We start from the raw sequence: 54,912 nt of genomic DNA on the forward strand, positions 1-54,912 counted from the left end.
GCGGCCTCTCGGTGGGCGAGCCCAAGGAGGAGATGATCAAGGTGCTCGACTACCTGCCCGAATGGATGCCGGCCGACAAGCCGCGTTACCTGATGGGCGTCGGAAAGCCCGAGGACCTGGTGGAGGGCGTGCGCCGCGGCGTCGACATGTTCGACTGCGTGATGCCGACCCGCAACGCGCGCAACGGCCACCTCTTCACCGCCGAGGGCACGGTCAAGATCCGCAACGCCAAGCACCGCCACGACACTCGACCGCTTGAGGAGGGCTGCGACTGCTACACCTGCCAGCACTTCTCGCGCAGCTATCTCCACCACCTCGATCGCTGCGGCGAAATGCTCGGCTCGATGCTCAATACCATCCACAACCTGCGCCACTATCAGCGCCTGATGGCCGGTTTGCGCGGTGCCATCGAAGCGGGTACATTGGCGAACTTCGTGGAAGGCTTCTATACGCAGCGCGGCCTGCCGGTTCCTCCCGCACCGAATTGACCCGTGTCCGGCCCGCCGGGCCGGACATCGACACCCGCTTTCATCCCCCAGGAGATCGTCATACATGCTGGACTTCTTCATTTCCCCGGCCATGGCCCAGGACGCGGCCGCCCCCGGTGGCGGTATCGCCCAGATCGTCATGCTGGTCGGCTTCGTGGCCATCTTCTACTTCCTGCTGTGGCGCCCCCAGGCCAAGCGCGCCAAGCAGCACAAGCAGCTGATCAGCAACCTCTCCAAGGGTGACGAGATCGTCATCGGCGGCGGCATGCTGGGCCGCATCACCAAGGTGAGCGACGACAGCGAGTTCCTGAGCATGGAAATCGCCGAGGGCACCGAGGTCAACGTGCAGAAGAATGCCGTGGCCGCCGTCCTGCCCAAGGGCACCATCAAGTCCATCTGACCCGGGCGCCCTTCGTCCCCGTCGCCGGCCAGCCTCGGCCGCGGCGGGGACCGCCCTGCGGCCGGTGCGGCAGGAGCCGCGCGACCGGCTCCCTCCTCCATTGCCCGCCTGGTCCGCCTTGTCAGCCTCCAACGTCCGTAACCTGAGGACAGGGCCCCATGCTCAACCGTTACCCCCTGTGGAAGTATCTGCTGATACTCATCGTCCTCCTCGCCGGCCTGATCTACTCCCTCCCCAACCTCTTTCCCGAGGATCCGGCAGTCCAGATCAGCAGCGAACGGGGCGACACCACCCTCGATGAGCGCCAGCTCGAGCGCATCCGTGACGACCTCGACGCGGCCGGCATCGAGATCCTCGAGGCCGAGCGCGACGCCAACCGCGTGCTGATCCGCCTCGACAACGCCGACGACCAGATCCAGGCCCGCGACCGCATCGCCGAGATGCTCGGCAGCGACTACGTGGTGGCGCTGAACCTGGCCGAATCGACCCCCGAATGGCTGCAGTCGCTCTCCGCCTCGCCCATGACCCTGGGCCTCGACCTGCGCGGCGGCGTGCACTTCCTGCTCGAGGTCGACATGGACGCCGCCCTGGAGCAGCGCCTCGAGGTCAACGCCAGCGCCATGCGCGAGCAGCTGCGCGAGGAGCGGATCCGCTACCGCGACACCCAGATCGACGGCCGCACCGTCTCCATGGCCTTCGCCAACGCCGAGGATCGTGACGAGGCGCGCAGCCTGTTCAGCCGCGAGTTTCCCGAGTTCACCTACCAGAGCGAGGGCGATGATCGCGGCGCGCGGCTGGTGATGACCATGACCGACCAGGCCGTGGACGAGCTCCAGGACTACGCCATCAACCAGAACCTCACCACCCTGCGCAACCGGGTGAACGAGCTGGGCGTGGCCGAGCCGCTGGTGCAGCGCCAGGGGCCGGACCGCATCGTGGTGGAGCTGCCCGGCGTGCAGGATACCGTGGCCGCCAAGCGCATCGTCGGTGCCACCGCCAACCTCGAGTTCCGCCTCGAGGCGCGCCCGGACACCCCGGAGAGCGAGACCGAGTCCTTCGACTTCCGCAACGCCGAGGGGCGCCGCGCCGACCTGATGCGCGATGTCATCATCACCGGCGACAGCGTCTCCAACGCCAACCACAGCTTCGACGAGAACGGCCGCCCGCAGGTCAACATCGACCTCGACGGCACCGGCGGCACGCTGATGAACCGCGCCACCCGTACCAACATCGGCCGCAACATGGCGGTGCTGTTCATCGAGCACAAGACCCGCGAGACCACCCGCATGGTCGACGGCGAGGAGGTGGTCGAGCGCACCCCCTACACCGAGCGCGGCATCATCAGCCTGGCCACCATCCAGAGCGCGCTGGGCAACAGCTTCCGCATCACCGGGCTCGACTCGCCCACCGAGGCGGCGGAGCTCGCCCTGCTGCTGCGCTCGGGCTCGCTCGCCGCGCCGATCTACTTCGCCCAGGAGCGCACCATCGGGCCGAGCCTCGGCGCCGAGAACATCGAGCGCGGCGTGCTCTCGGTGCAGATCGGCCTGCTGCTGGTGGTGCTCTTCATGCTGGCGCGCTACAAGGTCTTCGGGGTCTTCGCCAACGTCGCCCTGGCGCTCAATCTGACCCTGCTGGTGGCCGCCATGTCGCTGCTCGGGGCCACCCTGACGCTGCCCGGCATCGCCGGCATCGTGCTGACCCTGGGCATGGCGGTGGATGCCAACGTGCTGATCTTCGAGCGCATCCGCGAGGAGCTGCGCGGCGGGCTCTCGGTGCAGCAGGCGATCCACGCCGGCTACGAGCGCGCCTTCACCTCGATCGTCGACGCCAACATCACCACCCTGCTGGTGGCGCTGATCTTGTTCTCGATCGGCACCGGGCCGGTCAAGGGCTTCGCCGTGACGCTCTCGCTGGGCATCCTGACCTCGCTGTTCACCGCCCTGATGGTGACCCGTGCCATGGTCAACCTGTGCTACGGCGGCAAGCCCATCAAGACGCTCTGGATTTAAGAGGTGCCTATGAAATCCCTGACCCAACGACAGTTCGACTTCATGGGCAAGCGCCGGGGCGCCTTCGCGCTCTCGGTGGCGATGCTGCTGGCCTCGGTGGTCGCGATGGTGGCCATGGGCCTCAACCTGGGCCTCGACTTCACCGGCGGCACTCTGGTCGAGGTGCGCTTCGCCTCCGCACCGGCCCTGGAAACGGTGCGCCAGACCCTGGAGGCCACCGGCTTTCAGGACGTCTCGGTGCAGACCTTCGGCGCCTCCACCGAGGTGCTGATCCGCCTCCAGCAGGCCTTCGAGGCCGGCGTCGGCGACCAGATCGTCGCGCTGCTGCAGGAGGCCGGCCACGACGTCTCGCTGGTGCGCGCCGAGTTCGTCGGGGCCCAGGTGGGCGACCAGCTGCGCGACCAGAGCGGCATGGGCATGCTGGTGGCGCTGGGCATCGTGATGCTCTACGTCGCGGCGCGCTTCCAGTACAAGTTCGCCGTGGGCGCCCTGCTGGCGCTGATGCATGACGTGATCATCGTGGTCGGCGCCTTCGCGCTGTTCGGCTTCGAGTTCGATCTCACGGTGCTGGCGGCGGTGCTCGCCGTGATCGGCTACTCGCTCAACGACACCATCGTGGTCTACGACCGCATCCGCGAGAACATCCGCAAGTCGCGCATCGACGACATGCCGGCGATCTTCAACGAGTCCATCAACCAGACCCTGTCGCGCACCCTGGCGACCTCCGGCACCACCCTGCTGGTGCTGCTGGCGCTGGTGACCCTGGGCGGGGACATGATCCACAACTTCGCGGTGGCGCTGATCATCGGCGTGGTGGTGGGCACCTTCTCGTCGATCTACGTCTCCGCGGCCCTGCTGCTGCCGCTGAAGCTCAGCCGCGAGGATCTGATCCCGACCAAGAAGGAAGACCCGGAGGCCGAGGAGCTGCCCTGACGGCCGGCCGCCTCGCGCCCACCAAAAAGCCACCCCTCGGGGTGGCTTTTTTCGTGGCGGCGCCCCGGGAAGAGCGGGCCGGGACGAGACTCAGGCCTCGGCCGTCTCCCGGGCGCGGCGCACGGCCGCGGAGAGTTCACGGGTCAGCGCGAGCACGCCGCGGGCGGCCTCGGCGGGGCTCTCGGCCTCGGCCACGGTGTCGGTCAGCGCCGAGCCGACCACCACCGCGTCGGCGAAGCGGGCGATGCGCCCGGCCTGCTCGGGGGTGCGGATGCCGAAGCCGACGCCGATCGGCAGCGCGGTGTGCGCGCGGATGGCCTCGACCTCCTGGGCCACGCGCTCGGCGGACGGCGCGGCGGCGCCGGTCACGCCGGTGCTGGAGACGTAGTAGAGGAAGCCCGAGGTGTTCTCGAGCACCAGCGGCAGGCGCTCGGCATCGGTGGTCGGGGTCGCCAGGCGGATGAAGTCGAGGCCGTGGGCCTGGGCCGGCAGGCACAGCTCGGCGTCGTGCTCCGGCGGCAGGTCGACCACGATCAGCCCGTCGACGCCGGCCTCGGCGGCCTCACTGAGGAAGGCCTCGACGCCCCGGCAGTAGATCGGGTTGTAGTAGCCCATCAGCACCACCGGGGTGGCGTCGTCGCGCTCGCGCAGGGCGCGCACCATGTCGAGCGTCCTGGCCATGGTCTGCCCGCCCTCCAGGGCGCGCAGCGTGGAGGCCTGGATGGAGGGGCCGTCCGCCATCGGGTCGGTGAAAGGCATGCCCAGTTCGATCACGTCGGCGCCCGCCTCGGGCAGCGCCAGCAGGGTCTCGAGGCTGGTGGCGTAGTCGGGATCGCCGGCGCTGATGAAGGTGACGAGGCCGGCACGGTCGGCTGTCTTGAGCTCGTCGAAGCGGCGCGCGATGCGGTCGTGGCGTGGGGTCATCTTCGCTCTCCTCATTCTGCCGGGGCGTCGGCGGCCAGTTCGTCGGCCAGGCGTTCGGTGACGGTGGTCATGTCCTTGTCGCCGCGCCCGCTCAGGTTCAGCACCATGACGTGGTCCTCGGGCAGCGTCGGCGCCAGCTTGATCGCGTGGGCGATGGCGTGGGACGACTCCAGCGCCGGGATGATGCCTTCCAGGCGGCACAGGGTCTTGAAGGCGTCGAGCGCCTCGTCGTCGGTCACGGCAACGTACTCGGCGCGGCCGACCTCATGCAGCCAGGCGTGCTCGGGGCCGATGCCCGGGTAGTCCAGGCCCGCCGAGATCGAGTGCGCGTCGGTGATCTGGCCCTCGGCGGACTGCAGCAGGAAGGTGCGGTTGCCGTGCAGCACGCCGGGGCTGCCGCCCTGCAGGCTGGCCGCGTGCTTGCCGGTCTCCAGGCCCTCGCCGGCGGCTTCCACGCCGATCAGGCGCACGTCCTCGTCCTCGAGGAAGGGATGGAACAGGCCCATGGCGTTGGAGCCGCCGCCGATGCAGGCCACCAGCGAATCGGGCAGCCGGCCCTCCTTCTCGGCCAGCTGCTCGCGCGCCTCCTGGCCGATCACGGACTGGAAGTCGCGCACCATGGCCGGATACGGGTGCGGGCCGGCCACGGTGCCGATGATGTAGAAGGTGTCCGCGACGTTGGTCACCCAGTCGCGCAGGGCGTCGTTCATCGCATCCTTCAGGGTGCCGGTGCCGCTGGTCACCGGGATCACCCTGGCGCCCAAGAGCTTCATGCGCTGCACGTTGGGCTGCTGGCGGTCGATGTCGGTGCTGCCCATGTAGATGATGCATTCCATGCCGAAGCGGGCCGCCACGGTGGCGGTGGCCACGCCGTGCATGCCGGCGCCGGTCTCGGCGATGATGCGCTGCTTGCCCATGCGCCGGGCCAGCAGCACCTGGCCGATGCAGTTGTTGATCTTGTGCGCGCCGGTATGCATCAGGTCCTCGCGCTTGAGATAGATCCGCGCGCCGCCGAGCGCCTCGGTCAGCCGCTCGGCGAGGTAGAGCGGGCTCTCGCGACCGATGTAGTCGCGGCGAAGTGCGTCCAGCTCGGCGTTAAACGCGGGATCCTGCCTGGCCGACGCGTAGGCTTCCTGCAGCTCGAGGATCAGCGGCATCAGGGTTTCGGCGACGAAGCGGCCACCGAAGCGGCCGAAGAAGCCATCGGCATCGGGGGCGAATTCGGCGGTGGGGTGCGGCAGACCCATGGTGACGACTCCTGACGGTCAGTGGGGAATGGCCACCACGATATATCGCGCCGCCCCCTGTGATAAGCGATCATTGCTCGCTAATCTGTGAGAAAAGCTGACATGTCAGGAGCCCGCCTTGAGTGATCGACTGCCCTCGCTGAATGCCCTGCGCGCCTTCGACGAGACGGCCCGCACGCTGAGCGTCACCCGCGCCGCCGAGGCGCTCCACGTCACCCACGGGGCGGTCAGTCGCCAGCTCAAGCAGCTCGAGGAACAGCTCGGCGTGACGCTGTTCCGGCGCCAGGGCCGCGGCCTGGCGCTGACCCAGGAGGGCGAGCTCTTGCGTGCCTCGACCTCACAGGCCTTCGAGCGACTCGGCCAGGCCTGCACCCAGCTGCGCCGGCGCGCCTCACAGGCGCCGCTGGTGCTCGGCTGCCCGGGCAGCTTCCTGGCCCGCTGGTTCATCCCCCGGCTGGATCGGCTGAAGGCCCAGTGCCCGGAGCTGAACCTGCACCTGACCGCCGATGAGGAGGTGGCCGGCCGGCTCGGCACCGAGGTGGACGCCGTGCTGCGCTTCGCCGAGCCGCCCTGGCCCGATGACGTGCGGGTGATCGAGCTGGCGCCGGAGCGCATGGGGCCGGTACTGGCGCCGGACAGGCTCGATATCCCCGACCCCGCCGCCGCCGACCTGACGAGACTGCCCATGCTGCATACCCAGTCGCGGCCCCAGGCCTGGTCGCAGTGGTTCGCGGCCAAGGGGCTGGACTCCGCGACGATGCGCCACGACCAGGCCTTCGAGCACCTCCACTACATGCTCGAGGCGGCGCTGGTGGGCCTGGGGGTGGCCATCGCGCCCTCCTACCTGGTGGAGGAGGACCTGCGCACCGGGCGACTGGTCGCGCCCTGGGGCTTCATCGAGACCCCCGCCCGGCTCGGGCTGTGGCTGCCGTCGGGCGCCCCGCGGCGCGACATCGCGCGGCTCGCCGAGTGGCTGAAGCGGGAACTCGGGCGCTCCCCGACCTGACGCCTCGACACCACCAAAGCGACCGGGAACGCCATGCCGGCTTGCCCTTCCCACGACGCAAGACGCCCCCACGGCGGGGCCGTGGGGGCGTCTCGTCATTCGCCGAGGCGGTCGGGCGCCGGGGCTCAGAAGTGCGGCTTGAGCTGCTGCACCAGGGCCTTGTAGAGGCGCGGGCCGGCGGCCATGAGGGGGCCTTCGACCTCGACGCTGGGCTGGCCGTCGGGGGTGCCCATCAGCGCGCCGCTCTCCTTGAGCAGCAGCGAGCCGACGTGCAGGTCCTGCTCCTCGAGGCCCAGCACGAAGGCGGCATCCGCACGACCGGCGGCCAGGTCGGCCAGGTCGAGCAGGCCGCTGCCGGAGGCGCGCTGCTGCTCGATCTGCGGGCCGAGCTGCTGGACCAGGGTCAGGTAGGCGGGCAGCAGGCGCGGGCGCAGCCAGGTCTCGGGCAGCCCCATGGCGACGCGGGTGCCGGCCACGGCGGTGCGCTTGGTCACGCGGATGCGCTTGCCGTTGAGCTGGGCACCGCGGCCGCGGCTGGCCAGGTATTCGTCGTCGCTGAAGGGGCAGATCACCACCGCATGCTCCGGGCGGCCCTTGACCAGGCACACCACCGACAGGGCGAAGCCGGGAGCGGCAACGGTCAGGTCGGAGTAGCCGTGAAAGGGTTCGATCTTCCAGAGGGTGTCGGCGCCTTCGCCCTCGCCGGGGCGATGCGGGGTGAAGCGCCCCTGGACGCCGTGCTGGGGATAGCCGCGGGCGAGCTGACGAACGATCAGCGTCTCGGCGTTGCGGGCGGCGTCCTCGAGCAGGCGGTCGAGGCTGGGCTCCTGGTGGGAGTTCTCGATTCGCTCGCGGATACGCAGGAATTGTTCGCCGGCACTGCGTGCGGCACGCAGGGCGAATTGGACCATCGGATGCATGATCGGGCCTTGGGGAGTCGGTGGTGTTAAAGAACGGATCGGGCGCGAATCCTAGCAGAAGCGTCCCGGGTGCGCCATTCGTGGCGGGCGGCCGACATGCTAGAATCGCCGCTCCCCGTTTCATCCAGGATCCACAGGCCCCACCATGCTCGAGCGCATCCGCACCGTCCTGATCGGCACCAGCCACCCCGGCAACATCGGCGGCACCGCCCGCGCCATGCACAACATGGGCCTGGCCGACCTGGCCCTGGTGGCGCCGCGCTGCGAGCCGCTCACCGCCGACACCGTCTCCCGCGCCTCGGGCGCCGACCATATCGTCCACGCCGCGCGCACGGTCGCGACCCTCGAGGAGGCGGTGGGCGACTGCACCCTGGTTGTCGGCGCCAGCGCCCGCTCGCGCACCCTGCCCTGGCCGATGATCACCCCCCGGGCGCTGGGCGAGCGTCTGCCCCAGGAGCTCGCCGACCCGGCGGCCCGGGTGGCGCTGGTCTTCGGCCGCGAGGACAGCGGCCTGACCAACGCCGAGCTGCAGCGCTGCCACGCCCACGTGCATATCCCCACCAACCCCGACTTCAGCTCCCTGAACCTGGCCGCCGCGGTGCAGGTGCTCGCCTACGAGTGCCGCCAGGCCTGGCTCGGCCAGCAGGCGGCGGCGACGGACGAAGCGGCCCCGACCCAGCCGCTGGCCAGCCACGAGGAGCTCGAGCGCTACTTCGAGCACCTCGAGCGCACCCTGATCGGCATCGGCTTCCACGACCCGGCCATGCCGCGACAGCTGATGGCCCGGCTGCGCCGCTTCACCCTGCGCGCACGCCCCGAGCGCATGGAGCTCAACATACTGCGCGGCATCCTCACCGCCACCGAGCAGCAGACCGAGCGCCGGCCAGGCGAGGGCTCTCCGGACGATGAGGCCCGGGGGCGATGAGCCCCGCGCCTTGAAGCCGGCGCGGCGCGCCCCCACTATGAAGCGACTCCCCGTTCGCCACGCCACCCAAGGACCGCTGCATGCTTCAACGTCTGCGCGAGGACATCAACAGCGTATTCGCCCGCGACCCGGCGGCCCGTAACTTCCTGGAAGTGCTGACCAACTACCCGGGACTGCACGCCCTGCTGGCGCACCGGATGAGTCACTGGCTGTGGCGCAGGAACCTGAAGTGGCTGGCGCGCACCCTGTCGCAGCTGGCGCGCCTGCTGACCGGCATCGAGATCCACCCCGGCGCCACCATTGGCCGCCGCTTCTTCATCGACCACGGCATGGGCGTGGTGATCGGCGAGACCGCCGAGGTGGGCGACGACGTCACCCTCTACCAGGGCGTGACCCTGGGTGGCACCAGCTGGAACAAGGGCAAGCGCCACCCGACCCTGGGCGACGGCGTGATCGTCGGCGCCGGGGCCAAGATCCTCGGCCCCTTCACCGTCGGCACCGGCGCCAAGATCGGCTCCAACGCGGTGGTCACCAAGGAGGTGCCGGCCGGCGCCACCGTGGTCGGGATCCCGGGCAAGGTGGTCCAGCGCAGCGAGCCCGACGACCCCGAGGCGATCGCGGTGGACCCCGAGCGCCGCGAGGCGATGCGCCGCAAGTTCGGCTTCGACGCCTACGGGGTCAGCCAGGACATGCCCGACCCGGTGGCCCGCTCGATCCAGGCGATGCTCGATCACATGCACGCCGTGGACGAGCGCATCGAGCGCATGTGCACCACCCTGCGCAAGGTCGACGCCAGCTACCGCGACGGTCGCCTGCCGGAGCTGCGCGACGAGGACTTCGCCGACATCCTCGACGAGGGCTGCCCGCCGATCCAGGGCGCGGACGCCGCTTCGCGCGCGGCGCAGCAGGAGGCGCAAGACACGCCTGACCACCAGGCGCCCCCTCGCCGGCACAATGGTTGACCATGATACTCGGCCTTTATCATAATGGCCGATCACGTACATTGACTGCCGACCCGCGCGTCGGTGCCGAGGTGAGCTCCTCATGCGCCTGACCACCAAGGGACGCTACGCCGTCACCGCCATGCTCGACCTGGCGATGAACGCCGAGTCCGGCCCCATCAGCCTCGCCGACATCTCCAAGCGCCAGGAGATCTCGCTCTCCTACCTGGAGCAGCTGTTCGCGCGGCTGCGCCGTGCGGGGCTGGTCGGCAGCGTGCGCGGCCCGGGCGGCGGCTACCTGCTGGCCATGGCGCCGAACGAGATCACCGTGGCCCGGGTCATCCAGGCCGTCAACGAATCGGTGGACTCGACCCGCTGCGGCGGCCTCTCGGACTGCCAGCAGGGCGATACCTGCCTGACCCACCACCTGTGGTGCGAGCTCTCCGAGCACATTCACGACTTCCTCGAGCAGGTCACCCTGGGACAGCTGGCCGGGCGCGAGGAGATCCTCGAGATCGCCAGCCGCCAGCGCGGCCGCCGCGACGACGGCATCCTGGCCTCGACCCTCTGAGCCGCCGCCCCTGCCACCCCACTCCGGAACCGACTGCGAGCCCATGAGCGCACACGTCTACCTCGATTATGCCGCCACCACCCCGGTCGACCCGCGGGTCGCGGAGGCCATGAGCCGCTACCTCACGATGGACGGCATCTTCGCCAATCCCGCCTCGCGCAGCCATATGCTGGGCTGGCAGGCGGAGCAGGCGGTGGAGAGCGCGCGGCGCCAGGTCGCCGACCTGATCGGCGCCGATCCCCGCGAGATCGTCTGGACCAGCGGCGCCACCGAGGCCGACAACCTGGCGCTCACTGGCGTCATGCGCGCCAACCGCGCCCGGGGCCGCCACCTGATCACCTCCACCATCGAGCACAAGGCGGTGATCGACACCGCCAAGGCGCTGGAGGAGGAGGGCTTCGAGGTGACCTGGCTCGCCCCGTCACGCGACGGGCGCATCTCGCCGGAACGGCTCGCCGAGGCGATGCGCGAGGACACCGTGCTGGTCTCGCTGATGGCGGTGAACAACGAGCTCGGCGTCATCCACGACCTGGCGGCGCTCGCCGAGGTGGTCCACGCCGGCGGGGCGATCTTCCACGTCGATGCCGCCCAGGCGGTGGGGCGACTCCCGCTCGACGTGGCGCGGCTCGGCATCGACCTGATGTCGCTCTCGGGCCACAAGGCCTACGGGCCCAAGGGCATCGGTGCCCTCTACGTGAAGCGCGACCCGGACCTGCGCCTCGAGGCGCTGATCCACGGCGGCGGCCACGAGCGCGGCATGCGCTCCGGCACCCTGCCGACCCACCAGATCGTCGGCATGGGCGAGGCCTTCGCCCTCGCCGCCGCCGAGGGGGAGGCCGACCAGGCCCGCATCGAAGCGCTGCGCGACCGCCTGCTGGCGGGCCTCGCCGACCTCGACGGCATCCATCGCAATACCGCGGTCGAGGCCTCGGTCCCGAACATCCTCAACCTGGCCTTCGAGGGCGTGGACGGCGAGTCGCTGCTGATGACGCTGCGTGATATCGCGCTCTCCACCGGCTCGGCCTGCAACTCGGCCAGCGTCGAACCCTCCTACGTGCTGAAGGGCATCGGCGTGCCGCGCGACCTGGCGCTGGCCTCGCTGCGCTTCAGCTTCGGCCGCTTCACCACCGAGGCCGACATCGACCGCACCCTGGACGCCCTGCGACACGCCCTCACGGGGCTGCGTCGCCGGGCGGTCTGACCCATCCCGATCAGGAGAGAGACCATGGCGCATCTTTCGATCACCACGTCCGCCGCCGAGCAGATCCGCCGGGTACTCGACGAGCGCGGCCACGGCCTGGGCCTGCGGGTCTCGGTCAAGCCCAGCGGCTGCTCCGGCTACAGCTACGTGCTCGACTTCGCCGACGAGGCCGCCAACGACGACGTGAGCTTCGAGGAGCACGGCGTGACCGTCTTCGTCGCCCCCGAGGCGCTGGAGATGCTCGACGGCAGCGAGGTCGACTACGTCACCGAGGGGCTCAACCGCTTCTTCCGCTTCAACAACCCCAACGTCAAGGACGAGTGCGGCTGCGGCGAGAGCTTCACCGTCTGACCGACGGCGCCTGCACGATTGTTCAACGTCGGCTCGGGGCGTTATACTCCCCGGCCCGACGGCGAACCGCGCCGCACGCCGGAACGCCGGCCGCTCTAACCCGATTCGCCGCGCCGTCCGATGCTCCCGCCGCGGAGCCCCGGGCGGCGCGGCGCTATCCCTCGTCGACAGGCGCCACGGTCGCGAGACGACCCCGGCACACGACGATCACAGCATCCATCCTGCGCTAGCCCGACCCGCGGCTAGCCCACATCCAATCGGAGACATGCCCCATGGCTAACCAGCGCACCCTGTCCATCATCAAGCCCGACGCCGTTGCCAAGAACGTGATCGGCGAGATCGAGAGCCGTTTCGAGAAGGGCGGCCTGAAGATCGTGGCCGCCAAGATGATGCAGCTCTCCGAGGAGAAGGCCGGTGGCTTCTACGCCGAGCACAAGGAGCGCCCCTTCTTCAAGGACCTGGTCGGCTTCATGACCTCCGGCCCGGTGATCGTGCAGGTGCTCGAGGGCGAGGACGCCATCGCCAAGAACCGTGACCTGATGGGCGCCACCAACCCGAAGGAAGCGGCCGCCGGCACCATCCGCGCCGACTTCGCCGAGACCATCGACGCCAACGCCGTGCACGGCTCCGACTCCCCGGAATCCGCCGAGCGCGAGATCGCCTACTTCTTCGAGGCCGACGAGATCTGCGCACGCTGATCCGGCCTGTCCGCGGGGGTGTTCCCACCCCCGCCCCCTGCCCCACCGACGCGCTGACCACCATGACCGCCACCACTGCTCCCCGACTCACCAACCTGCTCGGCATGACGCGCGAGGAGATGGAAGCCTTCTTCCTCTCCATCGGCGAGAAGAAGTTCCGTGCCGCCCAGGTGATGAAGTGGATCCACATCGAGGGCTGCGACGACTTCGCGGCCATGACCAACCTCTCCAAGGCGCTGCGTACCCGCCTGGCCGAGGTCGCCGAGATTCGCGGCCCGGGCGTGGTCTACGAGGGCTCGTCGAGCGACGGCACCCGCAAGTGGGTGCTCGAAGTGGAAGACGGCAGCTACGTGGAGACGGTGCTGATCCCCGCCGACAACGGCAAGCGGCGCACCCTGTGCGTCTCGTCCCAGGTCGGCTGCTCGCTGGACTGCAGCTTCTGCTCCACCGGCAAGCAGGGCTTCCAGCGCAACCTCACCGCCGCCGAGATCATCGGCCAGGTGTGGGTGGCCCAGCGCAGCGTGGGGCCGCGGCGCGACACCACCAACCGCCCCGTCACCAACGTGGTGATGATGGGCATGGGCGAGCCGCTGCTGAACTACGACAACGTCGTGCCGGCCATGAAGCTGATGCTCGACGACGACGGTTACGGCCTCTCCAAGCGCCGCGTCACGCTCTCCACCTCCGGGGTGGTGCCGATGCTCGACAGGCTCGGCGACGAGCTCGACGTGAGCCTCGCCGTCTCGCTGCACGCCGCCAACGACGAGCTGCGCAACGAGCTGGTGCCGCTCAACCGCAAGTACAACATCCGCAGTCTGCTCGATGCCTGCCAGCGCTACCTGGCCAAGTGCCACGACACGCGCCAGGTGACCATCGAGTACACGGTGATCAAGGACGTCAACGACCAGCAGGAGCACGCCCGCCAGCTCGCCGAGCTGCTCGAGGAGCTGCCGTGCAAGATCAACCTGATCCCGTTCAACCCCTTCCCGCACTCGGGCTACGAGAAGCCGTCGCGCAACCAGGTGATGCGCTTCCAGCAGTGGCTCTATGAGCTGGGCTATACGGCCCCGATCCGCTCCACCCGCGGCGACGACATCGATGCCGCCTGCGGCCAGCTGGTGGGCCGCGTCAAGGATCGCACCAAGCGTCACGCGCGCTATATCCAGTCGATCCAGATCGACGCCGACTGAGCGGGGGGGCGCCTTGACTTCAACCGGTCTCGGCGCTTTGATGGACGGGCCTTTTTTCACCGTCGGCCGCGTGTCGCACGCCCCTCGCGGCTCCTGGTTGCGTGCCTATCTGGAGAGGATGCCATGACCCCTTGCCCGAGCATGACCGGCCTTCGGCAGCTCCCCGCCGCCCTCATGCTGCTGGGCACGCTCTGGCTGTCCGGCTGCGCCACCCAGGCCAACCTGCCCGTGGACGACGGCAGCGGGGCCGCCGCGGCCTACACCCGCCTCGGCGTGGCCTACCTCGAGCGCGACAACCTGCCCCGCGCCCTCAATGCCCTCGACCGGGCACTCGAGATCGATCCCGACGACGCCGAGGCGCTGCAGGCCATGGCCATGGTCCACCAGCGCCAGGGCGAGGGGGCGCTGGCCGGCGAGATGTTCCGCCGCGCCATCGAGGCCGACCCGACGTTGACCCGCACGCGCAACAACTACGCCGCCTTCCTGTATGATCGGGGCCGCATCGCGGAGGCCTGCGAGCAGCTCGAGCGCGCCTCCGAGGACACCCAGTACGCCAATCGCGGGCAGCTGTTCGCCAACCTCGGTCAGTGCCGCCTCGAGATGGGCGAGGTCACCGCCGCGCGCCAGAGCCTCGCCCGCGCCCAGGCCATCGACCCGCGGGGTGCGCGCAGCTACCTGCTGCTGGCCGAGCTCGAGGCCGCCGAGGGCAACCTCGAGCGTGCCGAGCGGCAGCTGGAGCGCTACATGCGCCTGGCCGGCCCCCAGGCCGAGGCCCTGCGCCTGGCCCGCGATCTCGCCCGTCAGCGCGGGGACACGGCGAGCGCCGACTTCTATACCGATCAGCTGGAGGGCACGCGTGCCGGGCCCTGGCTGGAGGGCACGCGTGCCGGGCCCTGACCACCGTTTTCTGACGAAGGATGCTCAGACATGAGCGACATTCATAACGACGCCGCCGCCGAGACCTCGCCCCGCCTGGCCTCGCCCGGCGAACTGCTGCGTCGCGAGCGCGAGTCCCAGGGGCTCGACCGCGACGAGGTGGCCGACGCCCTCAACCTGCGTCCGGCGGTGATCGAGGGGCTGGAGAACGACCACTACGAGGAGGTCCCCGTTGCCGCCTATCGCCGCGGCTACCTGCGCAGCTACGCCCAGCTGCTGGGCCTCGACGACCGCGCGATCCTCGACGCCTACCGCACCCACTTCGGCAGCGAGGAGCAGGAGAGCAGGGTCACCCCGGTGCACGTGGTCAACAAGCCGCCCTCGCGGCTCGGCACCTGGCTGTTCCGCCTGGTCACCCTGCTGGTGATCGCCGGGATGATCGGCCTGACCCTGATGTGGTGGCAGAGCCGCGGCGGCAGCCAGCCGCCCACCCCCGGCGACAGCGGCCCGGTGGCGGTGGACAGCCTCGACGGCAGCACCACCATCACCGAGGAGCCCGGCGCCGAGGCCGACGACCTGCCGCCGCTGCCCGAGGGGGAAGCGGCGCTTGGCCTGGTCGACGAGACCAGCGACGAGGGGCAGGCCGCCACCGCGGCCGACGACGCCCAGGCGCCCGCCGAGGGCGAGGCCGAACCGGCCGTCGCTGACGCCGCCGCGGCCACCGCCGAGAGCGCGACGCAGACCGCCGACGCCGACGAGGCCCCGACGGCCGAGACCGACGCCGCGGCAGGCGAGCCCGAGGCAGAAGCGGCGAGCGAGGCCGTCGATCGCGGCGTGCTGGAGCTGACCTTCAACGAGCAGTCCTGGACCGAGATCTTCGATGCCGACAACCAGCGCATCTTCGTCGGCCTCCAGCAGCCCGGCACCTCCGCACGCGTCGAGGGCACCCCGCCGTTTCGCCTGACCGTGGGCAACGCCACCGGCGTCGAGCTCAACTGGGGCGGCGAGCCCGTCGACCTCACGGCCCGGGCCGGCGCCAACAACGTCGCCCGCTTCACCCTGGGAGAATGATTCCGTCATCATGCACGCACAATCCCCCATCGTTCGTCGCAAGTCGCGCCAGATCCACGTCGGCAAGGTGCCGGTCGGGGGCGACGCTCCCATCTCCGTCCAGAGCATGACCAACACCGACACCCTGGACGTGGCCGCCACCGTGGCCCAGATCCGCCAGCTCGAGGCCGCCGGCGCCGACATCGTGCGCGTCAGCGTGCCCGACATGGACGCCGCCGAGGCCTTCGGGCGCATCAAGCGCGAGGTCGAGGTGCCCCTGGTCGCCGACATCCACTTCGACTACAAGATAGCCCTGCGCGTCGCCGAGCTCGGCGTCGACTGCCTGCGCATCAACCCCGGCAACATCGGCCGCGAGGAGCGCGTGCGCGCCGTCGTCGACGCCGCCCGCGACAACGGCATCCCGATCCGCATCGGCGTCAACGCAGGCTCCCTGGAGAAGGACCTGCAGAAGAAGTACGGCGAGCCGACCCCCGCGGCGCTGGTCGAGTCGGCGATGCGCCATATCGACCACCTCGACCGCCTGGACTTCCCGGACTTCAAGGTCAGCGTCAAGGCCTCCGACGTCTTCATGGCCGTGGCCGCCTACCGCGACCTCGCCACCCGCATCGAGCAGCCGCTGCACCTCGGCATCACCGAGGCGGGCGGGCTGCGCTCGGGCACCGTCAAGTCCTCCATCGGCCTCGGCATGCTGCTGATGGACGGCATCGGCGACACCATCCGTGTCTCGCTGGCCGCCGACCCGGTCGAGGAGATCAAGGTCGGCTTCGACATGCTCAAGAGCCTCAAGCTGCGGTCCAAGGGCATCAACTTCATCGCCTGCCCCAGCTGCTCGCGCCAGAACTTCGACGTCATCGGCACCATGAACGCCCTCGAGGAGCGCCTCGAGGACGTCATGACCCCGCTGGACGTCTCGGTGATCGGCTGCGTGGTCAACGGCCCCGGGGAGGCCAAGGAGACCGACGTCGGGCTGACCGGCGGCAGCCCCGCCAACCTCGTCTACCTCGACGGCAAGCCGGCCAGCAAGCTGCGCAACGACCACCTGGTGGACGACCTGGAGCGGCTGATCCGCGACAAGGTGCGCGAGAAGCAGCAGGCCGAGCAGGACGTGATCGCCCGGGACGCCTGAGCCGGCGCCCCCACAAGGAGCAAGCAGTGAGCAAGTCCGACACCAGCAAGAAGATCCAGGCCATCCGTGGCATGAACGACCTGCTGCCCGAGCAGTCCCCGCTCTGGCAGTATTTCGAGGGCCAGGTGCGCGCGTTGATGGGCCGCTACGGCTACGACGAGATCCGCACCCCGGTCGTCGAGCAGACCGCGCTGTTCAAGCGCTCCATCGGCGAGGTCACCGACATCGTCGAGAAGGAGATGTACACCTTCGACGACCGCAACGGCGACAGCCTGACGCTGCGCCCCGAGGGCACGGCGAGCTGCGTGCGTGCCGCCATGGAGCACGGCCTGCTGCACAACCAGACCCAGCGGCTGTGGTACCAGGGGCCGATGTTCCGCCACGAGCGTCCCCAGAAGGGCCGCTATCGCCAGTTCCACCAGATCGGCGTGGAGACCTTCGGCCTCGAGGGGCCAGACATCGACGCCGAGGTGATCCTGCTCTCGGCGCGCCTCTGGCAGCAGCTCGGCCTCGACCGGCACGTCACCCTGGAGCTCAATTCCCTGGGCTCCTTGGAGGCCCGCGCCGCCTACCGCGACCTGCTGGTGGCCTACTTCGAGCAGCACGCCGAGGCGCTGGACGAGGACTCGACGCGTCGCTTAACCAGCAACCCCATGCGCATCCTCGACTCCAAGAACCCGGCGATGGCCGAGCTCATCGAGGGCGCCCCGAAGCTCATGGACCACCTCGACGAGGCCTCCCGCGAGCACTTCGAGCGGCTCTGCGCGATGCTCGACGCCGCCGGCATCGACTACGTGATCAACCCGCGGCTGGTGCGCGGCCTGGACTACTATGGCCGCACCGTCTTCGAGTGGACCACCACGGCGCTCGGCAGCCAGGGCACGGTCTGCGCCGGCGGCCGCTACGACGGCCTGGTCGAGCAGCTCGGCGGCAAGCCGACCCCGGCGGTGGGCTTCGCCATGGGCATCGAGCGGCTGATCCTGCTGCTCGAGACCCTCGAACTCGTGCCCGCCGAGGCCCGCGGCGCGCTGGACGTCTACCTGCTGCCCATGGACGACGCGGCCACCGGCCAAGCCCTGCTGCTCGGCGAGCGCCTGCGCGAGGCGCTGCCCGAGCTGCGCGTCCAGCTGCACTGCGGCGGCGGCAGCTTCAAGAGCCGCATGAAGAAGGCCGACAAGAGCGGCGCCCGCCTGGCCCTGCTGCTCGGCGAGGACGAGCTGGCCGAGGGCAGCGTGACCCTGAAGTTCCTGCGCGAGGAGCGCGAACAGCAGCGCCTGCCCCGGGCCGAGCTCGTCGACACCCTGACATCCCTGCTGAACGGCGAAACGCTCGCCTGACGGACACCCGCATCAAAGGAGACCGCCCGTGGCGGAGCTGAGAACCGAGGAAGAACAGCTTGAGGCCATCAAGCGCTGGTGGAAGGAGAACGGCACCTCGCTGATCGCCGGCGCCGCCATCGCGGCGGCCGGCGTGTTCGGCTGGAACGCCTGGCAGGACTACCAGGCGAGCCAGGGCGAGGCCGCCTCGCTGCGCTACCAGCAGCTGGTCGACCTCACCGGCCGCGACGATCTGGGCGACGACGCCCGGCGTCGCGCCGAGGAGCTGGTGACCGAGATCACCGACGAGCACGGCACCACCCTCTACGCCGACCTGGCCCGCCTGCTCGACGCCCGCCTGGCCGTCGAGGCGGACGACCGCGCCCGCGCCCGCGCCGCCCTGGCGGCGGTGATCGAGCAGAGCGAGCGCGGCTATCTCGAGGGGCTGGCGCGCCTGCGCCTGGCCCGCCTGCAGCTCGTCGAGGGCGAGGCCGAGACCGCCCTGACCACCCTGGAGGGCATCCCCGAGGCCCTGGCGGCGCAGCGCGCCGAAGTGGTCGGCGACGCGCACCACGCCCTGGGCCGCGTCGACCAGGCGCGCCAGGCCTGGCAGGAGGCCCTCTCCCTCGCCGAGCAGCACGATCAACCGCTCTACGGCGTCCAGCTCAAGCTGGATGACCTCGGCACCGAGGAGGCCATCCTATGAGATCCCCCCTGCTGATCGCCGCCGGCGCGGCCCTGGCCGTGCTGGCCGGCTGCGCCTCTACCCCCGAGCCCGAGTACGCCCCTCGCGAGCTCACCGACATCGCGACCACCACCGAGCTGGACACCCTGTGGAGCGAGCGCGTCGGCAAGGGGCTGGGTGACGCCGGCTACCCGGTGGCGCCCGCCCAGGACGGCGATACCCTGTTCGCCGCCGACGCCCGCGGCCTGGTCGAGGCCCTGGACGCCGACACCGGCGAGACCCGCTGGGAGGTCGAGCTCGACACCCCGGTCTCCAGCGGCCTGACCGCCGTGGCCGAACGCCTCTTCCTGGCCACCCGCAACGGCGAGGTGCTCGCCCTCGACCAGGCCGACGGCAGCATCCAGTGGCGTGCGCGGGTCACCAGCGAGGTGCTCGCCGCGCCCCAGGCCAGCCGCGACCTGCTCGTGGTGCAGGCCGTCGACGGCCGCGTCACCGCCCTGGAGCGCGACAGCGGCGCCGAGCGCTGGGTCTACAGCGGCCCCCGCCCCTCGCTGAGCCTGCGCGGGACCGGCACGCCGACGGTGATCGATCCGGTCACCTTCGCCGGCTTCGCCAACGGCCGTCTGGTCACCCTGGACAACCGCAGCGGCGAGCCGCTCTGGGATCGCCGCATCGCCGTGCCCCGCGGACAGAGCGAGATCGACCGCCTGGTCGACCTGGCCGGCCAGCCGGTCCTGACCCAGGACGGCCGCCTGTTCGTGACCAGCTACAACGGCCGCCTGGCCGCGCTGGACGCCCGCTCCGGCGAGATGCTCTGGGCCCGGGAGCTCTCCAGCTACCTGACCCCGATCCTGGTCGGCAACTTCCTGTTCGTGATCGACGAGGCCAGCCACGTCATCGCCGTGGATGCCGGCACCGGCAACGAGCTGTGGCGCAACGAGGCCCTCGAGGGTCGCTCCCTCACCGCACCGGCCTTCGCCACCGACCACCTGGTGGTGGGCGATGCCGAGGGCTACCTGCACCTGCTCGACGCCCGCGAGGGCGAGCTCGTCGGTCGCACCCGCATCGACGGCTCGGGCCTCAGCGTGCCGCCGCTCACCGATCGTCGTCGCGTCTATGCGCTGGCCGACGACGGCACCCTGGACGCCCTGGAGCTTCGCCCATGACCCCGGTGATCGCCCTGGTTGGCCGTCCCAACGTCGGCAAGTCGACCCTCTTCAACCGCCTGACCCGCTCCCGGGACGCCCTGGTGGCGGATTTCCCAGGCCTGACCCGCGACCGCAAGTACGGCAACGGCATGCTCGGCGACAAGGCCTACACGGTGATCGACACCGGCGGCATCAGCGGTGACGAGGAGGGCATCGACGCGGCCATGGCCGAGCAGTCGCTGGCCGCCATCGACGAGGCGGACATCGTGCTGTTCCTGGTCGACGCCCGCGCCGGCCTCAACGTCGCCGACGAGGCCATCGCCAACCACCTGCGGGTCAACCAGAAGAAGACCTGGCTGGTGGTCAACAAGGTCGACGGCCTGGAAGAGCACAGCGCCATGGCCGACTTCTGGCAGCTCGGCCTGGGCGATCCCCACGCCATCGCCGCCGCCCACGGCCGCAACGTCACCACGCTGATCGAGGAGGTGCTCTCGCCCTTCCCGGCCCGCGACGAGAGCATCCCCGCCGACACCGGCACCAAGGGCATCCGCATCGGCGTGATCGGCCGCCCCAACGTCGGCAAGTCGACCCTGGTCAACCGCCTGCTCGGCGAGGAGCGGGTGGTGGTCTTCGACGAGGCCGGCACCACCCGCGACGCCATCGAGATCCCCTTCGAGCGCCGTGGCAAGCCCTACGTGCTGGTGGATACCGCCGGGGTGCGACGGCGCAAGAACGTCCGCGAGGTGGCCGAGAAGTTCTCGATCATCAAGACCCTGGAGGCGATCAAGGAGTGCCACGTCGCCATCATGGTGCTCGATGCCCGCTCGGGGCTGGTGGAGCAGGACCTGCATCTGCTCGACTACGTGCTGACCAGCGGCCGCGCCCTGGTGCTCGCGGTCAACAAGTGGGACGGCCTGGAGAGCGAGGCCAAGGAGAAGATGCGCGCCGAGATCAAGCGCCGCCTGGGCTTCGCCGACTACGCCGACCTGCACTTCATCTCGGCGCTGCACGGCACCGGCGTGGGCGACCTCTACCCCTCCATCGAGCGCGCCTTCGCCTCGGCCAACGCCCACTGGTCCACCAACCGGCTGACCACCATCCTCCAGGACGCCACCGAGGCGCACCAGCCGCCCATGGTGCGCGGCCGGCGGATCAAGCTGCGCATGGCCCACCAGGGCGGCAGCAACCCGCCGATCGTCGTGGTGCACGGCAACCAGACGAGCTCGCTGCCCGAGGCCTACAAGCGCTACCTGACCAACACCTTCCGCAAGGTGCTCAAGGTGCGCGGCACGCCGATGCGCTTCGAGTTCCTCTCCGGTGACAACCCCTACGACAACATGGCGGGGGCCAGCGACCGGGAGAAGGCCAAGAAGCGGGAACTGGGTCGCACCAAGGAGGCGCGCAAGAGCCGCCGCTGAGCCCTCGCGTCGTCCTCCACTCCCACCGCCGCCCGGCCCGTCATCGCTGACGGGCCGGGCGGTGTCGTTTGGGGCCGACAGGCCCGCTTGCGAGAGGCACAAGGAGGGGCGCCGACGCCTTGACGCGGCGGGCCGCTGGCCCTGAAATACGCCTCCACGCTGCGCTGCAGCACCGCTTTCCGGAGGATCCCCGATGCGTCTTCGCTCCCTCGCGCGCCGCTGGCGCCTGCTCGCCCCGCTCTGTCTGACCGCCCTGCTGGGCGGCTGCCTGGCGCTCCCCCAGACCGGCCTGTTCGCCTTCCGCCTGGCGGTGACCTCGCTGGGCGTGGAGGAGGTCCGCATCGGCCCGCTCGCCGTGGATGCGCGCCTCGACACCGGCGACCTGACCTCGCTGATCGCCTCCGGCCTCGGCGCCGGCAGCCTGCCCGTGCAGGCGACCCTGGCCATGGGCCTGGGCCTGCCGGTCGGCATGCCGCCGGTGGAGATGTCGGGCTTTCGCTGGCGCCTGGACATGCCCGGGGTAGAGCCGGTGAGCGGCGACTACGAGGAGTCGGTCACCCTCACCTCGGGCCAGGATGCCAAGCTGCGACTGCCGGTGGCCTTCGACCTGCTGGGCGGCGACCGGGAGCGCCTGGCGCCGATGGTGGACCTGGCGCGCCAGCTGGCCCGCCAGGGCGAGCTGCCCGCCGGCAGCGAGCTCGCCATCACCCCGGGCGACCTGAGCGGGCTCGGCATGACCCTGCCCGCCGGTCTGCTCACCCCCACCGTGCGCCTGGGCGTGGGCGAGGACGGCTCGCTGATTCCAAAAGGGTAACGTCGCCAGAGCACCGGCGGGGCGCCGGGGACAGGTCGCAGGGAAGTCGTCGGGCCTGTCGCCGAGTCAGTCCCGCTGCCGGGATTTGCTCAAGTCTTATCTGACTTTTCGTGCAGGCGCCGCCGGCCCACCCAGTGGGTGGCGAACTGCCAGGCGCCCCGGCCGCTGCGCCCGCCGCGCAGGGTGGCGAAGCGGATCGCCTCGGCCCTGGCCTCGGCGTTCCAGTCCTCGCGGCCGCCCAGCTGGGTCACCCAGTGGCAGCAGGCCTCCAGGTAGACGTCCTGGTTGAAGGGGTGGAAGCCGAGCCACAGCCCGAAGCGGTCGGAGAGCGAGATCCGCTCCTCGACGGCGTCGCCGTGATGAAGCTCGTCGCCCACCAGGCGGGAGGCGTCGTTGTCGCCCATCGACTCCGGCAGCAGGTGACGGCGGTTGGAGGTGGCGTAGAGCAGCACGTTGGGCGGCGGCCCGGTCAGGGCGCCGTCGAGCACGCTCTTGAGCGCCTTGTAGGCGTCGTCGTGGCCCTCGAAGGAGAGATCGTCGCAGTAGACCACGAAGCGCTGGGGCTCACGGCGCAGCAGCTCCACCAGCGTCGGCAGCGCCGCGAGGTCATGGCGGTCGACCTGCACCAGGCGCAGCCCCTCGGCGGCCAGCCCGTTGAGCAGGGCACGGATCAGCGACGACTTGCCGCTGCCCCGGGAGCCCCACAGCAGGGCGTGGTTGGCCGGCAGCCCCTGCAGGAAGGCCCGGGTGTTGTCGACCAGCGCCAGCTTCTGGCGCTCGATGCCGAGCAGGTCGTCGAGCCCCAGGGCGTCCCGCGGCGGCACCGGCAGCAGCCGCCCGCCCAGCGCATGGCGCTGCCAGAGCGCGGCGACGTCCCGGGTCCAGTCGACCTCCTGGGGGGGCGGCGGCAGCCAGGGCTCGACGTGGTCGAGCAGCGTGAGCAGGCGACGCGAGAGCTCGGGGTCCATGATCCTCTCCTTGTCCATGTCGATGATGGGCACGCATCGCATGAGGCGCCGGGGACAGGTCGAAGGGGGGGGGCTACGCCAGGGGTGAGGAGGATCCCTCCGAACGGGCTGGCCAGGGATGGCCAGCACCGGCCCTGCAAGCGGAGCAGGACGCTAACGCGACGCAGGGCGTCGGTAGCGCCCAGGGAGGGGTTCACAGCGCCCCCTCGCCGACCTGTCGCCGGGTAAGCCTCATGCCGCCGGGCGCACCGTTGCTGTGGTTGATCTTCTGAGCGTTCCGGGTATCTTGTGGCGAACTCCGATCGCCGTCCAGCGTCTTACCTGACTGGATGTCACCGCTCATCAAGGAATTCTCCCCATGCGCTGGATTCACTGCCTCGCTATCGGCGCCCTGAGCCTGGGGCTTGCCGCCTGCACCACCTCGCCCACCGGCCGCTCCCAGCTCACGCTGCTCTCCGACGAGCAGCTCGACCAGATGGGCGCCCAGGCCTTCGCCCAGTACCAGCAGGAGCTGCCGACGGTCGGCGGCGCCCCGCTGCGCTACGTGCAGTGCGTCACCGACGCCGTGGTGCGTGCCCTCCCGCCCCAGTCGCGCAATCAGAACTGGCAGGTCAAGGTCTTCGCCTCGGAGCAGGCCAATGCCTTCGCGCTGCCCGGCGGCTACGTGGGCATCAACACCGGCCTGCTCGACGTGGCGCGCAACCAGGACCAGCTCGCCACCGTGATCGGCCACGAGATCGCCCACGTGCTGGCCCGCCACGCCAACGAGCGCGCCTCCACCGAGACCGCCACCCAGATCGGCCTGTCGGCCATCTCCTCGGCGGCCGGCCTGCAGGGCGCCGGCGGCGAGACCATGATGGCGGCGCTGGGCATGGGCGCCCAGTACGGCATCCTGCTGCCCTTCTCGCGCTCCCACGAGAGCGAGGCCGACGCCCTGGGCCTGACCCTGATGGCCGACGCCGGCTTCGACCCGCGGGAGAGCGTCGCGCTGTGGAACAACATGAGTGCGGCGGGCGGCGCCCGGCCGCCGGCCTGGCTCTCCACCCACCCGAGCCACGGCCAGCGCATCGGCGGCCTGGAAGCGGGCCTGGACGAGGCCATGGCGCGCTACGAGCAGGCCCGCCGGGCCGGCCGCACCCCCAACTGCCCACGCCCCTGAAGGAACGCACGATTGCCATGCTGAAGATCGGACTGCTGCTGCTGGTACTGCCCATCCTGGTGCTGATGGGGGTCTATTTCGTCGAACTGGGAGACGTGCGGGACTGCGTGCTGCTCCAGGAGGGGCACTGGGACTATCGCGCCGGCGTCTGCCGCGAGAGTGCCCAGCCCTTCGTGCCCTGGGTCGACCGCCATCCCTGGCTGGTCAACGGCGGCATGCTGCTCTCGGTGGCCGGCATGGCGATGTGCATGGTGGGGCTGTACGTAAAGCGCCGCTGAGCCGAGCCCAGCGGTATCGCAGCATAGCCGGGTACCGGGCCGCCGAGGAGGCGCTGTGAACCCCTCCCTGGGCGCTACCGACGCCCTGCGGCGCTCTCGCATCCTGCTCCGCTTGCATGACCGGTGCTGGCCATCCGTGGCCAGCCCGTTCGGAGGTGTCCTCCTCACCCCTGCGTAGGACCTCCTCTCTGGCCTGCACCCGGCGCTCCTCGCTATCGGCGACCACTCTCCGGGAACTAGGCCAGCACCTCACAGCGCCCGGCGCAGCGCCTCCAGCACCGGGGCGGTATCGGGGCGCTTGCCCCGCCACTGGAAGAACGACTCGGCGGCCTGCTCCACCAGCATGCCGAGGCCGTCCACGGGCCGGGCGCCGCGCTCGGCGGCCCAGCGCAGGAACACCGTGGGCGCGGCGCCGTACATCATGTCGTGGGCCGTCGCCCCGGGGGCGAAGAGGGCGTCGGACAGCGGCGGCAGGTCGCCGGCGAGGCTCGCGCTGGTGCCGTTGATCACCAGGTCATATGGCCCCTCCACCGCGGCGAAGCCGTCGCCGACGACCGACCCCAGGTCGCCGAAGTCCGCCGCCAGGGCCGCGGCCTTGGCCGCGGTGCGGTTGGCGATCCGCACGCCGGCCGGCGCCTCGTCCAGCAGCGGCTCCAGCACCCCGCGCACGGCGCCGCCGGCGCCCAGCACCAGGATCCGTGCCCCGGCCAGGCGCACGTCGTGACGCTTGAGGTCGCGCACCAAGCCGACGCCGTCGGTGGTGTCGCCATACGTCAGCCCGTTGCCGCCGAGGATCAGGGTGTTCACCGCCCCGGCGCGGCGGGCGCGCTCGCTCAGGGTGTCGCAGAGGGCGAACGCCGCCTCCTTGAAGGGCACGGTGACGTTGGCCCCGCGGCCCCCCTCGGCCACGAAGGCGCACCAGGCGCCGGCGAAGTCATCCAGCGGGGCCTCGATGGCGGTGTACTCCAGGCGCTCGCCGGTCTGCTCGGCGAAGGCCCCATGAATGGCCGGCGACTTCGAGTGGCCGACCGGGTGGCCGAAGACGCAGTAGCGATCGATCATGCCTGCTCCTCCTCGGCCGCCTCGGCCAGCCAGTCGCGGGGCTTGAGGTAGTCGTCGAGCGCCGCCTCGGCGCTGCCCGGCTCCGGGTGCCAGTCGTAGATCCAGCGCGCCAGGGGCGGCATCGACATCAGGATCGACTCGGTGCGCCCGCCGCTCTGCAGGCCAAACAGGGTGCCGCGGTCCCACACCAGGTTGAACTCCACGTAGCGACCGCGGCGGTAGAGCTGGAAGTCGCGCTCACGTTCGCCATAGGGCGTGTCGCGGCGGCGCCGCACGATGGGCAGGTAGGCGTCGAGGAAGCTGTCGCCCACGGCGCGCTGGAAGGCGAAGCTCGCCTCGAAGCCCTCCTCGTTGAGGTCGTCGAAGAAGAGCCCGCCGACGCCGCGGGTCTCGTCGCGGTGCTTGAGGGTGAAGTAGTCGTCGCACCACGCCTTGTAGCGCGGATAGGCCGCCTCGCCGAAGGGCTCGCAGGCATCGCGGGCCACCCGGTGCCAGTGCACCACGTCCTCGAACACCGGATAGTAGGGGGTCAGGTCGTAACCGCCGCCGAACCACCACACCGGGGCCTCGCCCGCCTTCTCGGCGATGAAGAAGCGCACGTTGCCGTGGCTGGTCGGCACGTGGGGATTCTCCGGGTGCAGCACCCAGGAGACCCCCACGGCGTGGAAGCTGCGCCCGACGAGCTCCGGCCGCGCCGCGGTGGCCGAGGGCGGCAGGCGCTCGCCGAAGACGTGGGAGAAGTTGACGCCGCCCTTCTCGAAGAGCCGGCCCTCTTCGATCACGCGGGATCGGCCACCGCCGCCCTCCTCGCGCTGCCAGCTGTCCTCGCGGAAGCGGCCGCCATCCTCGGCGGCCAGCGCCGTGCAGAGGCGGTCCTGCAGGTCGAGCAGGTAGGTCTTGACGTCGTCCAGATGGGCGTGGGCCACCGGTGCCTCCTGGGGAAATCGGGGGAGTGGATCAGGAACGCAGGACCCGGCCGGTGGCCAGGTCGCGGATGGTGCTGGGACGCGCGAGCCCGCCGAGGGCGCCCTCGAGGACGCCGTCGAGGGTGTCGCCGAAGACGCGGCGGATCTCGTCGGCGCTCATCGCCGGCGGCTCGCCGGCGCGGTTGGCCGAGGTCGAGACCACCGGGCCGCCGAAGGCCTCGCAGAGGGCGATGACCAGCGGATGGTCGCTGACGCGCAGCGCCACGCGGTCATGCTCTCCCCGCACCAGGGCGTGGGCGCGGCCGTTGTCGGGCACCAGCCAGGTCGTGGGCCCCGGCCAGCTCGCCTCCAGTGTCGCCCGCTGCGCCGACGTCAGCCCCTCGAGCCAGGGGGCAAACTGGGCGATGCTCGCGGCCACCAGGATCACGCCCTTGGCCGGGTCGCGAGCCTTGAGGCGCAGCAGGCGCTCAAGGGCCGCCTCGTCGTCGGGGTCGCAGCCGAGGCCCCAGACGGCCTCGGTGGGGTAGGCAATCACGCCGCCGGCCCGCAGGGCGGCGACGGCATCGGCAAGCGCGCTGTCGTTCATGGGTCTCCTCGCCTCGGGATCGGTGCCGCGGGGCGGCATCCTGGAAGGCGTATGCTATCACGCTCCCGATCGGGTCGGCAGGCGCACCCAGCCGCCGGCGGCCTGGGTCGCGGCGCCTTCGAGCTCGAGCGCCAGCAGGCCACGCTGGCACTCGGCGACGCCGCGGCCGGTCAGCGAGACCAGGGCATCCACCGGGGTGGGGGTGTCGCTCAGCCAGCGCAGCAGCGAGTCCTCCCCGGACTCCCGCAGGTCGCGCGCCCCGGCGAAGGCGCTCTCCTGGTCATCCTCCAGGGCACGTCCCGGGGCCTGCTCCATGACCCACTGGCGAAGCTCGGCGAGGATGTCGTCCACCTGGCGTACCAGCACGGCACCGTCGCGGATCAGCTGCAGGCAGCCCCGCGCCACGGGATTATGGATGGAGCCGGGCAGGGCGAAGACCTCGCGGTTCTGCTCGAGGGCCAGGCGGGCGCTGACCAGCGAGCCGCTCTTCTCGGCGGCCTCGACCACCAGCACCCCGAGCGACAGGCCGGTGACGATGCGGTTGCGCCGCGGGAAGAAGCCGGCCCGTGCCCTGGTGCCAGGGGGATGCTCGGAGAGCAGCAGCCCGCCCGTCTCCTGCAGCCGCCGGTGCAGGCGGTGATGGCGCGGCGGGTAGACCACGTCGACCCCGCAGCCGAGCACGGCGATGCTGGTGCCGCCGGCGTCCAGGGCGGCCTGCTGGGCGGCGGCATCGATGCCGAGCGCCATGCCGCTGACCACGCACCAGCCGCGGCCGGCGAGCTCGGCGGCGAAGCCGGCGGCGTTGGCGAGCCCCTCGCGGGTGGAGCGCCGCGAGCCGACCATGGCGAGTCGCGGCGGTTCGAGCGCGGCGAGATCGCCCATCGCCCACAGCACCGGCGGCGGATCGGCGATCTGGTCGAGGAGCCGCGGCCAACGGGGGTGGCCCGGATGGAGCAGGTAGCGGGCGGGACCGGCGGCGAGCCAGGCCTCCTCGGCGTCGAGCTCGGCGGTGAGGGGGCTGCGTGCGGGATGGTCGAGCCACAGCCGCAGGGCCGTGGCGGCCTCCCGGGGCAGCACGGCCAGGACGCCGGCCGGCCAGTCGGGGCGCGCCGCCGTAAGCTCGCCAAGCCGCCGCGGCCCGATGCCGGGCAGCCGGGCCAGGGCGCGCCACTCGCGGGACTGCATCGCGTGGGCCTGCACGGCGCGTCAGGACGACAGCGCGGCCGCCGCGCCTAGCGCAGCGCCGTGTCCAGCCGGCGCTCGGGGCTGTGGATGCGATCGCCCACCGACAGCATGCGCTTGGCCTCCATCACCAGGCCGTAGCTCATCTTCTCGTAGGGCCGGAAGACCATCACCAGGCCGGCATCCTCGCCGGGCAGGCGCAGCGGCTCGCCGGTACGCGGGTCGTCGACCAGCTCGCCCTGCTGCTCGACCATCAGCACGTGGCCGGTTTCCAGGCCGTCGCGGCGACCGCGATCGAGCGCGACCACCTGCAGCGGCCCGATGAAGCGCACGCCGCCCGGTACCGCCAGGATGCGGCCGTCGATCTCGCGGTCGGGCGCCCGGGGCAGGAACTCGGTCACCAGGCGGCGATCCTCGAGGGGCAACGCGATGTCGTCGTCGCGGACCTCCTGGCGGGCGGCGGTCACCTCCATCACCACGATGTCGTCCTCCTGGCGCAGCCGGCGCGCCTCGCCGACGCTCTCGAGCTCGAGGCCCAGCGACTCGCCGGTGGCGCTGTCGACGTACTGCTCGCCGACGCGGTAGAGGCCGACGCGCCCGCCGCCCTCGACGTGCCCGCGAGCGTAGAGACGATCGCCGCGGCCACTGACCAGCCGGCCGTCGTCGCCGGCGATCACGTAGGCCAGCTCGTCCAGCGCCTCGGGGTCCTCGATCACGCGATGGTCGCGCAGGAAGTGGCGCACGGCGTCCAGCGGGATCGGCTCGATGGCCTCGCGGTGCGACGAGGTGCGCACCTTCGGCGACAGCCGCACCATCCCCTGGCCACGCTCCAGGCCGAGGCAGGGCCGGCCGTTGCAATCGTAGAGGTAGACGATATCGCCGGGGTAGATCAGGTGGGGGTTCTCGATCTGCGGATTGACCTGCCACACCTCGGGCCACTGCCAGGGGTGCTGCAGGAAGCGCCCGGAAATGTCCCAAAGGGTGTCACCCTTCACCACGGTATAGCGGTCCGGTGCATCGCCCCTCAAGCCGTCGTCCCAGGAGAGCCCCTGGGCCTGGACCAGGGGCAGCCCGCTCATCAGCACGGCCGTGAGCCCCACTGTCAGGCGCCGACACCAGCGCGCTGCGCATCCTGTCTGTTTCATCCCTGCTCTCCCCCGGGTTGCTGGCCCCTCGCCCGTCGCCCATGGAACGTTGGCGACGTGGTATAGTCAGAAGCTGTTGATGTGAGGCACGTTCGGCGGTTTCGCCGTCGAGCGCGCCCTTCTAGAATAGTGTCATTTTGTAAATGACAGCATAACGGTGATTCCAACGCCATGGCCAAATTACCCATCCTCGAATTTCCCGACGAGCGGCTGCGCACGGTCGCCGCGCCGGTCGAGACGGTCGACGACGAGGTGCGCCGCCTGGTCGACGACATGCTCGAGACCATGTACGACGCCAGCGGCATCGGACTCGCCGCGACCCAGGTGGACGTCCACCGTCGGGTCATCGTCATGGACGTCAGCGACGACCGCACAAGCCCCCTGGTGCTCATCAACCCGAGTTACACCCCCATCGGCGAGGAGCGTGAGCCGATGCAGGAGGGCTGCCTGTCGATCCCCGAATACTACGCCGAGGTGCCGCGTGCACTGAAGGTGCACCTGAAGGCCCAGGACCGCGACGGCCAGCCCTACGAGCTCGAGGCCGAGGGGCTGCTTGCGCACTGCATCCAGCACGAGTACGACCACCTGGAGGGCGTGCTCTTCGTCGACTACCTCTCGCCGCTCAAGCGCGACCGGGTGATGAAGAAGATGCAGAAGCGCCACAAGCAGATGCAGCCCGCCTGATCGCCGGGGCGCCCGGCGGCGCCGTCCCGCCACCCTCGAAGGCCGACGTTTGCACGTCGGCCTTCGTCGTTTCCGGCCGCCTCCGTTATCATGAGGGCCATCGCCCACTGGCAAGGCCCTCAACATGTCCCGACCCCTGCGCGTCATCTTCGCCGGTACCCCCGACTTCGCCGCCGAGAGCCTGTCGGCGCTGCTGGCGAGCCGCCATGACGTCGTCGCCGTCTACACCCAGCCGGACCGCCCGGCGGGCCGCGGCCGCAAGCTGACCCCGAGCCCCGTCAAGGCGCTGGCGCAGCGCCACGACCTGCCGGTCCACCAGCCCGTCTCCCTGAAGGGCCCCGAGGTGCAGGCCGAGCTCGCCGCCCACCAGGCCGACATCATGGTGGTGGTGGCCTACGGCCTCCTTCTGCCCCAGGCCGTGCTCGACATCCCTCCGCGCGGCTGTCTCAACGTGCACGCCTCACTGCTGCCCCGCTGGCGCGGCGCCGCGCCCATCCAGCGGGCCATCGAGGCCGGCGACGAGGAGAGCGGCGTGACCATCATGCAGATGGACGCGGGCCTGGATACCGGCGACATGCTGCTGGTCAGGCGAGCGCCGATCACCACCACCACCACCGGCGGCGAGCTCCACGACAGCCTGGCGCGCCTGGGCGGCGAGGCGCTGGTCGAGGCCCTGGAGGCCCTGGCCGGCGAGGGGCTTGCCGCCACGCCCCAGCCCGCCGAGGGCGTCACCTATGCCGCCAAGCTCTCCAAGGCCGAGGCGGAGCTCGACTTCCGCCGCCCGGCCGAGGCGCTGGCCGCCCGCATCCGCGCCTTCAACCCCTGGCCGGTGGCCTGGTGCGCGCTGGGCGACGACCGCCTGCGCCTGCTGATGGCCCACGCCGAGCCGTCGGCGCCGGACGCCGTCCCGGCCCGCCCCGGCACCCTGCTGGCGCCCTCGGACGAGGCCCTGCGCATCGCCTGCGGGGAAGCCGGCGACCAGGTGCTGGCGGTGAGCCGCGCCCAGCTGCCCGGCGGCAAGCCCCTGGCGGTGCGCGAGCTGCTCAAGGCGCGCGCCGAGCGATTCCCCCCGGGCAGCCGCCTGGGACACCACGACGAGGAGAGCCCGGCATGAGCCAGCAGACGCCCGCCCCCCGCGCCCGGGAGCAGCGCCGCGATAACGGCCTGGCCGTGCGCGCCGCCGCCGCCCGCGCCCTCGCCCCGGTGATCACCGGCAAGGGCTCGCTCACCGGTCTCGACGACCACCAGGTGGTCGCCCGGGACCGCGCCCTGTTCAAGGCGCTCTGCTTCGGCGCCTGCCGCACCCTGCCGCGGCTCGAGGCGCTGGCCAATGCGCTGCTGGCCAAGCCGTTCAAGGCCCGCGACGCCGACGTCCAGGCGCTGCTGCTGCTCGGCATCTACCAGCAGCTCTACCTGCGCATCCCGGTGCATGCCGCGGTGGGCGAGACCGCCGGTGCCGCGCGCCTGCTCGGCAAGGAGTGGGCCACCCGGGTGCTGAACGGCTGCCTGCGCCGCCTGCAGCGCGAGCGCGCCGAGCTGGAGGCCGAGGCGGACCGCGACCCGGCGGTGGCCCTGCTGCACCCCAAGTGGTGGCTCAAGCGCCTGCGCCAGGCCTGGCCGGACGACTGGCGGGCGATCTGCGAGGCCAACAACCTGGCCGGCCCCATGACGCTGCGCGTCAACCGCCGCCACGGCGACCGCGAGCTGTACCTGGGCCGCCTCGACGGCGCCGGCATCCAGGCGCGCCTCTGCCTGCACGCCCCGGACGGCCTGACGCTGGAGACCCCGTGCGACGTCGAGACGCTGCCCGGCTTCGCCGAGGGACACGTCAGCGTCCAGGACGAGGCGGCCCAGCTGGCCGCCGTGCTGCTCGGCCCGTCGCTGGCCCCGCGCCCCGGCGCGCGGGTGCTGGATGCCTGCTGTGCCCCGGGCGGCAAGACCGCTCACCTGCTGGAGCTCTTCGACCTCGACCTGCAGGCGATCGACAGCGACGATGTGCGCCTGGCCCGGGTCGAGGACACCCTCTCCCGCCTGGGGCTCGAGGCGACCCTCGCGGCGGGCGATGCCACCGCGCGGGACTGGTGGGACGGCACGCCCTTCGACGCCATCCTGCTCGACGCGCCCTGCTCGGGCAGCGGCGTGATCCGTCGCCACCCGGACATCAAGCGCCTGCGCCGCCCCTCGGACATCGCCAGGCTGGCCGAGCTGCAGGCCCGCCTGCTCGACAACCTCTGGCCGCTGCTGGCCCCGGGCGGCACCCTTCTCTACGCCACCTGCTCGGTGCTGCCCGAGGAAAACGCCGAGCAGATCGACGCCTTCCTGGCGCGCACCCCCGATGCCGAGGCCACCATGCCGGCCGACCTGGGCTGGGGCCGCGCCGCCGGCGCCGGCCGCCAGCTGCTGCCCGAGCCCGACAGCCATGACGGCTTCTTCTATGCCAGACTGGAGAAGCGCCCCGCCTGACCGGCGGGGGCCCGACAGGCCAGACAGGAGGCGGCATGAGCCATCACACCTACAAGCACATCGAGCTGACGGGGTCCTCGGAGAAGGACATCGAGAGCGCCGTCCAGAACGCCCTGACCAAGGCCGCGGAGAGCCTGCACGGCATGCGCTGGTTCGAGGTCGTGGAGACCCGCGGTCACATCGAGCATGCGCGGGTCGCCCACTGGCAGGTCACCATCAAGGTCGGCTTCACCCTCGACTGAGCCGGCGCGACCTGTTCTTCTGCCGACGGCTGATTTAGGCTTGCCTCGGTATGCTGCGGCGCACAGGGTGCGCCGCTCTCGATCCCCGGGGGCTGAGCAGAGCGGATAGCACATCGATGAAGATCATCATTCTGGGCGCCGGCCAGGTCGGCGGCACCCTGGCCGAACACCTGGCCCGGGAAGAGAACGACATCACGGTGGTGGACACCGACGGCGAGCGCCTGCGCGAGCTGCACACCCGGCTCGACATCCGCACCGTCTCCGGCGCCGGCTCCTACCCGATGGTGCTGCGCCAGGCCGGCGGCGAGGACGCCGATATGCTGATCGCGGTGACCAACTCCGACGAAGTCAACATGATCGCCTGCCAGGTGGCCCATACGCTCTTTCGCACCCCCACCAAGATCGCCCGGGTGCGCGCCACCGCCTACCTGACCCGCAAGGGGCTGTTCGCCCACGACGCGGTGCCCATCGACGTGCTGATCAGCCCCGAGCAGGTGGTCACCGACCATATCCGTCGGCTGATCGAGCACCCGGGCGCCCTGCAGGTGCTGGAGTTCGCCAGCGGCCTGGTGCAGCTCGTCGCGGTCAAGGCCTTCTACGGCGGCCCGCTGGTGGGCCAGGAGCTCGGCTTCCTGCGCCGCCACATGCCCAGCGTCGACACCCGGGTGGCGGCCATCTACCGCCGCAACCGACCGATCATCCCCCGCGGCGACACCGTGATCGAGGCCGACGACGAGGTCTTCTTCATCGCCGCCCGGCGCGATATCCGCGCGGTAATGAGCGAGCTTCGGCGCCTCGACCGCGACTTCCGCCGGGTGATGATCGCCGGCGGCGGCAACATCGGCGAGCGCCTCGCCGAGCACCTGGAGCACAGCCACCAGGTCAAGATCATCGAGCACGACCTCAATCGCTGCACCCAGCTCTCCGAACGCCTCGACCGCACCGTGGTGCTGCACGGCAGCGCCACCGCCAAGCGGCTGCTCGAGGAGGAGAACATCGAGGACTGCGACATCTTCTGCGCCCTGACCAACGACGACGAGGTCAACATCATGTCGTCGATGCTGGCCAAGCGCATGGGCGCCAAGAAGGTACTGACGCTGATCAACAACGCCGCCTACGTCGACCTGGTCCAGGGCGGCGAGATCGACATCGCCATCTCCCCCCAGCAGGCCACCATCGGCAGCCTGCTGACCCACGTGCGCCGCGGCGACATCGTCAACGTCCACTCCCTGCGCCGCGGCGCCGCCGAGGCCATCGAGGCGATCGCCCACGGCGACACCCAGTCCTCCAAGGTGGTGGGCCGCGCCATCGGCGAGATCGACCTGCCCCAGGGCACCACCATCGGCGCCGTGGTGCGCGGCAAGGAGGTGCTGATCGCCCACGACGACGTGGTGGTGGAGTCCGGCGATCACGTCATCCTGTTCGTGATCGACAAGCGGCGACTGCGCGACGTCGAGCGCCTCTTCCAGGTCGGACTGACGTTCTTCTGATGGCCCGCCCCGTCCCCCCTGGCGACCCGAGGAGAGCCGCCCGATGAGCCTGCGCATGATCCTGCGCATCCTGGGCCTGCTGCTGATGATGTTCAGCCTGACCATGGTGCCGCCCATCCTGATCTCGCTGCTGTACCAGGACGGCATGTGGGAGGCCTTCGCGGTGGCCATCGGCATCACCGTGGCCACCGGGGCGATGATGTACCTGCCCAACCGCCACGCCTTGAAGGAGCTGCGCACCCGCGACGGCTTCCTGATCGCGGCGCTCTTCTGGAGCGTGCTGGGGCTGTTCGGCTCGCTGCCGCTGATGCTCACCGGCGACACCGCGCTGTCCCCCACCGACGCGGTGTTCGAGTCCTTCTCGGGGCTGACCACCACCGGCGCCACGGTGATCACCGGCATCGAGTTCCTGCCCAAGGCGGTGCTCTACTATCGCCAGCAGCTGCAGTGGCTGGGCGGCATGGGGATCGTGGTGCTGGCCGTGGCCATCCTGCCGACCCTGGGGGTCGGCGGCATGGCGCTCTACCGCTCCGAGATCCCGGGACCGCTCAAGGACTCCAAGCTCACCCCGCGCATCACCGAGACCGCCAAGGCGCTGTGGTACATCTACGCCTCCCTGACCGTGGCCTGCATGCTCGCCTACATGGCCGCCGGCATGGACTGGTTCGACGCCCTGGGGCACAGCTTCTCCACCGTGGCGATCGGCGGCTTCTCGACCTATGACGCCAGCATCGGCCACTTCGACAGCGCCACCATCGAGATGATCTGCACCGGCTTCCTGCTCATCTCGGCGTTCAGCTATAGCCTGCACTTCCTGGCCTGGCGGCAGCGCAGCCTGACCCACTACTTCCAGGATCCCGAGGCGCGCTTCCTGATGCTCTTCCTGAGCGGCCTGACGGTGATCACCGCGGTCTCGCTGTGGCTGAGCGACCTCTACTCGACCGCCGAGGGGCTGCGCCATGCGGCGTTCGAGGTGGTCTCGGTGGCCACCACCGCCGGCTTCGCGGTGGCCGACTTCTCCACCTGGCCCGGCGCCCTGCCCTTCCTGCTGTTCGTCGCGGCCTTCGTGGGCGGCTGTTCCGGCTCCACCGGCGGCGGCATGAAGGTGATCCGCATCATCCTGATCCTCAAGCAGGGCATGCGCGAGGTGATGCGCCTGATCCACCCCAATGCGGTGATCACGGTGAAGATCGGCAAGGTCAGCGTGCCCGATGGCATCGCCCAGGCGGTGTGGGGCTTCTTCTCCGCCTACGTGATGCTGTTCTTTTTGATGCTGGTGGGGGTGATGGCCACCGGCGTCGACCAGGTCACCGCCTGGTCGACGGTGGGCTCGGCGCTCAACAACCTCGGCCCGGCGCTGGGCGAGGCCAGCGCGCATTACGGCGACCTGCCGTCGCTGGCCAAGTGGATCCTGGTGGTCGCGATGCTGCTCGGTCGCCTGGAGATCTTCACCGTGCTGGTGCTGTTCACCCCGGCCTTCTGGCGCAAGTAGGGCGTCGCCGGCGCGCTGGCCAGCCAGCGCGGCTCACACGACCGGGCGACCTGCCGAGCCTGGCCAAGTGGATCCTGGTGGTCGCGATGCTGCTCGGTCGCCTGGAGATCTTCACCGTGCTGGTGCTGTTCACCCCGGCCTTCTGGCGCAAGTAGGGAAAGCCCATGCAAGCGTCGCGGCGGGTTTGGCCTGCCCCGGCGCTTCGTGGATAATCGAGCCTTCACTCCCACAGCCCGAGCGTCCATGACCGACTCCCAGGACTCCGTGATCACTCCCCCGCAGGACGCGACCACCAGCGGTCCGCGCCGGGAGCTCGTGGTGGGCGAGACCCGCTACACCCTGCTGGGCACCGCCCACGTCTCCGCCGAGAGCGCCGCGGACGTGCGCGCGCTGATCCGCTCCGGCGAGTTCGATGCCGTGGCCATCGAGCTGTGCGACTCGCGCCACCACAGCCTGACCAACCCCGATGCCCTGGGCGAGCAGGACCTGTTCCAGATCTTCCGCCAGGGCAAGGCCGGCATGGTCGCGGCCAGCCTGGCCCTGGGCGCCTTCCAGCAGCGCGTCGCCGAGCAGTCGGGCATCGAGCCCGGCGCCGAGATGCGCGCCGCCCTGGAGGAGAGCCGCGACGCCGACCTGCCGCTGCTGCTGATCGACCGCGACGTGGGCATCACCCTCAAGCGCATCTATCACAACGTGCCCTGGTGGCAACGCTTCTCGCTGTTCTCGGGGCTGCTCGGCAGCGTGCTCTCGCGCCAGCAGGTCTCCGCCGAGGAGATCGAGCGGCTCAAGGAGGGCGACGTCCTGGAGTCCACCTTCAGCGAGTTCGCCGCCGAATCGGCCTCGCTCTACGAACCGTTGATCAACGAGCGCGACCGCTACATGGTGCTGCGCCTGGCCGAGGACGCCGCCCCCGGCCGCTACCGCCGGGTACTGGTGGTGATCGGCGCCGGTCACATGAAGGGCATGGCCGAACGGCTGGAACAGCCGCTGCCCGAGGCGCCCCGCCCGGAGCGCGAGGCCCTGGAGGCCACGCCGCCGCCGTCGAAGCTCTGGAAGGCGCTGCCCTGGGCGATCACCGCCCTGGTGCTGACCGGCTTCGCCATCGGCTTCTCGCGCAACACCGAGCTCGGCTGGCAGCTGGTGGCGGAGTGGTTCCTGATCAACGGCGTGCTCTCCGGCGCCGCCACCCTGGTCGCCCTGGCACATCCGCTCACGGTCGCGGCCACCTTCGTCGCCGCCCCGCTCACCTCGCTCAACCCCACCATCGGCGCCGGCTTCGTGGCCGCCGGGGTCGAGCTGTGGCTGCGCAAGCCCAAGGTGCGCGACTTCTCGACCCTGCGTCACGACGTCACCGAGCTCAGGGGCTGGTGGCGCAACCGGGTCTCGCGCACCCTGCTGGTGTTCCTCACTGCCACCCTCGGCTCCGCCGCCGGCACCTGGATCGCCGGCTTCCGCATCGCCGGCAAGCTGTTCGGCGGCTGATCCCCGCTCCGCTCTCCACCGCTGCCTCTCTCGCCGTCACCCCTGTCGCTCCAGGCGCCAAGCCTCGAGACCGGGCGGCGGCGGGCCCGAGTGAAAGGCGCGGCGGCGGGCCCGAGTGAAAGGCGCGGCGGTCCTCTGGGCACGACGCCGAGTCGGCATGAACGGCGGCCGCCCATGCATGAGAAAAAGCAGAAACCGACCCCCGACTCCCTGACCTATGTTCAAGGCAGCGGTCGCCAGTCTAACGGCCGGCGGCCGCCTTGGGCGATGCCCCCGACGGGGGAGTCGAGATCGATGCAGGGGGACGAGACGATGAAGACAACCATGCTGGTCATGACGCTGGGCGGCCTGCTGCTGGGCGCCGCCTCCGCGACGGCGGACATGCATGGCGACATGCAAAAGCTCGCCGAGGAGAAGCAGTGTCTGGGCTGCCACGCCCGGGACGACGACACCCCGCGGGCGCCGAGCTTCAACAGCATCGCCGCCAAGTACGCGGATAGCGAGATGCACGACTACCTGGTCGAGGTCGTGATGAGCGGCGGCGAGGAGCACTGGGGCTCGGCGACCATGCCGGAGGCCGGGGAGCGTCCCGAGGTGAGCGAGGACGAGGCCAGGCAGCTGGTCGACTGGATCCTCGGCAAGCATCAGGAGTGAGGCCGGGCCGCGGGGGTCAAAGGCGGCACCGGCTCGGCGCGGGAGACGCGTCTAACGGCCGGCCCGCTCCAGCAGTCGGCGCATCGCCGGGGTGGGCGCCTCGAGCTTCTCGTGGCGCCGGCTGGCGGCGTAGCTGTCGTTGAAGGCGTCGAAGGTGTCGTCGAGCACCTCGGCGGCGTCGCGGTCGCCGGCCTGGCGCAGCAGCTCGATGGCCACCTCGGCGGTGCACAGGTGGGCCGCCGAGGCCGGCTTGCGCAGCCGGTAGCGGGTCAGCCGCTCGGTGGCCAGGGGCAGCACCGGCAGCCGCTCGAGGTAGGGGCTCTTGCGGAAGATGCGCCGCGCCTGTCGCCAGGTGCCGTCGAGGATGATGAACACCGGCACCCGCCCCGACCGCTTGCCGGCCGCGACGCGCTCCATGCCCACCACCCGCTCGGCATAGTCGGGCTGGTCGTCGGGGAAGATCACGAAGGGGTCGTAGCGCGGGTCGTCGAGCAGCGCCAGCAGCCGCTCGTCCGGCGCCGTGCGATACCAGGTGAAGACCTCGGTATCGCCCAGCACGTCACCGATCAGCCGGCCGGTGTTGGTCGGCTTGTGGTGCTCCAGGGGGTGAGTCAGCAGCCACACCTTCGCCTCGCTCTCGGCGCGGACCCGATAGGGGCAGAGGCAGTTGAGCGCCGGCAGGTTGCACCCCTCGCAGCGCGTCACGAAGCTGCCGCGCGCCTTGAACTCGCGCCGCGGGGGCCGCGGATGACCGGTGGCGGGGTCGCAAGAGAGCCCGGCGGCGGGGTCGCGCTCGACGGCGGTGTCCTGGAGGGTATCGTGCTGCATGGTGGCGGGGTCCCGGCGGCGAAGGGGGCCGCATTCTAGCATGGCGCCCGCCTCATGCCTCGCCCAGCAGGGTCTCCGGCAGCCACAGGCGCCCCTCGCGCGTCCAGTGGCGCACCAGGGCGGGCACGCCCTTGCCGGCCGGCTGCGCGAGTCCGAGCGTGCCGGGAGGCGCGAGGGCGCGGGCCTCGGGGTCGACCAGCACGCAGGGCGCGTCCAGCGGGGCGTGCTCGAGCAGCGCCGCGGCCGGCATCACGGCGAGCGAGGTGCCCACCACTAGCAGCAGGTCGGCCTCGGCCACGATGTCGCAGGCCTCGCCGAAATGGGGCACGCCCTCGCCGAACCACACCACGTCGGGGCGCAGCTGGCTGCCCTTGTCGCAGAGATCCCCCAGGCGGATGCCGCCACGCGGCAGCGGATAGTGCAAGCGCGCATCCACCGTGGAGCGCGCCTTGAGGATCTCGCCGTGCAGGTGCAGCACCCGACGCGAGCCGGCGCGCTCGTGCAGGTCGTCGATGTTCTGGGTGATGATGCTGACCGCAAAGCCGCGCTTCTCGAGGCTTGCCAGCGCCTTGTGGGCGGCGTTGGGGCGGGCCCGGCGCACCTGGTCACGACGCTGATCGTAGAAGCGCAGCACCCGTTCGGGGTCGCGGCGCCAGGCGTCGGGGGTGGCGACCGCCTCGATGGGATGGTCGGCCCACAGGCCGTCGCTGGCGCGAAAGGTCTGGATGCCGCTCTCGGCACTGATCCCCGCGCCGGTGAACACCACCAGGTGCGGTGCTTGCTGCTCGGCCATTCATCACCTCTCGCCCGAGGGGCTTGCGCGCCCCGCATGATCCCTGCGATGCCAAGGCCCGACACTACCATTCCGGGCCCGGTGGCGGCCAGGCGGCGCGGGCGAGGGGACGACACGCGCCCCCTCAGGCGCCGTGATAGCCATCCTCCTCGGGATCCTCGTGCTCCCCCCTGGGCAGCTCGGCGACCCAGGCCATGGCCGCGGCGTGCTCGCGCCGGGGGAAGGTACGGATCTCCACGGCCTTGAACAGCCGCTCCTCCAGATGGGCCAGGTGCGTGACCCACTCCTGGTCGGTCACCACGGCGGCGCGGTGGTAGTGCCTGAGATCACCGAGCTGGGTCAGGCCGTAGCCGATGTCCTTCAGCAGGGCGGTCAGGGTCAACCAGCGCAGGCCGTCGATCTCGACCACCAGGCTGACCCGGGGGTGGGCCTGCTTGGCGGCCTCGATGGCATCGATGGCGCCCTGCAGCTCCTGGCCGGTGACGACACCGCTCGCCTTCATCGCCACGACATGCTCCGCCGGGTGGGAAATGAGGTCCAGCATGGGCGTTCTCCTTGGGGTGGGTCGCGGGCGAGGCAGGCTCGGTTGCCTACAGCATAGCGCGACACGGCCCGCCCGGGCTGACCCGGTGCTACGCCTAGTAGGTCAGGCCGTTGCCGTCGTCGCCGACGAAGCGGCGCTTGTTGCGGTAGGGGAAGACGTCGATCACGCGGCCGTCGAGGATGGCCCGCTGCAGGCCCGTCCAGTAGTCGGCGTCGAAGAGCTCCGGGTGCAGCTGGTAGCAGAGCTTGCGCAGGCGCACGTCGGCGAACAGGAAGGGACCGAACTCCTCGGGGAAGACATCGTTGGGCCCCACCGAATACCAGGGCTCGTCGGCGAGCTCCTGTTCGGGGTAGAGGGGTTCGGGGATGTGCCGGAAGCGGCACTCAGTGAGGTAGCAGATCTCGTCGTAGTCGTAGAAGATCACCCGGCCGTGGCGGGTCACCCCGAAGTTCTTCAGCAGCATGTCGCCGGGGAAGATGTTGGCGGCGGCCATCTGCTTGATGGCGTTGCCGTAGTCCTTGAGCACCGCCCGGGTCTCCGCCTCGTCGCAGGTCTCGAGGTAGAGGTTGAGGGGGGTCATCATGCGCTCGGTGTAACAGTGCTTGATGATCACCTTGTCGCCGCGCAAATAGACCGTGGAGGGCGCCACCTCCAGGAGGTGCGCCAGGCAGTCGGGATCGAAGTGGTCCTGGCGGGCGATGAAGTTGGAGAACTCCTGGGTATCGGCCATGCGCCCCACCCGGTCGTGGCGCTTGACCAGGCGGTACTTGTCGCGCACGTTCTCGGCGGTCATCTCCTTGCTCGGGTCGAAGCGGTCCTTGATGATCTTGAACACGGTGCGAAACGAGGGCAGCACGAACACCGCCATGACCATGCCGCGCACCCCGGGCGCGATGACGAACTGGTCCTCGCGCCGGGCCACCTGGTGGTTGAGGGCGCGGAAGAACTCGGTCTTGCCGTGCTTGTAGAAGCCGATGGCGGCGTAGAGCTCGCCCTGGGGCTTGTCGGGCATCAGCTCCTGGAGGTAGTGCACGAACTCGCTGGGCACCACGACCTTGACCTGGAAGTAGGCGCGAGTGAAGGAGAAGATGATCGAGACCTCGTCGGGCTCGATCAGCAGCGTATCCAGGTGCAGCCCCTCGCCTTCACGGTGCAGCACCGGCAGCACCAGCGGCACCTGCCGGCCGCCGCCGAGCACCCGCCCGACCAGGTAGGCGCCCTTGTTGCGGTAGAAGACGCTCTTGATCAGCTCGATCTCGGCCTCGGGGTCCTCGAGGATCGCCGCAGGCAGCAGGCGGCGCAGCACCTCGCTGCCGAGCTCGACGTCCCGGGCCAGGTCGACGAAGGGGGTCTCGAAGCGCGCCTCGCCGAGCGCCCAGGCGAGGCCCGCTCCCCAGTCGCCGCCCACCCGCCGGGTCCGACACAGCTCCAGGCCGGAGTGGTGCGCCGCCCGCTCCCGGGAGCTGTAGACGAACATCCAGTCGTTGCGGATGTGGCGATGGTGGAACAGCGAGCAGAACATCGAGTTGAAGTAGGTCTCGGCAAGCTCGTAGTCGAGTCGCTGGTCGATCATCGCGGCGTAGTGCCCGCGGGCCTCCCGCCAGCACTCGCAGTGGGTCAGCTGCTCGTCATCGAGGGTGCGGCGGAGGCGCACCAGGGTGTCCTGGACCTTCTCGTCGTAGAGGTCGATCCGCTCCGCCGAGGCCTGCTGAGCCTCGCGCCAGGCCGCGTCGCGAAAGCGCCGGCTGGCGTCATCGGTGATCTGCTTGAAGCGCGAGCGGTATTCGTCGAAGCCGTGCAGCACGGTGGCGGCGAGACGATAGGCGGGCGAATGCGACATGGTCGGACTCCGGGCGGCGATCGGTCCAGCATGACGAATCGTGCCGTTCGACGCGAGCCGACCATGGTGGAGCCCGCCGCGGCGAACGGCGCCCCGGGGTGGCGAAAGGACACCTTCCCCCTTGGCGAACCGCCGGCCGGCCCGCCACACTGTGGGACGGACCCGAGGCGCGCGTCGCGCGCCCGGCCCTCGACCCGAACGACCGACCTTCACGACCGATGGTCACCACCGTTCTTCACGACAAGGAAGCATCCCATGACGATTGCCAAGGGCGACAAGATTCCCGACATCACCCTCAAGACCAACGGCCCCGACGGCCCCGAGGACCTCGCCACCGGGGACTTCTTCGCCGGCCGGCGGGTGGTGCTCTTCGCCGTGCCCGGCGCCTTCACGCCGGGCTGCTCCAACACCCACATGCCCGGCTTCGTGGTCAATGCCGACAAGATCGCCGCCCAGGGGGTGGACGCCATCGCCTGCCTCTCGGTGAACGACGCCTTCGTGATGGGGGCCTGGCAGAAGGACCAGAACGCCCAGGCCATCACCATGCTGGCCGACGGCAACGCCGAGCTCACCCGGGCCCTGGGCATGGAGCTGGACGCCTCCGGCGGCGGCATGGGCCTGCGCTGCAAGCGCTTCGCCCTGATCGCCGACGACGGCGTGGTGGAGTACCTCGGCATCGACGCCAAGGGCGTCGAGGCGAGCAGCGCCGAGACCGTGCTGGCCCACCTCTAGGGGCCGCTCTTGCGCCCCCGGCCGGGGCGACAGCAGCGCGGCGGGCACGGCCGGGATGACAGCGCGACCCCGGGGGGCGACAATGGCGCCCCCTTGTCCCGGCCGCGACGCATCGATGACGCCACCGCTCAGCCTTCTCCACCAAGACGATCACCTGGTCGCCGTGCACAAGCCGGCCGGCCTGCTGGTGCACCGCAGCGCGCTCGCCCGTGGCGAGCGCGAGTTCCTGCTGCAGCGCCTTCGTGACCAGCTGGGGCGTCGAGTCTACCCGGTGCATCGCCTGGATCGCCCCACCTCCGGGGTGATCGTCTTCGCCCTCGCCCCCGAGATCGCGGCGTCGCTCCAGGCGGCCTTCACCGAGCGTCGGGTGACCAAGCGCTACCTGGCGGTGGTGCGCGGCATCGGCCCGGCGCAGGAGCGCCTGGACTACCCGCTGCGCGAGGAGGATGGCCGCCGCCCCAAGGCGGAGATGCCCGCCATGGAGGCATCGACCGAGGTGCGCCGGCTCGACAGCGTGGAGCTGCCGGTACGGGTCGACCGCTACCCCCAGAGCCGCTACTCGCTGATGGAGGCGCGCCCCCTGACCGGCCGCCGCCACCAGATCCGCCGCCATCTCTCGCGGCGCGGCTACCCGATCATCGGCGATGCCAAGCACGGCAAGGGCAACCACAACCGCTTCTTCGCCGAGCGGCTGGCCTGCCCCAGGCTGCTGCTGGCCGCGGTGGGCCTGAGCCTCGACCACCCGGTCAGCGGCGAACGCCTCGACCTGCACTGCCCGCTCGACGCCACCATGACCGCCCTCTTCGAACGGTTCGGCTGGACCGGCCACCTGCCGACCCTGCCCCGTCGCCACTCTCCAGCGTGATGCCATGACCGATTTCGCCCCGCTCGCCTCCCCCGCCGCCACGCCCGACGACTTCGAAGCCCGCTTCGGCGGCATCCGCCGCCTCTATGGCCACCGCGCCGCCGAGCGCTTCCGTACCGCCCACGTGGTGGTGGTGGGCGTGGGCGGCGTGGGCAGCTGGACGGTGGAGGCGCTGGCCCGTTCGGGGATCGGCAAGCTGACGCTGATCGACCTCGACGACGTCTGCGTCTCCAACGTCAACCGCCAGCTGCACGCCCTGGACGGCACCATCGGCCGGCCCAAGGTGGAGGTGCTGGCCCAGCGCTGCCGCGCCATCCAGCCGGGCATCGAGGTGGTCGCCGACAGCGCCTTCGTCACCCCCACCAACCTGGCCCAGCGCATCCCCGAGGATGCCGACCAGCTGGTGGACGCCATCGACAGCGTGGTCGCCAAGGCGGCGCTGATCGCCTGGTGCAAGCGCCGCAAGCTGCCGATCGTGGTGACCGGCGCCGCCGGCGGCCAGACCGACCCCACCCGCATCCGGGTGGCCGACCTCACCCGCACCGAGCACGATCCGCTGCTGGCCAAGGTGCGCGCCCGCCTGCGCCGCGACTTCGGCTTCTCCCGCAACCCCAAGCGGCGCTTCTCGGTGGAGTGCGTCTACTCCGACGAGCAGCTGGTCTATCCCGGCAGCGACGGCGAGGTCTGCCTGCAGAAGCCCGGCGCGGGGGAGGCGACCCGGCTCGACTGCGCCTCCGGGTTCGGCGCGGCCACCTTCGTCACCGGCAGCTTCGGCTTCACCGCCGCCTCCCGGGTGCTGGCCCGGCTAGCGAAACAGGCCGCCGCGCCCTGACGCGCCCCTTCACGCTACCACCCGCCACTGAGGAACCGCTGCCATGGACCACATGGATCACAAGGCCCCCCGCGGCATCTATCGCCACTACAAGGGCCCGCTCTACGAGGTGCTCGGCGTCGCCCGGCACAGCGAGACCGAGGAGCCGCTGGTCGTCTACCGCGCGCTCTACGGCGACTACGGGCTCTGGACGCGCCCGCTGGAGATGTTCCTCGAGACCGTCGAGGTCCAGGGCGAGCCGGTGCCGCGCTTCGCCCTGGAGAAGGCCTTTCCGTAAGCCCGCCGCCGCGACGCCGGTCACGCCCCACCACAGCAAGGCGCCCCGTGGCGGTGAGCCACGGGGCGCTGGGCGTTCCGATGGGGCGTGCGGCGCTCGCTCGCCGTGCGGGGCTTACTCGTCGCCGGCTTCCTGCATCTGCTTGAGCAGGTAGTTCTCGATGCCGACCTTGTCGATCAGCCCGAGCTCGGTCTCGATGTGGTCGATGTGCTCTTCCTCGTCGGCGAGGATATCGCGGAAGAGGTCGCGGCTGACGTAGTCCTTGACCTGCTCGCAGTAGGTGATCGCGTCGATGTAGTCCTGGCGCCCGGCGTGCTCGATCTTCAGGTCGCACTCGAGCATCTCGCGAACGTTCTCGCCGATGTGGAGCTTGCCGAGGTCCTGGAGGTTGGGGATGCCCTCGAGGAACAGGATGCGCTCGATCAGCTTGTCGGCGTGGTTCATCTCCTCGATGGACTCGTCGTACTCCCACTTGGCCAGCGCCTTGAGGCCCCAGTCCTTGTACATCTTGGCATGCAGGAAGTACTGATTGATCGCCACCAGCTCGTTGCCGAGCGCGGTATTCAGGTGCTCGATGACCTTGCTGTCGCCTTTCATCTCATTACCTCGATCACGGTTGTCACGTCACGATTCCAGCTTGGCATGGGCACGGGAGCCTGGCCAGCCCGTGACAACCAGTGTAGGGATCGCCACCGATAACTCAATGACATCAAGGATTTGCAAAACCCAAGGCGAACGATAACGATTGCCGTCACACGGCGTAGGCGAGCCCCTCGACGGTAGCGTTCATCTCGGCCTTGACGGCCTCGCGGGTGATCTCCTTGCCCGTGGCGGCGCACTTGCCGCACTGGGTCGCGCATCCGGTCTGCTGCTGGACCTCGCGCCAGCTGCGCGCGCCTTCCTCGACGGCGCCGCGGATCCGATGGTCGGTCACGTTCTTGCACAGACACACGTACATGTCATCACCTCGCGCTGATCGTGAGGTAAATGTAAATGATTCGCATGGGTAACCGCAACCGCCGAGGGACGAAAACCCGGCCGGGATCCGCCCTTCTTGGCGGGCCGTTCCGACGCCTCAGCGGCGCTTGGGCAGCACCACTACCCGGGTCCCGGAGACGATGTCCGGCCAGCTGCGCTTCTCGGCGTCGAACAGGATCCACAGGTAGCCGAGGCCGAAGGCGAGAAGCGAGAGGGTCGCCACCAGGAAGCGCTGCAGCGCCTGGAGGGCGGTGATCGAGCAGCCGTCGAGGGTCTGCACCCTGAGGCGCCAGGCCTGCATGCCCAGGGTCATGCCGCCCCGGGTCCAGAAGAAGGCGAAGAAGACGAAGGCGGCCAGCGCCATCAGCAGGCGCAGCGAGAGCACCTGGGCGGCCCCCGCGCCGACCTGCTCGGCCGGCAGGTCGAGCAGCAGCCGCACCACCACCAGGTGAAGCGCGGCGATGACGATCCAGATCGCCAGCACCAGCAGGCCGTCGTAGAGCATGGCGCCCAGCCGCCGGCTGAGGCCGGCCGGCCAGGTGTCGTCGAGTCGATCGAAACGTCGCTGCATGGGGTCCTCGTCTCAGCCGGTACGGCGCAACAGATACAGGCCCACCCCGGCGCACAGCAGGGTCGGCGCCAGCACCGCCCAGGCCGGCGAGAAGCCGAACACCGTCGACGCCGGCCCCAGCAGGTCCTGGAGGTACTTGAAGGCGAGGCCGGTGACCACGCCGTAGAAGACGCGGGTGCCGGCCGCCACGGTCCGCAGGGGGCCGAACACGAAAGAGGCCGCCACCAGCACCAGCGAGGCCATGGTCAGCGGCATCAGCATCTTCTGCCAGAAGTAGAGCAAGGGCTGGGTCGCCTGCTGGCCCTGCTCGCCCAGGTAGCGGGCGTAGCGCCACAGTTCGCTGGGTGCCTGGGTCTCGACGTCGCGCAGCAGCCGGTCGAGCTGCCCGGGGGTCATGGCGGTCTCCCAGGGCAGGGTATCGTGGTGGCGCGCCTCGGTGCGTCCCTGATCGAAGCGGGTCACGGCGACCCGCTCGAGCTGCCAGTGATCGCCCTGCCAGACCGCCCGACGGGCGCTCAGCGCCTCGACGAGGGTGCGGTCCTCGAAGCGATAGCGGGTCAGGTCGAGCACGGTGTCGTCGGCGCGGATGGCGCCGAAGCGGTAGACGTCGTCGCCCTCCCGCTGCCAGCCGCCCCGCTGGGTGAGCAGCGCCCCCTCGCCCTGCATCTGCTCCAGGCGCCAGGCGCTGGCGAACTGCTCGGTGCGGGGACTGACGAACTCGGCGATGCTCAGCACCACCAGGATCACCAGGATGATCGGCTTCATCACCCCCCAGAGGATGCGCACCAGGGAGCGGCCGGCGGCGCGCATCACGGTGAGCTCGTTGCTCGAGGCCATGCTCCCGAGGCCGATCAGCGCGCCGATCAGCACCCCCACCGGCGCGTACTGGTAGAAGCGCCAGGGCAGGCGCATCAGCAGGTAGAGCAGCACCTCGAAGGCGCCGTAGTCGCCCTCGACGTCGCCGAGGTCGTTGATGTAGGTGATCACCAGGTCCAGCCCCAGCAGCACGACCTGCACGACGAGGATGGCGCCCAGCACGTTGCGGGCGATATAGCGATCGAGACGGTCGGTGATCATCCGCTCACCCCCTTGTGCTGGGCCAGGGCCATCAAGGCCAGGCCGATGGCCAGGAAGCCGCCGTGGATCGGCCACATGCCGATCGCCACCGGCCAGCTGCCGCGGCCGATGGCGTCCAGCGCCGCCAGCAGCAGGCTGAGGTAGGCCACGTAGAGAAAGATCGCCGGCAGCAGCTTGGAGAAGCGCCCCTGGCGCGGGTTGACCCGAGACAGCGGCATGGCCAGCAGGGTCAGGATGAAGACCATCAGCGGCAGGCCGAGGCGCCACTGCAGCTGGGCCAGGGCCGGCCGGGCCTCGGCGCCGAACAGCGCGACGGTGGTGGCGTACTCGGGGGCGTCGAGCTCGGGGCGCTGGGCGGCGCCGGAGAGGCGCACGGCGTAGGTGCCGAACTCGAGACGCTCGGCCTCGGCCCGGCCGGGGTCGACGCTATAGCGCTCGCCGTCCTCGAGGACCAGGAAGCGGCTGCCGGTCTCTGCGTCGACGGTCTGGTAGCCGGCGCCGGCCCGGGTCACCACGGTAGAGGGGGTGTCGTCGCTGCGCGACTGTCGCTCGCTGATGAACACCTCCTGCATCCGCGTGCCGTCGTCGTTGAAGCCCTCGGTATAGGCCGTGCGCCCGCCGCCGAAGTCCTGGAAGCGGCCCGGCGCCAGGGCCGTGAAGTCGAGCTGACTGCGCTGCTCCTCGAGCATCACCTCGTTGTGCAGGGCGCCGGCCGGGGTCAGCCACAGGCTGCAGACGCCGACCAGCACGGCCACCAGGGTCGCCGGCACCAGGCTGACCTGCAGCAGGCGATGGGGGCTCGTGCCACAGGCCACCAGCACGGTGATCTCGCTGTTGAGGTAGAGCTGGCCGTAGGCGAGCAGGATCCCCAGGAAGAAGGCCAGCGGCAGGATCAGCTCGAGGAAGCCCGGCAGGTGGAAGAGCATCAGGGTGCCGAGGATGCTCACCGGGATCTCCCCCTCCGCCGCGTTGGAGAAGTAGCGGATGAAGCGACTGCCCATGATCACCAGCAGCAGGACGCCGGCCACGGCGGACATGGTCAGCAGGATTTCACGGGTCAGGTAGCGAAATATGATCAACGTTGTCTCCCGGCAGGACACCCCCGGTGCCCGGCCAACTTCCATGCAATGACGCCTTGCCTTGGGTACACTGGGATGACTCGGCAACGTGCCGGCATTATCCAGAATCCCCCTTCGCTTGTCTTGTGGAGACTCCATGGAATTCCCCGTTCAGACGGCCAATCCCGCCAAGGTCGAGACGGCCTGTCTCGTGGTCCCGGTATTCAAGGACGGTGAGCTGCTGCCCGCCGCCGCCAAGCTCGACAACGCCAGCGAACGGCTGATCGGCCAGCTGATCGAGCGCGGCGATTTCGAGGCCACGCTGGGCAATGTTCTGATGGTGCCCTTCGCGCCTGGGCTCAACACGGACCGGTTGATGCTGGTGGGGATGGGCGAGCGCGCCCGGTGCCAGGAAGGCGCCTTCCGCAAGGCCGTCGACGCCGCCTTCACCGCCATCGCGGCACTGCCGGCCGAGGACGTCGCCGTGGCCTTCACCGACGTGCCGGTCGCCGACCGTGCCTGCGACTGGAAGGCCCGCATGGTCGCCGAGGCCGCCCATCGCGCCGTCTACCGCTTCGACGAGTTCAAGACCGAGAAGGCCCCCGCCCCGCGCCTGGAGCAGGTCACCCTGCTGATCAGCGAGCAGGGCGACGCCGACGCGGCCCGCCAGGGCGCGCGCATCGGCGACGCCATCGGCCAGGGCGTGGCGACCACCCGCACCCTGGGCAACCTGCCGGGCAATGTCTGCACGCCGACCTACCTGGCCGAGCGCGCCGAGCAGCTTGCCGCCGCGTCCGGCGGCGCGCTGACCGCCGAGATCCTCGACGAGGAGGCCCTCGAGGCGCTGGGCGCCCACAGCCTGCTCTCCGTCGGCCGCGGCAGCGAGCAGCCCTCGCGGCTGATCGTCATGAAGTACCAGGGCGCCCCGGAGGCCGACGAGGCCCCCCACGTGCTGGTCGGCAAGGGCATCACCTTCGATACCGGCGGCATCTCGCTCAAGCCGGGCGAGGCGATGGACGAGATGAAGTTCGACATGTGCGGCGCCGCCAGCGTGTTCGGCACCGTCACCTCGGTGCTCGCCATCAAGCCCCGGATCAACCTGGTGGCCATCGTCGCCGCCGCCGAGAACATGCCCGACGGCCGCGCCACCAAGCCCGGCGACATCATCCAGACCCTCAAGGGCCTCTCCGTGGAGGTGCTCAACACCGACGCCGAGGGCCGCCTGGTGCTGTGCGACGCCCTGACCTACGCCGAGCGCTTCGAACCCGCCAGCGTCGTCGACATCGCCACCCTCACCGGCGCCGCCATCATTGCCCTTGGCCATCACGCCACCGGCCTGCTCTCCAACGACGACGACCTGGCGCTGGATCTCCTGGATGCCGGCGAGACCGCCTGGGACCGCGCCTGGCACCTGCCGCTGTGGGACGAGTACCAGGAGCAGCTCTCCTCCAACTTCGCCGACCTGGCGAACATCGGCGGACGCCCGGCCGGCACCATCACCGCGGCCTGCTTCCTCTCGCGCTTCGCCGACACCTTCCCCTGGGCGCACCTGGATATCGCCGGCACCGCCTGGACCTCGGGCAAGGAAAAGGGCGCCAGCGGACGGCCCGTCGGCCTGCTGACCCAGTACCTGCTGGACCGCGAGGCCGACAGCGAGGTCGAGGTCGCCGAGGAGTGATCGCCGCCGGCGGGGTTGCCTTTTCCCCACGGTGACCTTTTCATGTGGGATGACGATTCTCATGCACCGGGCCCTCGCCGGCCCGGTTCCCCTTTTTCGTGTCGAGGGCGCCCCACGGCGCCCCGCCCTAGCGGAGACCCCTTGCCGTGTCCATCGAACGCTTTACCGTGCTGCCGACCGCCCAGCCCACCGCGCCGCAGATCCGTGACGGCATCCTGGCCGACCCCGGCTTCGGTCGCTACTTCACCGATCACATGGCCCACGTGCGCTGGACCCTCGACGCCGGCTGGCACGGCCACGAGGTGCGCCCCTACGGTCCGCTGACCCTGGATCCCGCCGCCGCCGTGCTGCACTACGGCCAGGAGATCTTCGAGGGGGTCAAGGCCTACCGTCATGCCGACGGCTCGGTGTGGACCTTCCGCCCCGAGAAGAACGCCGAGCGCTTCCGGCGCAGCGCGCGTCGCCTGGCGCTGCCGGAGCTCTCCGACGAGGACTTCGTCGACTCGCTCAAGGCACTGCTGGCCCGGGACCAGGCGTGGGTGCCCACCCCCGCCGGCGAGGCCGACGAGTCGAGCCTCTACCTGCGCCCCTTCATGATCGCCAGCGAGACCTTCCTCGGCGTGCGCCCCTCCCACGAGGTCGACTACTACGTCATCGCCTCACCGGCGGCGGCCTACTTCCAGGGCGGCGTGAAGCCGGTCTCGATCTGGCTCTCCTCGCACTACAAGCGTGCCGCCGCGGGCGGCACCGGCTTCGCCAAGTGCGGCGGCAACTACGCCGCCTCGCTGGCCGCCCAGAAGGAGGCCGCGGCCCACGACTGCAGTCAGGTCGCCTTCCTCGACGCCGCCGAGAACAAGTGGATCGAGGAGCTCGGCGGCATGAACCTGTTCTTCGTGTTCAAGGACGGCCGCATCGTCACCCCGCGACTCACCGACACCATCCTCGAGGGCGTGACCCGCGACTCGGTGCTGACCCTGGCCCGCGACGAGGGGCTGACCCCCGAGGAGCGCCCGATCAGCATCGACGAGTGGCGCGAGGGCGCGGCCTCCGGCGAGATCACCGAGGTCTTCGCCTGCGGCACCGCCGCGGTGATCACCCCGGTGGGCGAGCTGGTCACCGAGGAGGGCAGCATCCGGCTGGCCGCCGAGGGCGACAACGAGGTGGCCAAGCGCCTGCGCACCCGCCTGCTCGACCTGCAGTACGGTCGCAGCGAGGACACCCGCGGCTGGCTGACCCGACTCGCCTGAGCACTTCCTTCCCGGCCCCGGCTCCAGCTGTAGTGGGCGCCGGGGGCAAGACAAAGCGAGGGTCCTTTGCCATGGATGGCAAAGGTAGCGCCCAGGGATGGGTTCACAGCGCCCTCGCGATGGCTTGCCCACGGACAAGCCCAGACCGCTGACCGGGCCCCTTCGAGATCCCATGACCCGCATCGACTTCTACATCCTCCCCGACACCACCCTGGAGGCCCGCTTCGGGTTCGCCTGCCGGCTGGCCGAGACGATCTACCGCAAGGGCTACCGGCTGCACCTGCACGCCGAGGACGAGGCCATGGCCCGGGAGCTCGACGAGCGGCTCTGGACCTTCCGCCCCGACGCCTACGTGCCCCATGCCCTTCTGGACAGCCCCCTGCTCGGCAGCGACCAGGAGCCGACGGTGCCGGTGACCATCGGCTGGGAGGGCCCGCCGGAGCCCGGCGCCCAGGCGCTGCTCAACCTGCACCCGGGCATCCCCGAGTGGTTCTCGCGCTTCGAGCGGGTCGCCGAGATCATCAACCAGCACCAGGACGTGCTTACCGCCAAGCGCGAGTGCTGGCAGACCTACAAGAAGCGCGGCTACCCGGTCACCCCGCATCACCTGCGCGGCCAGGGCTGATCCGCCCTCGCCCATGACGCCGGCCCGCCGGGCAGGCTATAATCGAGCCCATTTTTCGCGCCCTGCGGCGCCGCCATGCCGCGGCCTGCCGTGCCACGACGCCACCCTGAACACCCGGAAGCCCCCATGGACAAGACCTACCAACCCGAGCAGATCGAAACCCGCTGGTACGAGCGCTGGGAGGCCGACAACCGCTTCGCCCCCTCCGGCGAGGGCGAGCCCTTCTCCATCATGATCCCGCCGCCCAACGTCACCGGCAGCCTGCACATGGGCCACGCCTTCCAGGACACCATCATGGACACCCTGACCCGCTGGCGGCGGATGCAGGGGCGCAACACCCTGTGGCAGGTCGGCACCGACCACGCCGGCATCGCCACCCAGATGCTGGTGGAGCGCAAGGTCGCCGCCGAGGAGGGCAAGAGCCGCCACGACCTGGGCCGCGAGGCCTTCACCGACAAGATCTGGGAGTGGAAGCAGGAGTCCGGGGGGCACATCACCCGCCAGCTGCGCCGCATGGGGGCCAGCGTCGACTGGAGCCGCGAGCGCTTCACCATGGACGACGGCTTCTACAAGGCCGTGCAGGAAGTCTTCGTGCGCCTGCATGAAGAGAACCTCATCTACCGCGGCAAGCGGCTGGTCAACTGGGACCCGACCCTGCACACCGCCATCTCCGACCTCGAGGTCGAGAACAAGGACCAGCAGGGCAGCTTCTGGCACTTCCGCTACCCGCTGGCCGACGGCGTGACCACCGACGCGGGCCTCGGCTACCTGGTGGTCGCCACCACCCGTCCCGAGACCCTGCTCGGCGACAGCGCCGTGGCGGTCAATCCGGACGACCCGCGCTACGCCTCGCTGGTCGGCAAGTTCGTCGAACTGCCGCTGGTCGGCCGTCGCATCCCCATCGTCGCCGACGAGCACGCCGACATGGAGAAGGGCTCGGGCTGCGTGAAGATCACCCCGGCCCACGACTTCAACGACTACGAGGTCGGCAAGCGCTGCGGCCTTCCGCTGATCAACGTCTTCACCCAGGACGCCGCCGTCCTCGAGGCCGCCGAGGCCTTCGACCTCCAGGGCAGGCCGCTGGCCGACATCGACACCGCCCTGCCCGCCGCCTACGCGGGCCTCGCCCGCTTCGAGGCCCGCGAGCGCATCGTCGCCGACATGGACGCCGCCGGCCTGCTCGAACAGGTCGAGACGGTCAGCAACACCCTGCCCTACGGGGACCGCTCCGGCGACGTCATCGAGCCGCTGCTCACGGATCAGTGGTTCGTCGCCGTGGAGGAGCTCGCCAGGCCCGCCATCGCCGCGGTGGAGAACGGCGACATCGAGTTCGTGCCGAAGAACTACGAGAACATGTACTTCGCCTGGATGCGCGACCTCCAGGACTGGTGCATCTCGCGCCAGCTCTGGTGGGGCCACCGCATCCCCGCCTGGTACGACGCCGAGGGCAACGTCTACGTGGCGAGAAGCGAGGCCGAGGCCCGCGAGAAGCACGGCCTGCCCGCCGACCTCGCGCTCACCCAGGACGAGGACGTGCTCGATACCTGGTTCAGCTCCGGGCTCTGGACCTTCGGCACCCTGGGCTGGCCCGAGCAGACCCCGGAACTCGAGACCTTCCATCCATCGAGCGTGCTGGTCACCGGCTTCGACATCATCTTCTTCTGGGTCGCCCGGATGATCATGATGACCCTCAAGTTCACCGGCGAGGTGCCCTTCAAGCAGGTCTACGTGCACGGCCTGGTCCGCGACGGCCAGGGCCAGAAGATGTCCAAGTCCAAGGGCAACGTGCTCGACCCCATCGACCTGATCGACGGCATCGCGCTGGAGACCCTGGTCGAGAAGCGCACCGGCAACATGATGCAGCCGCAGAAGGCCAAGGCCATCGCCAAGGCCACCCGCGCCGAGTTCCCCGAGGGCATCGAGCCCCACGGCACCGACGCCCTGCGCTTCACCTTCCTCTCCCAGGCCACCACCGGTCGCGACATCAAGTTCGACATGGGCCGCCTGGACGGCTACCGCAACTTCTGCAACAAGCTGTGGAACGCCTCGCGCTACGTGCTGATGAACGCCGAGGGCCAGGACACCGGCCTGGGTGGTGAGCCGGCCGAGCTGTCGCTGGCCGACCGCTGGATCGTCTCGCGCCTGCAGCAGACCCAGGCCCAGGTGACCCGGGCGATGGAAGAGTTCCGCTTCGACCACGCCTCCCAGGCGCTCTACGACTTCGTCTGGAACGAGTACTGCGACTGGTACCTGGAGCTCTCCAAGCCGGTGCTCTGGGACGAGGGCGCCTCCGAGGCCGCCAAGCGCGGCACTCGCCAGACCCTGGTAAGAGTGCTCGAGGCGATCCTGCGCCTGGCCCATCCGATGATGCCCTTCATCTCCGAGGAGATCTGGCAGCGCGTGGCGCCGCTCGCCGGCGTCGAGGGGCCGTCCGTGATGACCCAGCCGTGGCCCAAGGCCGACGAGGCGCTGATCGACGAGGACGCCACCCGCGACATCGAGTGGCTCAAGGGCGTGATCGTGGCCGTGCGCAACATCCGCGCCGAGATGAACATCGCCCCGGGCAAGCCCCTGGAGGCGCTGCTCACCAAGGGCACCGCCGGCGACAGCGAGCGCCTGGCGGCCAACCGCCTGTTCCTCTCCAAGCTGGCCAAGCTCGAGCGCGTCGAGTGGCTCGACGACCCCGCAAAGGCGCCGCTCTCGGCCACCCAGCTGGTCGGCGAGATGGAGGTGCTGGTGCCCATGGCCGACCTGATCGACAAGGACACGGAGCTCGCGCGCCTGGCCAAGGAGATCGACAAGCAGGAGAAGCTGATCGGCGGCATCGAGAAGAAGCTCGGCAACGAGAGCTTCGTCGCCAAGGCCCCGGCCGCGGTGGTCGAGAAGGAGCGCGCCA

56 protein-coding genes (2 of these 56 cut by a window edge) are annotated in these 54,912 nt (G+C 70.4%); 38 read left to right on the plus strand and 18 right to left on the minus strand.

Features of this window, described 5'->3' with window-relative positions; genetic code table 11:
* From tgt to secF, 4 genes are all read left to right on the plus strand, one after another.
* Nucleotides 1–488 carry the final stretch of a tRNA guanosine(34) transglycosylase Tgt gene (gene tgt, locus FIU83_RS15075; protein ID WP_172976128.1) on the plus strand. It extends 631 nt beyond the left edge of the window, so only the last 488 of its 1,119 coding nucleotides appear in the window; its start codon lies beyond the left edge, outside the window; it ends in the stop codon at nt 486–488.
* Between the two features lie 64 nt (nt 489–552).
* Nucleotides 553–888, plus strand: a complete 336-nt coding sequence (yajC, locus tag FIU83_RS15080) for a preprotein translocase subunit YajC (protein WP_152484804.1) — start codon at nt 553–555, stop codon at nt 886–888.
* A 158-nt stretch (nt 889–1,046) separates the two neighbouring features.
* Nucleotides 1,047–2,897, plus strand: a complete 1,851-nt coding sequence (secD, locus tag FIU83_RS15085) for a protein translocase subunit SecD (RefSeq protein WP_152484805.1) — start codon at nt 1,047–1,049, stop codon at nt 2,895–2,897.
* A gap of 9 nt (nt 2,898–2,906) precedes the next feature.
* Nucleotides 2,907–3,830 carry a protein translocase subunit SecF gene (gene secF, locus FIU83_RS15090; protein ID WP_152484806.1) on the plus strand — a complete coding sequence of 308 codons (924 nt, stop codon included), beginning with the start codon at nt 2,907–2,909 and terminating at the stop codon, nt 3,828–3,830.
* A 90-nt stretch (nt 3,831–3,920) separates the two neighbouring features.
* Here secF and trpA read toward each other — a convergent pair whose 3' ends face one another.
* Nucleotides 3,921–4,754: a tryptophan synthase subunit alpha gene (gene trpA / locus FIU83_RS15095; protein WP_152484807.1), complete on the minus strand. Its 834-nt coding sequence runs from the start codon at nt 4,752–4,754 to the stop codon at nt 3,921–3,923.
* 11 nt (nt 4,755–4,765) lie between these two features.
* Nucleotides 4,766–6,001: a tryptophan synthase subunit beta gene (gene trpB / locus FIU83_RS15100; protein WP_152484808.1), complete on the minus strand. Its 1,236-nt coding sequence runs from the start codon at nt 5,999–6,001 to the stop codon at nt 4,766–4,768.
* A gap of 118 nt (nt 6,002–6,119) precedes the next feature.
* Between trpB and FIU83_RS15105 the strand changes: the two genes are divergently transcribed.
* A complete protein-coding gene (locus FIU83_RS15105) occupies nt 6,120–7,007 on the plus strand; it encodes a LysR family transcriptional regulator (protein WP_152484809.1) in 888 nt (295 codons plus the stop codon).
* Nucleotides 7,008–7,132: 125 nt separating this feature from the next.
* Here the strand turns inward: FIU83_RS15105 and FIU83_RS15110 are convergent, their stop codons facing one another.
* Entirely contained in the window at nt 7,133–7,927 is a 795-nt protein-coding gene (locus FIU83_RS15110; RefSeq protein WP_152484810.1) for an inositol monophosphatase family protein, read from the minus strand.
* Nucleotides 7,928–8,072: 145 nt separating this feature from the next.
* On the opposite strand from FIU83_RS15110, the gene trmJ reads away from it, so the two are divergent.
* From trmJ to FIU83_RS15185, 15 genes are all read left to right on the plus strand, one after another.
* A complete protein-coding gene (gene trmJ / locus FIU83_RS15115; RefSeq protein ID WP_152484811.1) occupies nt 8,073–8,852 on the plus strand; it encodes a tRNA (cytosine(32)/uridine(32)-2'-O)-methyltransferase TrmJ in 780 nt (259 codons plus the stop codon).
* 80 nt (nt 8,853–8,932) lie between these two features.
* A complete protein-coding gene (cysE, locus tag FIU83_RS15120) occupies nt 8,933–9,814 on the plus strand; it encodes a serine O-acetyltransferase (protein WP_152484812.1) in 882 nt (293 codons plus the stop codon).
* An 82-nt stretch (nt 9,815–9,896) separates the two neighbouring features.
* Nucleotides 9,897–10,364, plus strand: coding sequence for a Fe-S cluster assembly transcriptional regulator IscR (gene iscR, locus FIU83_RS15125; RefSeq protein WP_152484813.1), 468 nt, complete (start codon nt 9,897–9,899; stop codon nt 10,362–10,364).
* Nucleotides 10,365–10,407: 43 nt separating this feature from the next.
* Entirely contained in the window at nt 10,408–11,565 is a 1,158-nt protein-coding gene (locus FIU83_RS15130) for an IscS subfamily cysteine desulfurase (RefSeq protein WP_152484814.1), read from the plus strand.
* A 24-nt stretch (nt 11,566–11,589) separates the two neighbouring features.
* Nucleotides 11,590–11,916: an iron-sulfur cluster assembly accessory protein gene (locus FIU83_RS15135; RefSeq protein WP_152484815.1), complete on the plus strand. Its 327-nt coding sequence runs from the start codon at nt 11,590–11,592 to the stop codon at nt 11,914–11,916.
* A 272-nt stretch (nt 11,917–12,188) separates the two neighbouring features.
* Entirely contained in the window at nt 12,189–12,614 is a 426-nt protein-coding gene (gene ndk, locus FIU83_RS15140) for a nucleoside-diphosphate kinase (protein ID WP_108445441.1), read from the plus strand.
* A gap of 62 nt (nt 12,615–12,676) precedes the next feature.
* Nucleotides 12,677–13,804, plus strand: coding sequence for a 23S rRNA (adenine(2503)-C(2))-methyltransferase RlmN (rlmN, locus tag FIU83_RS15145; protein WP_152484816.1), 1,128 nt, complete (start codon nt 12,677–12,679; stop codon nt 13,802–13,804).
* Nucleotides 13,805–13,927: 123 nt separating this feature from the next.
* Nucleotides 13,928–14,701 (plus strand): type IV pilus biogenesis/stability protein PilW, encoded by a 774-nt coding sequence (gene pilW / locus FIU83_RS15150; RefSeq protein WP_152484817.1) that lies wholly within the window; start codon nt 13,928–13,930, stop codon nt 14,699–14,701.
* Nucleotides 14,702–14,731: 30 nt separating this feature from the next.
* Complete coding sequence (locus FIU83_RS15155; RefSeq protein WP_152484818.1) at nt 14,732–15,751, plus strand: RodZ domain-containing protein; 1,020 nt, start codon at nt 14,732–14,734, stop codon at nt 15,749–15,751.
* 10 nt (nt 15,752–15,761) lie between these two features.
* Nucleotides 15,762–16,877 carry a flavodoxin-dependent (E)-4-hydroxy-3-methylbut-2-enyl-diphosphate synthase gene (ispG, locus tag FIU83_RS15160; RefSeq protein ID WP_152484819.1) on the plus strand — a complete coding sequence of 372 codons (1,116 nt, stop codon included), beginning with the start codon at nt 15,762–15,764 and terminating at the stop codon, nt 16,875–16,877.
* A 26-nt stretch (nt 16,878–16,903) separates the two neighbouring features.
* Complete coding sequence (gene hisS / locus FIU83_RS15165) at nt 16,904–18,214, plus strand: histidine--tRNA ligase (RefSeq protein WP_152484820.1); 1,311 nt, start codon at nt 16,904–16,906, stop codon at nt 18,212–18,214.
* Nucleotides 18,215–18,242: 28 nt separating this feature from the next.
* Nucleotides 18,243–18,899 carry a tetratricopeptide repeat protein gene (locus FIU83_RS15170; RefSeq protein WP_152484821.1) on the plus strand — a complete coding sequence of 219 codons (657 nt, stop codon included), beginning with the start codon at nt 18,243–18,245 and terminating at the stop codon, nt 18,897–18,899.
* Nucleotides 18,896–20,044: an outer membrane protein assembly factor BamB gene (gene bamB, locus FIU83_RS15175; protein ID WP_152484822.1), complete on the plus strand. Its 1,149-nt coding sequence runs from the start codon at nt 18,896–18,898 to the stop codon at nt 20,042–20,044. The genes FIU83_RS15170 and bamB overlap by 4 nt, the downstream gene beginning before the upstream one ends.
* Nucleotides 20,041–21,444 carry a ribosome biogenesis GTPase Der gene (gene der / locus FIU83_RS15180; RefSeq protein WP_152484823.1) on the plus strand — a complete coding sequence of 468 codons (1,404 nt, stop codon included), beginning with the start codon at nt 20,041–20,043 and terminating at the stop codon, nt 21,442–21,444. The genes bamB and der overlap by 4 nt, the downstream gene beginning before the upstream one ends.
* 193 nt (nt 21,445–21,637) lie before the next feature.
* Complete coding sequence (locus FIU83_RS15185; protein WP_152484824.1) at nt 21,638–22,258, plus strand: hypothetical protein; 621 nt, start codon at nt 21,638–21,640, stop codon at nt 22,256–22,258.
* 89 nt (nt 22,259–22,347) lie between these two features.
* On the opposite strand, the gene FIU83_RS15190 is transcribed toward FIU83_RS15185, so the two are convergent.
* Nucleotides 22,348–23,226 carry an ATP-binding protein gene (locus FIU83_RS15190; protein WP_152484825.1) on the minus strand — a complete coding sequence of 293 codons (879 nt, stop codon included), beginning with the start codon at nt 23,224–23,226 and terminating at the stop codon, nt 22,348–22,350.
* A 358-nt stretch (nt 23,227–23,584) separates the two neighbouring features.
* On the opposite strand from FIU83_RS15190, the gene FIU83_RS15195 reads away from it, so the two are divergent.
* The gene (locus FIU83_RS15195) at nt 23,585–24,385 is read left to right on the plus strand and encodes a M48 family metallopeptidase (protein WP_152484826.1); all 801 of its coding nucleotides are present in this window, start codon (nt 23,585–23,587) and stop codon (nt 24,383–24,385) included.
* Nucleotides 24,386–24,402: 17 nt separating this feature from the next.
* Nucleotides 24,403–24,663, plus strand: a complete 261-nt coding sequence (locus FIU83_RS15200; protein WP_152484827.1) for a hypothetical protein — start codon at nt 24,403–24,405, stop codon at nt 24,661–24,663.
* Nucleotides 24,664–24,912: 249 nt separating this feature from the next.
* Here the strand turns inward: FIU83_RS15200 and aroE are convergent, their stop codons facing one another.
* The 5 genes from aroE to FIU83_RS15225 are packed head-to-tail and all read right to left on the minus strand — an operon-like array spanning nt 24,913 to nt 29,564.
* Entirely contained in the window at nt 24,913–25,725 is an 813-nt protein-coding gene (aroE, locus tag FIU83_RS15205; RefSeq protein ID WP_152484828.1) for a shikimate dehydrogenase, read from the minus strand.
* Complete coding sequence (gene hemF, locus FIU83_RS15210) at nt 25,722–26,651, minus strand: oxygen-dependent coproporphyrinogen oxidase (protein ID WP_152484829.1); 930 nt, start codon at nt 26,649–26,651, stop codon at nt 25,722–25,724. Before hemF ends, aroE begins: the two co-directional genes overlap by 4 nt.
* A 31-nt stretch (nt 26,652–26,682) precedes the next feature.
* On the minus strand, nt 26,683–27,237 hold the full coding sequence (locus tag FIU83_RS15215) for an L-threonylcarbamoyladenylate synthase (protein WP_152484830.1): 555 nt from the start codon (nt 27,235–27,237) through the stop codon (nt 26,683–26,685).
* Between the two features lie 57 nt (nt 27,238–27,294).
* The gene (gene dprA, locus FIU83_RS15220) at nt 27,295–28,422 is read right to left on the minus strand and encodes a DNA-processing protein DprA (protein WP_152484831.1); all 1,128 of its coding nucleotides are present in this window, start codon (nt 28,420–28,422) and stop codon (nt 27,295–27,297) included.
* 47 nt (nt 28,423–28,469) lie between these two features.
* Nucleotides 28,470–29,564 (minus strand): LysM peptidoglycan-binding domain-containing protein, encoded by a 1,095-nt coding sequence (locus tag FIU83_RS15225; RefSeq protein ID WP_152484832.1) that lies wholly within the window; start codon nt 29,562–29,564, stop codon nt 28,470–28,472.
* A 171-nt stretch (nt 29,565–29,735) separates the two neighbouring features.
* Here FIU83_RS15225 and def point away from each other — a divergent pair, with 171 nt between their 5' ends.
* The 8 genes from def to FIU83_RS15265 all read left to right on the plus strand — a co-directional run bounded on the left by def (nt 29,736) and on the right by FIU83_RS15265 (nt 38,071).
* Nucleotides 29,736–30,248 carry a peptide deformylase gene (gene def / locus FIU83_RS15230; protein ID WP_152484833.1) on the plus strand — a complete coding sequence of 171 codons (513 nt, stop codon included), beginning with the start codon at nt 29,736–29,738 and terminating at the stop codon, nt 30,246–30,248.
* Between the two features lie 124 nt (nt 30,249–30,372).
* The gene (gene fmt / locus FIU83_RS15235) at nt 30,373–31,362 is read left to right on the plus strand and encodes a methionyl-tRNA formyltransferase (RefSeq protein ID WP_152484834.1); all 990 of its coding nucleotides are present in this window, start codon (nt 30,373–30,375) and stop codon (nt 31,360–31,362) included.
* The gene (rsmB, locus tag FIU83_RS15240) at nt 31,359–32,711 is read left to right on the plus strand and encodes a 16S rRNA (cytosine(967)-C(5))-methyltransferase RsmB (RefSeq protein WP_152484835.1); all 1,353 of its coding nucleotides are present in this window, start codon (nt 31,359–31,361) and stop codon (nt 32,709–32,711) included. The genes fmt and rsmB overlap by 4 nt, the downstream gene beginning before the upstream one ends.
* Nucleotides 32,712–32,746: 35 nt before the next feature.
* Nucleotides 32,747–32,953 (plus strand): dodecin, encoded by a 207-nt coding sequence (locus tag FIU83_RS15245; protein WP_152484836.1) that lies wholly within the window; start codon nt 32,747–32,749, stop codon nt 32,951–32,953.
* Between the two features lie 116 nt (nt 32,954–33,069).
* Nucleotides 33,070–34,443 (plus strand): Trk system potassium transporter TrkA, encoded by a 1,374-nt coding sequence (trkA, locus tag FIU83_RS15250; protein WP_108445421.1) that lies wholly within the window; start codon nt 33,070–33,072, stop codon nt 34,441–34,443.
* Between the two features lie 43 nt (nt 34,444–34,486).
* Nucleotides 34,487–35,935 carry a TrkH family potassium uptake protein gene (locus FIU83_RS15255; protein WP_152484837.1) on the plus strand — a complete coding sequence of 483 codons (1,449 nt, stop codon included), beginning with the start codon at nt 34,487–34,489 and terminating at the stop codon, nt 35,933–35,935.
* 243 nt (nt 35,936–36,178) lie between these two features.
* Nucleotides 36,179–37,417 carry a TraB/GumN family protein gene (locus FIU83_RS15260; RefSeq protein ID WP_152484838.1) on the plus strand — a complete coding sequence of 413 codons (1,239 nt, stop codon included), beginning with the start codon at nt 36,179–36,181 and terminating at the stop codon, nt 37,415–37,417.
* Nucleotides 37,418–37,729: 312 nt separating this feature from the next.
* Nucleotides 37,730–38,071, plus strand: coding sequence for a c-type cytochrome (locus tag FIU83_RS15265; protein WP_216645040.1), 342 nt, complete (start codon nt 37,730–37,732; stop codon nt 38,069–38,071).
* A gap of 51 nt (nt 38,072–38,122) precedes the next feature.
* On the opposite strand, the gene FIU83_RS15270 is transcribed toward FIU83_RS15265, so the two are convergent.
* From FIU83_RS15270 to aceK, 4 genes are all read right to left on the minus strand, one after another.
* Nucleotides 38,123–38,899, minus strand: a complete 777-nt coding sequence (locus FIU83_RS15270) for a tRNA-uridine aminocarboxypropyltransferase (protein ID WP_152484839.1) — start codon at nt 38,897–38,899, stop codon at nt 38,123–38,125.
* 52 nt (nt 38,900–38,951) lie between these two features.
* The gene (locus FIU83_RS15275) at nt 38,952–39,692 is read right to left on the minus strand and encodes an NAD-dependent deacylase (protein WP_152484840.1); all 741 of its coding nucleotides are present in this window, start codon (nt 39,690–39,692) and stop codon (nt 38,952–38,954) included.
* A gap of 124 nt (nt 39,693–39,816) precedes the next feature.
* A complete protein-coding gene (locus tag FIU83_RS15280; RefSeq protein WP_152484841.1) occupies nt 39,817–40,236 on the minus strand; it encodes an STAS/SEC14 domain-containing protein in 420 nt (139 codons plus the stop codon).
* Between the two features lie 94 nt (nt 40,237–40,330).
* On the minus strand, nt 40,331–42,076 hold the full coding sequence (gene aceK, locus FIU83_RS15285; RefSeq protein WP_152484842.1) for a bifunctional isocitrate dehydrogenase kinase/phosphatase: 1,746 nt from the start codon (nt 42,074–42,076) through the stop codon (nt 40,331–40,333).
* A gap of 255 nt (nt 42,077–42,331) precedes the next feature.
* Between aceK and FIU83_RS15290 the strand changes: the two genes are divergently transcribed.
* The 4 genes from FIU83_RS15290 (at nt 42,332) to FIU83_RS15305 (ending at nt 44,782) form a co-directional block, all read left to right on the plus strand.
* Nucleotides 42,332–42,808: a peroxiredoxin gene (locus tag FIU83_RS15290; protein ID WP_152484843.1), complete on the plus strand. Its 477-nt coding sequence runs from the start codon at nt 42,332–42,334 to the stop codon at nt 42,806–42,808.
* Between the two features lie 115 nt (nt 42,809–42,923).
* On the plus strand, nt 42,924–43,673 hold the full coding sequence (locus tag FIU83_RS15295; RefSeq protein ID WP_152484844.1) for a pseudouridine synthase: 750 nt from the start codon (nt 42,924–42,926) through the stop codon (nt 43,671–43,673).
* A 4-nt stretch (nt 43,674–43,677) separates the two neighbouring features.
* On the plus strand, nt 43,678–44,505 hold the full coding sequence (tcdA, locus tag FIU83_RS15300) for a tRNA cyclic N6-threonylcarbamoyladenosine(37) synthase TcdA (RefSeq protein ID WP_152484845.1): 828 nt from the start codon (nt 43,678–43,680) through the stop codon (nt 44,503–44,505).
* 43 nt (nt 44,506–44,548) lie between these two features.
* Complete coding sequence (locus tag FIU83_RS15305) at nt 44,549–44,782, plus strand: DUF1653 domain-containing protein (protein WP_253939497.1); 234 nt, start codon at nt 44,549–44,551, stop codon at nt 44,780–44,782.
* Between the two features lie 114 nt (nt 44,783–44,896).
* Here FIU83_RS15305 and bfr read toward each other — a convergent pair whose 3' ends face one another.
* The 5 genes from bfr to lptF all read right to left on the minus strand — a co-directional run bounded on the left by bfr (nt 44,897) and on the right by lptF (nt 48,487).
* Nucleotides 44,897–45,379 (minus strand): bacterioferritin, encoded by a 483-nt coding sequence (gene bfr, locus FIU83_RS15310; protein WP_152484846.1) that lies wholly within the window; start codon nt 45,377–45,379, stop codon nt 44,897–44,899.
* Between the two features lie 154 nt (nt 45,380–45,533).
* Nucleotides 45,534–45,740: a (2Fe-2S)-binding protein gene (locus FIU83_RS15315; protein ID WP_152484847.1), complete on the minus strand. Its 207-nt coding sequence runs from the start codon at nt 45,738–45,740 to the stop codon at nt 45,534–45,536.
* A 117-nt stretch (nt 45,741–45,857) separates the two neighbouring features.
* Entirely contained in the window at nt 45,858–46,331 is a 474-nt protein-coding gene (locus FIU83_RS15320; protein ID WP_152484848.1) for an RDD family protein, read from the minus strand.
* A 12-nt stretch (nt 46,332–46,343) separates the two neighbouring features.
* Nucleotides 46,344–47,408 carry an LPS export ABC transporter permease LptG gene (gene lptG / locus FIU83_RS15325; RefSeq protein ID WP_152484849.1) on the minus strand — a complete coding sequence of 355 codons (1,065 nt, stop codon included), beginning with the start codon at nt 47,406–47,408 and terminating at the stop codon, nt 46,344–46,346.
* A complete protein-coding gene (gene lptF, locus FIU83_RS15330) occupies nt 47,405–48,487 on the minus strand; it encodes an LPS export ABC transporter permease LptF (protein ID WP_172976102.1) in 1,083 nt (360 codons plus the stop codon). The genes lptG and lptF overlap by 4 nt, the downstream gene beginning before the upstream one ends.
* A gap of 136 nt (nt 48,488–48,623) precedes the next feature.
* On the opposite strand from lptF, the gene FIU83_RS15335 reads away from it, so the two are divergent.
* From FIU83_RS15335 to FIU83_RS15350, 4 genes are all read left to right on the plus strand, one after another.
* Entirely contained in the window at nt 48,624–50,144 is a 1,521-nt protein-coding gene (locus FIU83_RS15335; RefSeq protein ID WP_152484851.1) for a leucyl aminopeptidase, read from the plus strand.
* Between the two features lie 146 nt (nt 50,145–50,290).
* Nucleotides 50,291–51,391 (plus strand): branched-chain amino acid aminotransferase, encoded by a 1,101-nt coding sequence (locus FIU83_RS15340; RefSeq protein WP_152484852.1) that lies wholly within the window; start codon nt 50,291–50,293, stop codon nt 51,389–51,391.
* A gap of 172 nt (nt 51,392–51,563) precedes the next feature.
* Nucleotides 51,564–52,016, plus strand: a complete 453-nt coding sequence (locus FIU83_RS15345) for a DNA polymerase III subunit chi (protein WP_152484853.1) — start codon at nt 51,564–51,566, stop codon at nt 52,014–52,016.
* Nucleotides 52,017–52,142: 126 nt separating this feature from the next.
* Nucleotides 52,143–54,912 carry the 5' portion of a valine--tRNA ligase gene (locus FIU83_RS15350; RefSeq protein WP_152484854.1) on the plus strand. The gene runs 68 nt beyond the window's last position, so only the first 2,770 of its 2,838 coding nucleotides appear in the window; the start codon lies at nt 52,143–52,145; the stop codon falls past the right edge of the window.

Source organism: Halomonas sp. THAF5a, assembly GCF_009363755.1.
Taxonomy (GTDB): Bacteria; Pseudomonadota; Gammaproteobacteria; order Pseudomonadales; family Halomonadaceae; genus Halomonas.

Bases quoted from the DNA above. Each gene is read 5' to 3' on its own strand.
- yajC (WP_152484804.1), top strand. From the start codon at position 553: ATGCTGGACTTCTTCATTTCCCCGGCCATGGCCCAGGACGCGGCCGCC.
- secD (WP_152484805.1), top strand. From the start codon at position 1,047: ATGCTCAACCGTTACCCCCTGTGGAAGTATCTGCTGATACTCATCGTC.
- secF (WP_152484806.1), top strand. From the start codon at position 2,907: ATGAAATCCCTGACCCAACGACAGTTCGACTTCATGGGCAAGCGCCGG.
- trpA (WP_152484807.1), bottom strand. From the start codon at position 4,754: ATGACCCCACGCCACGACCGCATCGCGCGCCGCTTCGACGAGCTCAAG.
- trpB (WP_152484808.1), bottom strand. From the start codon at position 6,001: ATGGGTCTGCCGCACCCCACCGCCGAATTCGCCCCCGATGCCGATGGC.
- FIU83_RS15110 (WP_152484810.1), bottom strand. From the start codon at position 7,927: ATGCATCCGATGGTCCAATTCGCCCTGCGTGCCGCACGCAGTGCCGGC.
- trmJ (WP_152484811.1), top strand. From the start codon at position 8,073: ATGCTCGAGCGCATCCGCACCGTCCTGATCGGCACCAGCCACCCCGGC.
- cysE (WP_152484812.1), top strand. From the start codon at position 8,933: ATGCTTCAACGTCTGCGCGAGGACATCAACAGCGTATTCGCCCGCGAC.
- iscR (WP_152484813.1), top strand. From the start codon at position 9,897: ATGCGCCTGACCACCAAGGGACGCTACGCCGTCACCGCCATGCTCGAC.
- FIU83_RS15130 (WP_152484814.1), top strand. From the start codon at position 10,408: ATGAGCGCACACGTCTACCTCGATTATGCCGCCACCACCCCGGTCGAC.
- FIU83_RS15135 (WP_152484815.1), top strand. From the start codon at position 11,590: ATGGCGCATCTTTCGATCACCACGTCCGCCGCCGAGCAGATCCGCCGG.
- ndk (WP_108445441.1), top strand. From the start codon at position 12,189: ATGGCTAACCAGCGCACCCTGTCCATCATCAAGCCCGACGCCGTTGCC.
- rlmN (WP_152484816.1), top strand. From the start codon at position 12,677: ATGACCGCCACCACTGCTCCCCGACTCACCAACCTGCTCGGCATGACG.
- pilW (WP_152484817.1), top strand. From the start codon at position 13,928: ATGACCCCTTGCCCGAGCATGACCGGCCTTCGGCAGCTCCCCGCCGCC.
- FIU83_RS15155 (WP_152484818.1), top strand. From the start codon at position 14,732: ATGAGCGACATTCATAACGACGCCGCCGCCGAGACCTCGCCCCGCCTG.
- ispG (WP_152484819.1), top strand. From the start codon at position 15,762: ATGCACGCACAATCCCCCATCGTTCGTCGCAAGTCGCGCCAGATCCAC.
- bamB (WP_152484822.1), top strand. From the start codon at position 18,896: ATGAGATCCCCCCTGCTGATCGCCGCCGGCGCGGCCCTGGCCGTGCTG.
- der (WP_152484823.1), top strand. From the start codon at position 20,041: ATGACCCCGGTGATCGCCCTGGTTGGCCGTCCCAACGTCGGCAAGTCG.
- FIU83_RS15185 (WP_152484824.1), top strand. From the start codon at position 21,638: ATGCGTCTTCGCTCCCTCGCGCGCCGCTGGCGCCTGCTCGCCCCGCTC.
- FIU83_RS15190 (WP_152484825.1), bottom strand. From the start codon at position 23,226: ATGGACCCCGAGCTCTCGCGTCGCCTGCTCACGCTGCTCGACCACGTC.
- FIU83_RS15195 (WP_152484826.1), top strand. From the start codon at position 23,585: ATGCGCTGGATTCACTGCCTCGCTATCGGCGCCCTGAGCCTGGGGCTT.
- FIU83_RS15200 (WP_152484827.1), top strand. From the start codon at position 24,403: ATGCTGAAGATCGGACTGCTGCTGCTGGTACTGCCCATCCTGGTGCTG.
- aroE (WP_152484828.1), bottom strand. From the start codon at position 25,725: ATGATCGATCGCTACTGCGTCTTCGGCCACCCGGTCGGCCACTCGAAG.
- FIU83_RS15215 (WP_152484830.1), bottom strand. From the start codon at position 27,237: ATGAACGACAGCGCGCTTGCCGATGCCGTCGCCGCCCTGCGGGCCGGC.
- dprA (WP_152484831.1), bottom strand. From the start codon at position 28,422: ATGCAGTCCCGCGAGTGGCGCGCCCTGGCCCGGCTGCCCGGCATCGGG.
- FIU83_RS15225 (WP_152484832.1), bottom strand. From the start codon at position 29,564: ATGAAACAGACAGGATGCGCAGCGCGCTGGTGTCGGCGCCTGACAGTG.
- def (WP_152484833.1), top strand. From the start codon at position 29,736: ATGGCCAAATTACCCATCCTCGAATTTCCCGACGAGCGGCTGCGCACG.
- fmt (WP_152484834.1), top strand. From the start codon at position 30,373: ATGTCCCGACCCCTGCGCGTCATCTTCGCCGGTACCCCCGACTTCGCC.
- rsmB (WP_152484835.1), top strand. From the start codon at position 31,359: ATGAGCCAGCAGACGCCCGCCCCCCGCGCCCGGGAGCAGCGCCGCGAT.
- FIU83_RS15245 (WP_152484836.1), top strand. From the start codon at position 32,747: ATGAGCCATCACACCTACAAGCACATCGAGCTGACGGGGTCCTCGGAG.
- trkA (WP_108445421.1), top strand. From the start codon at position 33,070: ATGAAGATCATCATTCTGGGCGCCGGCCAGGTCGGCGGCACCCTGGCC.
- FIU83_RS15255 (WP_152484837.1), top strand. From the start codon at position 34,487: ATGAGCCTGCGCATGATCCTGCGCATCCTGGGCCTGCTGCTGATGATG.
- FIU83_RS15260 (WP_152484838.1), top strand. From the start codon at position 36,179: ATGACCGACTCCCAGGACTCCGTGATCACTCCCCCGCAGGACGCGACC.
- FIU83_RS15265 (WP_216645040.1), top strand. From the start codon at position 37,730: ATGAAGACAACCATGCTGGTCATGACGCTGGGCGGCCTGCTGCTGGGC.
- FIU83_RS15270 (WP_152484839.1), bottom strand. From the start codon at position 38,899: ATGCAGCACGATACCCTCCAGGACACCGCCGTCGAGCGCGACCCCGCC.
- FIU83_RS15275 (WP_152484840.1), bottom strand. From the start codon at position 39,692: ATGGCCGAGCAGCAAGCACCGCACCTGGTGGTGTTCACCGGCGCGGGG.
- FIU83_RS15280 (WP_152484841.1), bottom strand. From the start codon at position 40,236: ATGCTGGACCTCATTTCCCACCCGGCGGAGCATGTCGTGGCGATGAAG.
- aceK (WP_152484842.1), bottom strand. From the start codon at position 42,076: ATGTCGCATTCGCCCGCCTATCGTCTCGCCGCCACCGTGCTGCACGGC.
- FIU83_RS15290 (WP_152484843.1), top strand. From the start codon at position 42,332: ATGACGATTGCCAAGGGCGACAAGATTCCCGACATCACCCTCAAGACC.
- FIU83_RS15295 (WP_152484844.1), top strand. From the start codon at position 42,924: ATGACGCCACCGCTCAGCCTTCTCCACCAAGACGATCACCTGGTCGCC.
- tcdA (WP_152484845.1), top strand. From the start codon at position 43,678: ATGACCGATTTCGCCCCGCTCGCCTCCCCCGCCGCCACGCCCGACGAC.
- FIU83_RS15305 (WP_253939497.1), top strand. From the start codon at position 44,549: ATGGACCACATGGATCACAAGGCCCCCCGCGGCATCTATCGCCACTAC.
- bfr (WP_152484846.1), bottom strand. From the start codon at position 45,379: ATGAAAGGCGACAGCAAGGTCATCGAGCACCTGAATACCGCGCTCGGC.
- FIU83_RS15315 (WP_152484847.1), bottom strand. From the start codon at position 45,740: ATGTACGTGTGTCTGTGCAAGAACGTGACCGACCATCGGATCCGCGGC.
- FIU83_RS15320 (WP_152484848.1), bottom strand. From the start codon at position 46,331: ATGCAGCGACGTTTCGATCGACTCGACGACACCTGGCCGGCCGGCCTC.
- lptG (WP_152484849.1), bottom strand. From the start codon at position 47,408: ATGATCACCGACCGTCTCGATCGCTATATCGCCCGCAACGTGCTGGGC.
- FIU83_RS15335 (WP_152484851.1), top strand. From the start codon at position 48,624: ATGGAATTCCCCGTTCAGACGGCCAATCCCGCCAAGGTCGAGACGGCC.
- FIU83_RS15345 (WP_152484853.1), top strand. From the start codon at position 51,564: ATGACCCGCATCGACTTCTACATCCTCCCCGACACCACCCTGGAGGCC.